Genomic DNA, 57,381 nt, shown 5'->3' with positions numbered 1-57,381 from the left:
CGCTGCCCGGGTTGCCCGGCGCGCTGGCGATTGCGGGCGCAGAGGCTGGCGGCTGCGGGGCACTGATCGGCGGCGCGGGAACGGATGCGGCGACGGCCTCGACAGGCGGTGGCACGGGCGTTGCCGGGGGCGCGGGAAGGGCCGCAGTGACCCGCTCCGGTGCGCGATGTGGCGCTGGTGCCGGAACTGTCGGCATGGGCGCAGGCCGCGGTGCCGGTGCCGGCGGGGGCGTGGGTCGAAGCAGCTGGGTGTAGATCGGTTCGGGCAGGTGGCCTGCCGCCAGGGGTTCAAACGCGTGGCCAAGCCAGACCAGCCCGGCCAGATGCAAGGCCAGCACGAGCAAGGCGAGCAGCAGCACGGCCAGCCAGCCCGGGCGGGCGCGCAGACCCTGGTGCGGGGTCATCCGCATCCCGTCGGGCCGCAGCCGCGCGCCAAGGCGCGCTGCGCGGAGAGGGGGTCTGTGCCTGGCAACATGCGCGCTATTTTGCCGGGGACGTGATGTCGTTGCCGGGAGGGTGTGGCCGAGGCTTTTCGCGCAGGGCCTCCACGCGTATGCTGCACATCCAGCGCACCCGGCGCACGGAGACCACCATGGCACAGACCCCGGAGTTCAAGGATTTCATTCCCGGCATGGAGTTTTTCCAGACCCTGCTCAAAGGCACGGGCATGCCCTCGCAGTTCGCCAATTGGGTGGCGCCGACCATGGACGTGCAGGAGATCGAGCAGAAGATCACCGATCTCAAGGCCGTGCTGAGCTGGCTGGAAACCAATGCGCGCATGACGCAGAACATGATTCAGGCGCTGGAGGTGCAACGCATGACCCTGCACGCGCTCAAGTCCATGAATGTGGATTTGCAGGCCTTTGCCAAGGGCATGGTGGCCGAACCGCCGCCCAGGACGGCCACGGCTGCAGCGCAGGAGGCGCAAGCGACCTCGACCTCGACCGCCACCGCCGAAACACCGCCGCAGGAATCTGCCACGGCGCCCCTGTTCGACCCGATGCAGTGGTGGACCACCATGACCCAGCAGTTCACCGACCTGGCCAGCAAGGCGATGCAGGAGGGCGGTGCGATGCAGGCGGGTTTTGCAGCGCCGACGGGGGCGGACGCGACCAGCGCGCCGGTCAGCCCACCTGCAAAGCCAGCGAACCCGGCGGCGAAACCCGTTGCCAAGACGGCCGCGAAAAAAGCGGCGCGTCCCTCAACCGCCGCGGTCAAGCGTGCCCGGCCGTCCGCCCGATCCGCGCGCTGAATGGGGGCTGCCGCCGCCAGCATGTTTTCTGGACGGCTCTGCCGCCCTTACGCCCCCACCCAGCGCACCAGCTCCTGAGCGGGCATGACGCCGGACTGGCGCTTGACTTCCTGACCGCCGCGGTACAGCGCCAGCGTGGGGATGCTGCGGATGCGGCTGCGCACCGAGATCTGCGGGTTGGCGTCGGTGTCGACCTTGGCCAGCACCGCACGGCCCTGGAGCAGCTTGGCAGCCTGGGCGAATTGCGGCGCCATCATCTTGCACGGCCCGCACCACTCGGCCCAGAAATCCACCACCACAGGCAACTCGCTCTTGGCGATGAAGCGCTCGAAGCTGGCATCGGTGAGGCTGACGGGCGCAGGGGGCAGAACCTCCTGGCCGCACTGCCCGCAGACGGGGGCATCGTGCAGGCGGTCATCGGGGACGCGGTTGAGGGTGGCGCAGTGGGGGCAGACGACGAGCATGACGACCTCTCGGAAGAAGAACTGCGGACAACATGCGGCAAGGCGGAAGGCTTTTCAAGTGGCGCCACACAGCACGGGCGGCGCGGTGTTTCCCTGCGCGCGGGTTTGAGGCTACATTGCAGCCCATCATCCCTTTCTTGCGCTCTGTCAATCATGCCGCGTATCGCCTATCTGCCGCAACACCATGCCGAGCCCGAAGACCTGGTGGCTGCCATCCGCCAGCGCCGGGGCGGCGCGTTGCTCAATCTCGATCGCATGCTGCTGCACAGTCCGGCATTTGCGCGTGGCTGGAATGGCCTGCTCGGCGCCGTGCGCGGCGAGCTGGCGCTCGATCCCGCCCTGCGCGAGCTGGCCATCTGCGTGGTGGCGCGGCTGAACGGGGCGGATTACGAGTTCATGCATCACGCCCAGCCGTTCATCGCGGCCGGGGGCAGTGCGGAGCAGCTCGCGCTGCTGCATGACATTCCCGCAGCGGTGGAAAACCGGCTGGCATTCTCCGCGCAGGAACGCGCGGTGATGGCCGTCACCTACGACATGACGCGGCGGGTGCGGGTGAGCGAGGCGCATTTCGCCGCCATCCGCGCGCTGCTGCCGCAGCAGCAGGTGGTCGAGCTGGTGGGGGTGATCGCGGCGTACAACATGGTGTCGCGCTTTCTGGTCGCACTCGATGTGGGGATTGAAGACCGCTCGGAGTCGGACCCGGCGCATTGAGGCGCGCGACACGCGAAGGAGTTGGCATGACGCAGGTGTTGCACTGGGCGCTGGAGTACCGGGCGCTGACCCTGGTGTTGATCGGTCTGGTGCTGGCCGCGCTGACGCTGTTCACCAGCGACCGCGCGCCGCATGCACTGCGGCTGGCGCAGGTGGTGCTGCGCTGGTTTTTGCTGTGCTCCATCGGCGCGGGTTTTCTGTGGGTGAGCGCGCAGCAGGTGTTGCCGCAGGCGGCGGGCGATCCGCTGCGTGTGCAGATCGGGCTGGCAGCGCTGGGGTTTGCCGTGGTGGGCGTGGCCAGCGCGTGGGGCGGGCTGGGCATGCGGCTGGCGGCGCTCATCGGGCCGTCGGTATGGATTGTCGGCAGCCTGCTGGGCAAGGCCGCGGGTCTGGACGGCTCGGGCTGGAGCAGCCAGTTTGGTCTGTCTGACGCACTGGTGCCGCTGGTGGGCTTTGCGCTGCTGGGCTGGCAGTTCCGCGCGCAGCGGCACCGCAGCGTGTTTGCGCGCTCGCGGCTGTAGGTTCAGGCCGCCCGGGCGCTGGCGGCGAGTTGCCGCAGGCCGCTGATGGCGCGCACGCCGTACCAGCTGGCCCATTCTCCCGGGATGCAGCGCACCTGCGGGCGCAGGCCACGCGCGGCCAGCAGCTGGCGCACTTCGTCGGCGTGCCGCGCGCCAAAACGGTAGGGCTCGCTCGACAGCAGCACGCAGTCCACCGCGTCCAGCCAGGGCGCGGACCAGTCGAAGGTCGGGTAACGGCTGCTTCCGGGCTGGTGCAGGCCGTCGCCGCCATGCACGGCGGGCAGGGTGTGCCAGCCGACTGCGGCCAGGCTCTGGCTGATGTAGGTGTCGCGCGCGACCGTCATCCACGGCGCGCGCCAGATCAGGTAGAGCACGCGGCGCGGGGCAAAGCGGCGGGCGCGCAGTTGCGCGAGCACGGCGTCGAGTTGCTGGCGCAATTGCGCGGCGCGCTGCGCCGTGCCCGGCACCTTGGCGAATGCGCCGCCCAGCAGGTCGAATAGCAGGAGATTGTCCTCGGGGGTCTGCGGGTGGGTGACCAGGATGTGCGGCACGAAGGCGCGCAGCGCGTCCACGGTGTCGCGGGTGTTTTCGTCGATGTTGACCAGCACATGCGTGGGCGCGAGCGCGCGCAGCGCGGCAAGCCGCACGTCCTTGGTGCCGCCGACCTTGGGAATGTCGCGCACCGCGGCGCGCGGATGCACGCAAAACCCGGTGCGCGCGACGAGTTGCGCGCGCAGCCCGAGGGCGCACAGCGTCTCGGTCAGGCTGGGCACCAGACTGGCGATGCGCGCTTCGGTTCCCGCTGGCGGGAAGGTCTGGCCGAGCGCGTCGGTGACTTCGGCTTGCGGCATGTCGGCGCGCGGCGGGTTCAGGCGGTTTCGCGCAGCGGGGCGTGCGCATCGCTGCGCGCGAGCTGCCCCAGGCTTTCGAAAATCAGCCGCCGCGGCGCGATGCGCCAGCCGAGCTGCTGCTCGATCGCGATCACCGCGCGCATCGCCAGCAGCGAATGCCCGCCGAGATCGAAAAAATTGTCGGTCAGCAGCACGCGCTCCACGCCGAGCAGCTCGCGCCAGATCGCGGCGATGCGGTGCTCGGCGTCGGTGGCGGGCAGCCTGGCGTGCGGAGCCTCGGCGGGCGCGCTGCCCGGTTGCGGCGGCGGCAGCGCGGCGCGGTCGAGCTTGCCGTTGGGCAGCAGCGGCAGCGCGTCGAGCAGCACGATGTGCTGCGGCACCATGTAGTCGGGCAGGTGGCCGCGCAGCGCCTGGCGCAGCGCGGCGGGGTCGGGCTGCGGCGCGCCGGGCGCGGGCACGACATGGGCGACCAGCCGCAGGTCTGCTTCCCCCGCGGCGTGGGTGCCGACCACGCAGCTGGCCACGCCGGGCTGGGCGCGAAGCTGCGCCTCGATTTCGCCGAGTTCGATGCGAAAGCCCCGGATCTTGACCTGGTGGTCCAGTCGGCCCAGGTGCTCGAGCAGGCCGTCGTGCCGCCAGCGGCCGAGGTCGCCGGTTTTGTACAGCCGTGCGCCCGGTCGGGCGGAGAACGGGTCGGGGACGAAGCGCTCGGCGCTGAGTTCGGGGCGCTGGAAATAGCCCAGCGCCACACCGTCGCCGCCGATGTGGATTTCTCCCGGTGCGCCGATCGCGCAGGGCTGGCCGGCGGGGTCGAGCACCCAGACCTGGGTGTTGGCGATCGGCCTGCCGATGGACATGGGCTGCTGCGGCTGCACCCGCCAGCAGGTGGACCAGACCGTGGTTTCGGTCGGGCCGTACAGGTTCCACACCTCGGCGCAGGCGGGCAGCAGCTGCGCCGCCAGATCGGCGGGCAGCGGCTCGCCGCCGATAAAGGCGCGCAGTCGCGGGCTGCCGCGCCAGCCGGATGCGAGCAGCATGCGCCAGGTCGTCGGCGTGGCTTGCAGCACGGTCGCGCCGCTGGTGTGCAGCAGCGCGCGCAGCGCGTCGGGGTCGCGTGCCTGCGCGTGGTCGGCAAGCACCACGCGCGCGCCGACGGCCAGCGGCAGCAGCAGTTCGAGCACGGCGATGTCGAACGACAGAGTGGTGACCGCCAGCAGCGCATCGTCCGCGCGCAGCCCCGGGGTGCGCGCCATGCTGCGCAACAAGTTGACCACCGCGCGGTGCGGCACCAGCACGCCTTTGGGCCGCCCGGTCGAGCCGGAGGTGTAGATCAGGTAGGCGGGGTCGTCGGGCTGGGCCGCGTGCTCGGGCGGCAGTGCAGCGTTTTGCTCGGGCAATGCAGAGGCGCTGTCCAGCGCGATTTGCCGTACGCCGCTATGGGCCAGCAGCGGCAGCAACGCGTCCTGGGTGAGGATGCAGCGCAGCTGCGCGTCTTCTGCCATGAAGTGCAGGCGTTCCAGCGGAAAGCCGGGGTCGAGCGGCACGTAGGCCGCGCCGCTGTAGAGCACGCCGAGCAGCGCGGCGAGCAGGTCGGCGTGGCGTTCCATGCACAACCCGACCCGGTCGCCGCGGCCCACGCCCTGCTGCCGCAGCAGGTGCGCGATCGCCAGCGCCCGGGCGTGCAGATCGCCATAGCGCAGCGTGCGGCCGTGCGCATCGCTGATCGCAATGCGCGCGTTCCGGTCTGCTGCGGCGAGCTGCAGGAATTGCGGCAGGTTGCAATCCGCCGGGTCGGCGGTTGCGGTCGCGTTCCACTGCGCCAGCAGCGCGTGCTGCGCCGGGGTGAGCAGCGGGTGCGCGGACACGGCTTGCTCGGACCGCGCGAGCAACTGCGCGGTGAGATGCAGGTAGCTCTCCAGCAGACGCTGTGCGGTGGCGTCGCTGAACAGCTCGGTGGCGTATTCGAGCTGGATGTGGCGGCTGAATTCGGTGTCGATGTGCAGCGACAGGTCGAACTGCGCCGCGACCCGGGGGAAGTCGAACGCCTCGTAGCTGAACGGCACGCTCGCGCGCTGGCCCGTGGGCGCGTTGAGCACGTTGAACAGCACCCGCACCAGGCCCTGCGGATGGTCGGGGCGCTGCGCGGCGAGACGCTCGACCAGCTCGTCGAACGGCGCGTCCTGGTGGGCGTAGGCTTCCAGCGCGGTGTCGCGCACCTGCTGCACCAGCTGGTCGAAGCTGGCGTTTGGATCGACCGTGTTGCGCAGCACCAGGGTGTTGACCAGGGTGCCGACCAGCTGCTCGGTGGCGGCGTGGTGGCGGTTGGCGATCGGCGTGCCCACGGCGATGTCGTCGCTGCGGCACAGGCGCGCGAGCAGCACGTTGAAACTCGCCAGCAACTGCATGAACGGCGTGACGCCCTGCCGCGCGCCGTGCGCGCGCAGCGCCTGCAGCAGCGCGGGCGGCAGCGGGGCGGACAGCGTCTTGCCGGCAAAGCTGGGCTGGGCTGGGCGTGGGAAGTCGGTGGGCAGGGGCAGATCGGTCATGCCCTGCAGACGTTGCATCCAATATGCCAGATGCGGCTCGCGCGTGGCGGTGGCGGCCGCACTGCGCTGCCATGCGGCGTAGTCGGCGTATTGGATGGACAGCGGCGGCAGGTCTGCAGCGCGGCCCTGCAGCAGGGCGGCGTAAATCTGCAGCGCATCGCGCGACAGCACGGCCAGCGCCCAGTTGTCGGCCAGGGTGTGGTGCAGCACCCACAGCAGCACATGGTCTTGGTCGCCCAGGCGCATCAGCGCCACGCGGAACAGCGGCGCGGCCGACAGGTCGAAAGGCCGTGCGGTGAACGCGGTGGCCGCCTGCCGTGCGGCGGATTCGCGGGCGTTGCTGGGTTCGATCTGGCGCAGGTCGATGACCTCCAGCGCGACGTGCAGCTGCGGCAGGATGGTCTGCACCGGCTCCTGACGATCGAGCGCGAACTGGGTGCGCAGCGCTTCGTGACGCGCGACCAGCAGATCGAGCGCGCGCTGCAGCAGCGCGATGTCGAGCGGGCCGCGCAGCCGCAGCGGGGCGGTGACGTTGTACGCCACCGTCTCGGGGTGGAAGTGCTGGATCACCCACATGCGGCGCTGCGACAGCGAGGTGGGCAGCGGCCCGCCGCGCGGCACGGGTGCAATCGCGGGTTCGACGTGCGCGCGCGCCTGCTGCCGGTCGAGATGCGCGGCGAGATCGGCAATGGTCAGATGGGTGAACAGGTCGGCCAGCGGCAGCGCGACGCCCAGCCGCGTCTGGATGCGCGATCGCACCTGGGTCAGGGTGAGCGAGTGGCCGCCGAGGTCGAAAAAATGGTCGTCGATGCCAAAGGGCTCGCGCTGCAGCACCTCGTGCCAGATCTGCCACAGCGCCTGTTCGGTGGCGCTGCGCGGCATGCGGCGCTCGGCGCTGGCGCTCGCCGCTTGAAATTGCGGCGCCGGCAGCGCGCGCCGGTCGACCTTGCCGCTGGCGGTCAGCGGCAGCCCGGGCAGGACCTGCCACGCGGCGGGAATCATGTAGTGCGGCAGGCTCGCCTTGAGCAGGCGCTGCAGCGCGCTGATCGGGGTGTGTTCGTGTCCGGCGCGCAGCACCACATAGGCGGCGAGTTGCGGATCGTCCGTGCGGGAAGACCATGCGATCACCGCAGCCTGCGCGACCGCCGTGTGACTGGCCAGTTGCCGCTCGATTTCGCCGAGTTCGACGCGAAACCCACGGATCTTGATCTGATCGTCGTTGCGCCCGGTGAGATGCAGCTGCCCGTCGCTTCCCCAGTAGCCGAGGTCGCCGCTGCGAAACATGGGTTCTTGCGGCTGGAACGGGTCGGGGACGAAGCGCGCGGCGCTCAGCTCCGGCTGGCCGAGGTAGCCGCGCGCCACGCCGGCACCGGCAATGCAGATCTCGCCGGCCACGTCGAATGGCAGCGGGCGCAACTGCGCGTCGAGCACATGGATGCGGGTGTTGTCGATCGGCCGACCCACCGGCAGCGTGCCGTCGGTCCGGGTGATTGGGCCGTCCACGACGTAGAGGCTGCTGTCTTCGGTGGTTTCGCTCGGGCCGTAGAAATTGAGCAGCCGCGCCTGCGGCAGCAGCGCCTGGAAGCGCGCGGCAAGCTCCGCGGGCAGCGGCTCGCCGCCGAACTGCACGCAGCGCAGGCTGGTGCAGGCGGGAAGCAGCGGGTCGTCGACCAGCGCCCTGGCGGTCGAGGGGGCGAGCGTCAGGTGGGTGATGCGCTGGTCGATCACGGTCTGCAGCAGCGCGGGCAGGTCGCGCTGCAGCCCGGGAGCGGCCAGGTGCACCGCGGCGCCGCACAGCAGCGGGACGAAAAACTCGGAAATCGACGCGTCGAAACTCAGCGCGGACTTTTGCAACAGCCGGTCGTCGGAGCCGAAATCGACCGCACGCACATTCCACAGCGCATGGTTGCACAGCGCGCGGTGCGGGATCATCACCCCCTTGGGCTGGCCGGTGGAGCCGGAGGTGAAGATCACGACGGCGAGATCGTCGCCGCGACAGTCGGTTGCGGGCGGCGCGACCGGATCGCCCGGGCGCAGATCGGCGTCGAGCAGGTGCAAGGGCTGCGCGGCCGCATCGCGCAGCGCGGCGTGCAGCGCGGGCTGGGTGAGCACGACACGCGCCTGCGTCTGCTGCAGGATGCGGCGCAGGCGCTCGGCGGGCAAGTCGGGGTCGAGCGGCACATACGCGCCGCCGGCCTTGAGCACGGCCAGCAGCGCGGCCACCAGCTCAGGGCGGCGTTCCATGATCACGGGCACGCAGACATCGCGGCCGACGCCGAGATCGCGCAGCGTGTGCGCCAGCCGGTTGGCTGCCTGGTCGAGCGCGGCATAAGTCAATGCCTGACCGCCGAAACGCACCGCACAAGCCTGGGGCGTGCAGCGCACCTGCGCGGCGACCCGCTCGTGCAGGCATTGCGATCCGGCGAGCGGTGTGGGTGCGGGCTGCAACGCCTGCAGCGCAGCGCGCTCTGGCGGGGACAGCAGGTCGATGTCGCGCAGGCGGCGCCGAGGCGCAGCGAGCAGCGCGCTCAGATGCTGGTCGAGCCGTTCCGAGAGAAAGCGGGTGTGACGCAGTGCGGGTGGCGCCCTGGGGTCGAGAACGAGGTCGATGGGGAGCTGGTCGGTGTCACCGTATTGCCGGATGTAGGCGGCGACCGGGGCGAACCCCGGATGGCCGCTGAACGGGGCGAAGCGCAGCCGCGCCGTGCCCAGGGTGGCATGCGGATCGAAGTTCTCGACCGACACGGTCAGGTCGAAATGCATGCCCGCGATGCCCTGTCTGGGCGGCAGCCGGGTGAGGACGCGGTCGAGCGGATAGTGTTGATGCCGCAGGACCTGCCGGGTGTCGTCGGCCAGTGCGCGCATCATGTCCGGCAGGGCGGCATCCGCGTCGGCGCTCAGCCGCAGCGGCAGGGTGTTGACGAACAGGCCGACGGTCTGCTTGTCGACCGCGTCGCGGCGGTTGTGCAGCGGCATGCCGATGAGGATGTCGGTTTGCCCCGAGACCCGCGCCAGATAGCTGGCCAGAAAGAACATCACCGCCTGCGCAGGCGACAGGCCCTGTTCTGCGGCGCGGTCGAGATAGCGTTGCCAGCGCGCCAGGCTGACTTCCCACCGGTGCTGCGTGGGGTGGGGCAGCGCCTGCAGATCGGGCGTGGCCGCCACGGCTGTGGTGCGATCCATTCCGGACAGACGTTCCTCCCAGAACGCCCTGTTGCGCGCATGGCGGGATGAGTGCGCGTCGTCCTGCTCGCGCGCGACAAAGCGGGCGTAGCTCGGGCCGGGCTCCAGGGCGGCAGCGTCGTTGCCGAGCAGGGCGTTGTAGCGGCGGAAGATGCGTTGACCGATCAGCATCACGCCATAGCCGTCCAGCAGGGCGTGGTTGAAGCACATCAGCCATTCATGCCGCGTCGGCCCGGTGCGGTAGAGCGCGAAACGCCACAGGGTGGGCCCGGACGGATCGATGCCCTCCGACTTGAGCGCGGCGATGTCGGCTGCGGCTTGCTCTGCGGCGCGCTGCGGCGAACCGGTTTGGGCGAGCCAGTCGGTGTAGGGCAGCGTCCAGGCCAGTGCGTTGGCGACTTGCCACTGCGGGCCGTCGGGCGCGGCAAGCACACGCGCGCGCAGCATGGGTTCGGCGGCGATCACGTCCCGCATGGCCCGCTGCAGCAAGGGCACGTTCAGCTCGCCGTCGATGGAGATGGTCAGGCCGATGGTGTAGATGGCGCTGCCCAGCAGTTCCTGCCGCAACAGAATGTCCTGTTGTGCATGACTCAAGGCAAACGGCGCGGCGTCCGGCTGCGGCGTGGCGTTGTCGAATGTCGTGCGGATCAGGCTGGCGGTCATGGTGCTGCGGAAAAGGGGTGAGTCAGACGACAGCGCATTTTCACTGCGGAACGATGAAATGGCTTGGGTTTTGCTCGGACAGCCCATGACTCTTGCGCAAACTGTGAACTATTCCGCTTTTGCAGACCGCCTGGCTGGTGAACCGGGTGCCCTTCGGCATACGATGGCAGCCGATTCTGCGCGGGAGCATTCTCGGATGCGGACCGCGCTGCACCGACCGACATTCCATGGCAAGCAACCCCCTTCCCGTTGACCCGGATGCGCAATGGCGCATCGGTGCGGATGGTCTGTTCGTCAATCCCGCGCATGAGGAGGCGTTCGTTCGCGCGGAGTGGGCGAGTCTGGGGCCGCGCGTGCGCCAGATCGGGCTCTATGGCGCGCTGGCCTTCCTCTCGGCCACGTTCACCGATCTGGCCGTACTGGGTGCCACCTGGGTGTACTGGAGCTTGCTGGCTGCACGGTTTGTCATTCTGGGCTGGGGATTTGGCCTGGCCCACCTGGGCAAGGCCGGGCATGTGGATCATGTGCGTCGGGTCGCAAACCTGCTGCTCGGGTTCGAGCTGAGCATCATGGCGCTGTTCCTGCTGGTCGTGCTGGCCTATGGCGGCAACGCAGACTACCACTCGATCACTGCGCTGGCGCTGATTTTCGCGGGGTATGCCTATGTGCCCATCCTGCGGCGCGAGGCGCTGTGGGTGGGCGGCGTGTTCACTGCCCTGTTCGCCATCGTGGTCTGGACGTCGCTGCACTTCGACGCGAAGTTTGTCAGCATTGCGGTGGTGCTGTTTGGTTTCGCCAATGTCGCCGGATGGCAGATTGCGGTGTCGCTCAGCCGGGGCCTGCGCGTGGCCTGGCTCGACCGGCGGCGGCTGCAGTCCGAGGCCCAGGCGGCGCAGGAGGCCCGGCTTCACGCCGAGGAGAGCGAGAACAACCTGGAGCGCCTGTTCGACGCCACGCCCATGCCCTTGGTGCTGACGCGGGTGGCGGATTCCCGTGTGCTGCGCTTCAACGCCGCGGCCAAGACGCTGATCGACCCCGAAAACCGGCTGTCGGACACCATTTTCACCACGGATTTTTACGTCGATCCGGGGCAGCGCGCGCTGTTGCTGGCACGGCTGCGGGAGGAGGGCGCAGTGCAGCAGGCGGAAATCCGGCTGAAGACGGTTGGCGGCCCGCCGGTCGATGTGCTCGTGTCCATGCGGCTGGTGCGCTTTGCCGGGGAGGATTGCCTGATCACCGGCATGGTGGAGATTTCCGCGCAAAAGAAGCTGGAGCATCAGTTGCGCGCGCTGGCCTACACCGATCCGCTGACCGGGGTGCAGAACCGGCGGGGCTTTTTCGCTGCGGTCGATCGGGCCATTCAGGAGGCGCCCGATGAGGGTCCGGGCCCGTGCGTCATGCTGCTCGACCTCGACCACTTCAAGCAGATCAACGATCGGTATGGTCATCCGGTGGGAGATGAAGTGCTGGTGGAGTTTGCGCAGGTGGTGCTCTCGCTGCTGCGCGAGGGTGATGTGTTTGCACGCATGGGCGGCGAGGAGTTCTGCATCCTGCTGTCGCACGCCCGGGCGGATCAGGCGCTCGACATCGCCGAGCGCCTGCGCGAATTCGTTGCCGCGCACCCCTTTCAGACCTCCGCCGGGGTGGTGCGGCTCAGCCTGAGCCTGGGGATTGCCGGTTGCGATGCGAAGGTCCAGAGCATCGACGCCGTGTTGTCCATGGCCGATCAGGCGATGTACCGCGCCAAGCAGGGCGGGCGCAACCGCAGCGAGATGTATTGCGCCTGAGCGCGATTTGCCGCATCTGGCGCTGGGCACCAGCCTCCGTGGGACGGGATGGCTCGGCCCGTCACCGGGCTGACCCCCGCGCACAAGACCGCATATTTCGCCCGACATTTGCAAACAAGAACGATTCGCAATAAGATGGCTTCCATCGCGATGCGCGCAAGCCCCTGCGGGGCTGCCCCGCACAGGCAAGCGCATCATCAGGTGTCCCCAGCCGTCGCCAGGGCGTTTGTGTTCGATGGAGGAATCGAGATGGGATATGCAGAACTGGGGCTCAGTCTGTTGGCGGTGCTCGCGCTGACCTGGGCCGTGATGGAGTGGTCGCGATGAACGTCATGCCGAGCAAGGAACAACCGGGGATGGCGCCGCGCCGCGCGTTGGTGGAAAACCCACTGAACACCGGATTGACTCTGCATTCGCGCGAACTGTTCCGGCAGGGCGCGGTGGTGCAGATCCGCCATCAGGGGCAGACCTATCAACTGCGCCTGACCCGGCAGGACAAGTTGATTCTGACCAAGTAAGCCACGGCAAGTCCGTGAAGTTTTCTCGCAGCTTTGCTCGCCAGCCCGTGCGGACCAGTCCTCCGGCACAGACGCCAGCCATGCAATCTTTCCATGACGGATGTGCAGACAGACCGGGGTGAGTCCCCGGAGCCCTTGCTCGCGGGCACTCTGGCGTTGATGACGTTTTACGCGGACAAGCCCAGCGTCGCGGCGATGCAGAAAATTGGCCGCAACCTGCAGACCTTGCAACAGCACCCGCAACTCAGTGCCGAAATGTGCGTCGTCTGCCGACGGCTGGCGGCCTACTGGCTCACCCTGGGCTGCGCGGTGCAGCAAGCAGACGCCCATGCGGCCTGTCGGTTCGCGGCGGCGTCGGCGGCGTTGCAGTAGGGTTCAGGTTTCCGCAGTGTTGCCGCGCAGCAGCGCGAGCAGGCCGTCGAGTTCGTCCAGCGAGGAAAAGTGGATGGCGATCTCGCCGCTTTGATGACCCTTGCGCACCGCCTTGCTGCGAATTTCGACGGGCGCGGTAAAGCGCTCGGACAGCTCTTCTTCGAGGCGCTTCCAGTCGCGGTCCTTGGGCGGCTTCACCTGTTTTGGCGCCGTGGCGCCGCCTTGTTCCTGCTGGGTGCGGCTGACCAGTCGCTCGGCCTCGCGCACACTCAGACGCTTGGCCAGGATCTGCTGCGCCGCCTGCACCTGCTGGGCCTTGTCCAGCGCCAGCAGCGCGCGTGCATGGCCCATGTCGAGGTCTCCGGCCAGCAGCATGGTCTGCACCGCATCCGCCAGGTTGAGCAGGCGCAGCAGATTGCTGGTCGCGGTGCGCGAGCGGCCCACGGCCTGTCCCGCCTGCTCATGGGTGTGGCCGAACTCCTCGATCAGCCGGGCAATGCCGCGGGCTTCTTCCAGCGGGTTGAGGTCTTCGCGCTGCAGGTTTTCGATCAGCGCCATGGCCAGGGTGGCGCGGTCGTCGGCGTCCTTCACCAGTGCTGGCACGGTGTCCAGACCGGCCAGCCGCGCGGCGCGGGTCCGGCGCTCCCCCGCAATGATCTCGTACCGACCATCTGGCAGGGCGCGCACCAGCACCGGCTGCATCACGCCCTGCGCCTTGATGCTCTGCGCCAGTTCGTAGAGCGCGCCCTCGTCCATCTGGGTGCGGGGCTGGAAGCGGCCGGGCACAAGATCGTCCAACCGCAATTCGCGCAGCGCGGCGGCATCCAGCTCAGTGAGTTCGACGGAGGGGCCGAGCAGGGAGTCGAGCCCGCGCCCGAGTCCTTTGGGTTTTTTTGTTGCCATCTGCGTGTGGGAGTTGTTCGGTCAAACCGGAGGAGGGACGACATTGTGCCTGCTGCGCTGCAAGGCGGCCTGCAGCAAGGCCCGGCCCTGGGGCCAGTTTCCCAGGCCGGAGTCGGCGTTGATGTGGCCGAGCGCACCGAGTTCGATGCAGTCGGCCCCCCAGCCGCTGGCCAGACGTTGCGCGGCATCCAGGCTGCAATACGGATCATCCGCACTGGCCACGACGGTTGCGGCAAACGGCAATGCCTGTCCGGGCAGGGGCCGTCCCCAGGGCAGCAGGGCCGGGGGCAGATCGCGGCGCGCCAGATCAGGCGGGGCGACCAGCAGGGCACAGGCGACACGCTGGGCCTGTCTGCTGCTGTGTGCCCAGGCCGCCGCGAGGTGGCAGCCCAGACTGTGGCCAACCAGTGCAACCGGGCCGGGCTGGGCGAGGATGACATCTTCCAGCCGGGCGATCCAGTCCCCCCGGCGCGGGGTGACCCAATCGGCCTGCTCCACCAGTTCGTCGCCATGCAGGCTGTGCCAGCGCTGCTGCCAATGCCCGGGGCCGGAGCCCAGCCAGCCTGGCAGCAGCAGGATGCGTGCGGAAGCAGACGAGGGTTCTTGCGTCATGCGGGTACAGCCAGCCGATCCACCATTTCCTGCGCGAACTCGGTGAAGGCCTTGGCGCCACGGCTCGCGGGGTCGAACACCACGCCGGGCAGGCCGTAGCTGGGTGCCTCTGCCAGGCGGACATTGCGCGGAATGACGGTGTTGAACACCTTGTCGCCGAAATGGCCCTTGATCTGCTCGCTGACCTGCTGTTGCAGGGTGATGCGCGGATCGAACATCACCCGCAGCAGACCGATGATGCGCAGGTCGCGGTTGAGGTTGGCATGCACCTGCTTGATGGTGTTCACCAGATCGGACAGGCCTTCGAGCGCGAAGTATTCGCACTGCATCGGCACGATGACCCCGTGCGCTGCGCACAGGCCGTTGAGGGTGAGCAGGCCCAGGGCCGGCGGGCTGTCGATCAGAACGAAGTCGTAGTTGGAGGCGACGGTGGCGAGGGCCGACTTGAGACGCCGTTCGCGTTGCGGCTGGTCCACCAGTTCCACCTCGGCGCCGGCAAGCTCGCGGTTGGCGCCGACCACGTCGTAGCCCGCGGCGTCGCTGCGCTGGCGCGCCTGTTGCAGGGTGACCTGTTCGATCAACACCTCGTAGACCGAGGCGTTGAGGGTGTGTTTGTTGATGCCCGACCCCATGGTGGCGTTGCCTTGGGGGTCCATATCGACCAGCAGCACGCGCTGGCCGAGGCGCGACAGCGCTGCGGCCAGATTGACGCTGGTGGTGGTTTTTCCAACCCCACCCTTCTGATTTGCGATGCAAAAGATCTGCGCCAAGCGCGTTCTCCAGAAAGACGGATGTTTCACGTGAAACAGTGGCGGGCCGTGCCCAGCCAGGCCGTATTGTGCCGGAGGCCCGCGCAGCGCCGTCGTGGTTCAGTCAGAAGATTGCGTCTGCAGCCAGACCAGACAGCGCTGCGCACTCAGCCCCGGAACCTTCAGGATGTCGACTTGCGCCGAGATGCCGGGCGGAAGGGCGGCTATTTCATCCTGCGGAACCTGGCCCTTCATCGCGCACCAATGCCCCCCCGAGGCGAGCAGGTGGGCGGTGCTGCGAACCAGCAAGGCAAGATCGCTGAAGGCGCGGCTGGTGATGCAGTCAAATCCGGTGGCGTCCTGCAGAGTCTCGACCCGGGCATGATGTACCTGGGCGTTCTGCAGGCCCAGAGTGCCGCAGGTTTGTTGCAGGAAGGCGCATTTTTTCTGCACCGTGTCGACCAGATGGACCGTGGTCTCGGGAAGGCCGATGGCCAGGATGATGCCGGGCAGCCCACCGCCCGAGCCGACATCGAGAATGCGCTTCGGCGCGCGGCGCTGCAGCGCAGGCAGGGCCGCAAGGCAATCCGCCAGATGCAAACGGGCGATGCCTTCCACATCGCGCACGGCGGTGAGGTTGAACACGCGATTCCAGCGCTGCAGCAGGGCGGTGTAATCGAGCAGTTGCTGCTGTTGCCGTGCGTTGAACGCAAGGCCGAGGGTCTGCAGCGTGTGTTGCAGAAAATCCTCGACTGAAAACGCGGTTGCCGCGCGTGCTGCGGGCGCACTCACGCGGCGGCATCCTTTTCCAGACGCAGTGCCTGCTTGAGCACCCCTTTGCGCAGGTGAATCAACAGCAGGGAGACGGCGGCTGGCGTCATGCCCGACAGGCGCGAGGCCAGACCCAATGTTTCCGGGCGCGCTTGATTGAGCTTTTGCTGCACCTCGATCGACAGTCCGGTGACTTCGCGGTAATTGAGGTCAGCCGGCAGGCGCAGCGATTCATACTGCGCAGCGCGCGCCACTTCTTCCTGCTGCCGGTCGATGTAACCGGCGTACTTGATCTGAATCTCGACCTGCTCGCGCTCCGCGTCGGCCAATGGCGCGTCCGGCGCGAAGCCGGGGTGGGGGAACTGCGTCAGCGTGTCATAGCGCAATTCAGGGCGTCGCAGCAGATCGGCCAGGTTGTATTCCCGTTCGATGGGCTTGCCCAGCAGCGCCTGCGCCTGCTCGGGCGGCAGCGTTTGCGGCGTCACCCAGGTGGCGCGCAGGCGCTGGACTTCGCGCTCGATGGCGTCGCGCTTGCGGCAGAACGCATCCCAGCGCGCGTCGCTCACCACGCCGAGGCTGCGGCCGATTTCGGTCAGCCGCAGATCGGCGTTGTCTTCGCGCAGGCTGAGACGGTATTCGGCCCGGCTGGTGAACATGCGATACGGCTCGCTCACGCCCTTGGTCACCAGATCGTCGACCAGCACACCCAGGTAGGCTTGATCGCGTCGCGGACACCACGGCTCGCGGCCCTGGACCTGCAGCGCGGCGTTGATGCCAGCATGCAGGCCCTGTGCGGCGGCCTCTTCGTAACCTGTGGTGCCGTTGATCTGCCCGGCAAAGAACAATCCATCGATCGCCTTGGTTTCCAGCGAGGTCTTGAGGGCGGTCGGGTCGAAATAGTCGTATTCGATGGCATAGCCCGGGCGCAGCAGATGCGCGTTTTCCAGCCCGGGAATGGAGCGCACCATGTCGATCTGGACATCGAAGGGCAGGCTGGTGGAAATGCCGTTGGGGTAAAACTCATTGGTCTGCAGCCCCTCCGGCTCCAGAAAGACCTGATGCGACGCCTTGTCCGCGAAGCGGTGAATCTTGTCTTCGATGCTCGGACAATAGCGCGGCCCCACGCCCTCGATCACACCGGTGAACATCGGGCTGCGATCCAGTCCGGCGCGGATGATCTCGTGCGTGCGCTCGGTGGTGTGCGTGATCCAGCACGCCACCTGCGTGGGATGCTGATCGGGTGTGCCGAGAAAGCTGAACACCGGCATGGGGTTGAGGTCGCCCGGCTGCTCGATGAGCTTGGAAAAATCGATGGAACGGCCGTCAATGCGCGCCGGCGTGCCGGTTTTGAGGCGACCCTGCGGCAGCTGCAATGCCTTGAGTCGTGCGGACAGGCGCAGCGCGGGCGGATCGCCCGCGCGTCCTGCGGCGTAGTGGTCGAGGCCGATATGCACCTTGCCATCGAGAAAGGTGCCCGCAGTCAGCACTACGGTCCGGGTGCGAAAGCGAATGCCGGTCTGCGTGACGACCGCCGTGACCCGCTCGCCGGTGCCGGTGGGCTCGACCAGCAGGTCATCCGCAGCTTGCTGGAACAACCAGAGATTGGGTTGATTTTCCAGTCGCCCGCGGATGGCGCGCTTGTAGAGCTGCCGGTCGGCCTGCGCGCGTGTGGCGCGCACCGCTGGTCCCTTGCTGCCGTTGAGAATGCGAAACTGGATGCCGGCTTCGTCGGTGGCCTCGGCCATGGCGCCGCCGAGCGCGTCGATCTCCTTGACCAGATGCCCCTTGCCAATGCCGCCAATGGACGGATTGCAAGACATCTGGCCCAGAGTCTCGATATTGTGCGTGAGCAACAGGGTCGCGCATCCCATGCGCGCGGCGGCCAATGCCGCTTCCGTCCCGGCATGCCCGCCGCCGATGACAACGACATCAAAGTTACGGGGATAATCCACGTGTCTCTCCTCAATCGAGTCATTTTATGCGGGTTAACCCTGCGAAACCGGCTTGAGGGGCTTTGTTTCACGTGAAACATCGCCCGTCGCGTCCGCACCCACTCGCCGCCATCCATTGTCCATGCAAACACTGACTGACATCCAAACTCTTTACCCTGCACTCTCTGCGGTTCCGGCGGTCGAGCTGGATGCCGAGTGGTCGGCGGGCGGTGCAGTCATGCAAGTGCCGCGCGGTGCGCAGTTGTTTGCGCCCGGAGCAAGCTGTGGTGGCTTCCCGCTGGTGCTGGCAGGTGAGGCGCGGGTATTCCGCATGGCACCCTCGGGGCGGCAGCTGGAGATGTACCGCCTCACCCCGGGGGAGATTTGTCTGGTGTCGTCCGCCAGTCTGTTTTCAGGCGAGGCGCTGTCCGCGCACGCGGAAATGCAGACGGACGGCGCGCTGTGGATGATTCGTCCCGATCTCTTTGAAAGCTGGCTGCAGCGCGTTCCCGCGTTTCGGCAGTTCGTGCTCGGTCAGTTTGCCACGCGCATGGCCGACCTCACCGCGCTGATCGACGCGTTGGCCTTTCACCGTCTGGATCAGCGCCTGGCGCAGGCGCTGCTGGGGCAGGGGCCGCGTGTGTTGAGCACGCATCAACAGTTGGCAGACCGTCTGGGCACGGCGCGCGAAATGGTCACGCGCCTGCTCAAGCGCTTTGAGTCTGCGGGCTGGGTTGGGCTGTCCCGTGAAAAGATCGATATCCTGCAACCGGCCGTCCTGCGCCAGGTGGCGGCCGGAGAGATTGCAGGGTGATGCGGGGAGCCGTCAGGCTCCGCGTGTGACTGCGGTCACTGTGCAGTCACGGAAAAAGGTGTCCAATCGCAGCATTGTTTCTTTCCAGGAGTAGGCCATGAAATTCAATGTCGGTGGGATTGATCGCATTCTGCGCATCGTTGTGGGTATTGTTCTGATCGCCTTGACCCTGATGGGCACCATCGGCGTCTGGGGCTGGATCGGCGTTGTGCCCCTGTTCACGGGTCTGTTCAAGTTCTGCCCGCTGTATTCCATCATTGGCATGAACACCTGCCCGATGAAAAAGTAACTCCAGCCGTCGCTCGCTGGATGGCCTGGGCGCCGCTTGGCAACAAGCGGCGCCTTTTTCATGGGCGTTCAGAAAAACGCATCGTGGGCGGTTTTCAGAATCAAGGCCGCGACGACCAGCAAAAACATGCCACGCACGAAATGCGTGCCGCGGCGCAGGGCCAGCCGGGTTCCCAGCAGGCTGCCTGCGATATTGCACAGCGCGATCAGCGCCGCATACTGCCACATCACATGGCCCTTGCTGGCAAACACCAGCAGCGCGGCCAGATTGCAGGCGACGTTGACGACCTTGGCGCTGGCCGACGCATGCAAAAAATCAAAGCCAAATCCGCGCACGAACAGGAAGATCAGAAAGTTCCCCGTTCCCGGGCCGAAAAAGCCGTCGTAGAACCCGATCAACAAGCCGCCACCGAGGGCCAGGGCGCGCTCGGCAAGGCCGCTGAGGTGGGGCTTGTGGTGATGCCCCAGATCCTTGCGCTTGAGGGTATAGAGCAGGACGGCCAGCAAAATGAAGGGCAGGGCCTGGCGGAAGTCGCTCGATTTCACCTGGGTGATCAGCCAGGCGCCGCAAAGTGCGCCGATAAACGCCGCGAGGGTGGCCGGCAGAATGGTGGTCCATGGCGGCTGCACCCGGCGCACATACGACCACATCGACGCCGAGGTGCCCCAGATGGCACCGGCCTTGTTGGTGCCAAACAGGGTGGCGGGCGTGGTGTCGGGGAAGGCGGCGAACAGCGCAGGGACGAGAACCAGACCACCGCCGCCCACGATGGCATCCACAAAACCGGCGAACAGCGCGGCCAGGCCGAGCAGAATCAATTCCATGGAAAACCTGCGGGGTGGTGGAGAGCAGAACCAGAAAAGCAAATAAAAAGGCGCCGGAACGGATGTTCGCGACGCCTCGGGGTGCTGCCCGGTGAGCCAGCTTGGGCAGCGAGTCTGTAGTGTAAAGACCGGACATGCCGGTTTTTCGTCTCCTCAGTCCCTCTGATCGGGGTGCACGGGAGGGTATCCCGAGCAACTGGAAACATTGTTCAAATTTTGTGCGCGACACGCACTAGGGGGAACCCTGAGCGCACTGAAATGGAGCAGACCTAGCGCCCCAGGCCCGGAAACAGCTTGAGCAGGCCGTCACTCATCATCTCGACGGACAACGCGGAGAGAATCAGACCCATCAGTCGCGTCATCACGTTGATGCCGGTTTTGCCCAGAAAACGTGCAATCGGTTCTGCCGCCAGAAAACTCAGCGCCGCCGCACCGGCAATGACCACGCCGTAGCCAATCAGCACCGCGTGTTGCCACCAGTGATGGGTGTTGCTGGCGTAGATGATGACCGTACTGATGGTGGCCGGGCCGGTGAGCAGCGGGATGGTCAGCGGCACCACGGCCACGCTGGCGCGATCGGCGGCCTCTTCCACTTCATCGCTGGTGGATTTGGTTGCGCCGGTCTTGGCGTTGAGCATGCTGATCGCGGAAATCAGCAGCAACATGCCGCCACCGACCTGGAATGACGGTATGGAGATGCCGAAAAAGTGCAGCAGATCGGCGCCGACCAGGGTGCTGATGGCAATGACCAGAAATGCCGAGATCGAACTGACCAGGATGGTCTTTTTTTTCTGTTCCTTGGAGAAACTCTCGGTGAACAAAATGAAAAACGGGATGATGCCCAGAGGGTTGACGATCGCGAGCAACGCGATCAGAGGCTTGACCAGATTCATCGGGGCGTGAAGGAAGGGGGCGTGGCCTCCATTATCGGCGGGCCGTGCCCCCGGGCCGATCAGATCACCCTGGAGTAGCGCGGCTGCAGCAGTTGCTCGCGGGGCTGGTGCAGATAGCCGTCGAACTGCATGGCCACCACCCGCACCAGCAGACGGCCTTGCGGCGTGACATGCACATGCAGTCCCTCTGCGCCCTCGCGGGTCACCAGACCGGCTTCTTCCAGTGGATTGAGACGCTGCAGATCGGCGGCGAAGGTTGCCTTCGCATCCACGCCGTACTCCGCCGACAGGGCGTTCAGGTCCAGGTGGAAATCGCACATCAGCCGCTGGATGGCCGCGCGCCGCAGATGGTCTTCCGGGGTGAGATGCACGCCGCGCGCAGTGGGCAGCTTGTCGAACGCCAGCATCTCGGTGTATTCGTCAATGGTCTTGGCGTTTTGCGCGTAGCAATTGCCCACGTTCGAAATGCTGGACACGCCAAAGGCCAGCAGATCGAGCTCGGCCTGGGTGGAGTAGCCCTGGAAGTTGCGGTGCAGCTTGCCCGCGCGTTGGGCGCGGGCGAGTTCGTCGTCCGGCTTGGCGAAATGATCCATGCCGATGTAGACGTAACCCGCCTCCTCCAGCCGCCGGATGGCCAGTCCCAGCAGGCCGAGCTTGACCTCGGGGCTGGGCAGGTCTTCGGGGTTGATGCGGCGCTGCGGCTTGAAGATGTGCGGCAGGTGGGCATAGCTGTAGAGCGACAGGCGATCCGGAGACAGCGCCAGAACCTGATCGAGGGTGCGGCCAAACGATTCGAGGTTCTGGAACGGCAGGCCGTAGATCAGGTCCAGGCTGATGGACGAGAAGCCATTGGCACGCGCGGCGTCGATCACCAGCCGGGTTTCTTCCACGCTCTGGATGCGGTTGACCGCCTGCTGCACCTCGGGGGCGAAGTCCTGCACGCCCACGCTCATGCGGTTGAAGCCAAGCCGTCCGAGATGCGCAACCCGCCTCTCGTCGACCTTGCGCGGATCGATCTCGATGGAAAATTCGCCACCCGGCTGCAGATCGAAGTGCGCGCGCGTCATGTCCATCAGCCGCGCGGCTTCGTCGTCATTCAGGAAGGTGGGGGTGCCGCCGCCCCAGTGCAGTTGGGTGGCCGGCAGGCGGGTCTGCAGAATGCTGGCGATCAGGCCCAGCTCTTTCTCGACGCTGTCGAGGTACGGGGCCGACCGCGCGTGATTCTTGGTGGGAATCTTGTTGCAGCCGCAGTAGTAGCACAGGGTCTCGCAGAACGGAATGTGGAAATACAGCGACACCGGCTCGCCAGGGCGCTGTGCGCGGCGGCGCAGTTCTTCGGCGTAGTCCCTGGAGCCAAACCCGGAGTGCATGCGGTCGGCAGTGGGGTAGGAGGTGTAGCGCGGGCCGGAGATGTCGAAACGCTGGAGCAGCTCGGGCTGGAAGTCGAGAGATTGATTCATCATAATGAATGAATGTTTGCGCAAAGCAGGACACAGGGTTTTGATCTGCGGCAAGGGATGGCGCCGGTGCAGTGCAATTGCTGCAGCGCAAAACCAACAGCCCGAACGGCCCGGCCGCGCTGCGCGGATGGAATGGACTATTCTGCGACGCGCATTCCTCAGCGCGCGGGCGCGGCTCCGCACACTCCTCATGCAGACTGACTCTTCCTCCTCGTCTGAACACAAGGCCGCCATGGCCGCGCTCAGCCTCGGCGCGCTGGGCGTGGTGTATGGCGACATCGGCACCAGTCCGCTCTATGCGTTTCAGACGGCGTTCAGCCCCGATCACGGCGTGCCCTACAGCCCGGACAACATTCTGGGCGTGCTGTCGCTGATCTTCTGGGCGCTGACCCTGATCGTGCTGATCAAGTATGTGCTGCTGGTGCTGCGTGCCGACAACGACGGAGAAGGCGGCATTCTGGCGCTGATGGCGCTGGTGATGCGACGCTACGCCAAGGGCACGCGCGGCCGTACTGCGGCCATCACCCTCGGGCTGATCGGGGCGTCGATGTTCTACGGCGACAGCGTCATCACCCCGGCCATTTCGGTGCTGTCGGCCATCGAAGGCATCAGCGTGGCCACGCCGATTTTCAATGACTGGATCGTGCCCATCACGGCCGGCATTCTGGTGGGGCTGTTCGTGGTGCAAAAGCACGGCACGGCGCTGGTCGGGCGGTTTTTCGGCCCCATCATGCTGCTGTGGTTCACCGCCATCGGCCTGCTTGGACTGGCGCAGGTGGTGCAGAATCCCACCGTGCTGCTGGCGATCAACCCGTATTACGGCGCCGAACTGTTCGCGCGCGAACCCGGCGTGGCGCTCATTCTGCTGGGCGCGGTGTTCCTGGTGCTGACCGGCGGCGAGGCGCTGTATGCCGACATGGGGCACTTCGGCCGCAAGCCCATCCAGTTGGCGTGGATTTTCCTGGTCATGCCCGGGCTGGTGCTCAACTACTTTGGTCAAGGCGCGCTGGTGCTCGCCCATCCCGAGGCGACCAAAAACCCGTTCTTCTATCTGGCGCCGCAATGGGCGCTGTGGCCGCTGCTGTTGCTGGCGACTGCCGCCACCATCATCGCATCGCAGGCGGTCATCACCGGCGCCTACTCGATCACCACCCAGGCGATCAAGCTCGGCTACCTGCCGCGCATGCGGGTGCTGTTCACCAACGAGGAAAACCAGGGCCAGATCTATGTGCCGTTCATCAACTGGCTGCTGCTGATCTTCGTCATCCTGCTGGTGCTGAGTTTCAAGACCGCCGAGAACCTCGCTGCGGCCTATGGCATCGCGGTGAACATCACCATGATCGTCACCACCGCGTTCATCTGGATGATTGCGCAGCACCGCTGGGGCTGGAGTGCGACCAAGGCCAATGTCGTGTTCGGCCTGTTCGCGCTGATCGATCTGGCGTTTCTGTCGTCCAACGCGCTCAAGATCGACCACGGCGGCTGGTTTCCGCTGCTGTTCGGCGCGGTGATCTACACCTTGCTGGCCACCTGGAAGCGCGGCCGCACCCTGCTGCGCCGCCAGCTCGAGGAACATGCGCTGAATCTGCAGGACTTCGTCTCCAGCCTGTCCACCTACCCACCCACGCGGGTGGAGGGCACGGCCATCTACCTCACCCCCAGTGCCACCACGGTGCCGCATGCGCTGCTGCACAACCTCAAGCACAACAAGGTGCTGCACGAACGGGTGTTCTTCCTCTCGGCGCAGACCATGGACGTGCCGCATGTGCCGCCCGAGCAGGGGCTCAAGCTCACGCCGATGGAAGAAGGCATCTACCTGCTGCATGTCGAACTGGGCTTTCAGGACGAGCCCGACATCCAGCGCCTGCTCAAGGAGTGTGAGCGGCTGTATGGCCTGGAATTCCAGTTGATGGAAACCTCGTTTTTCCTCGCGCGGCAGACCATCATCCCGTCCAAGCTGCCCGGCATGGCGCTGTGGCGCGAGGTGCTGTTCTCGTGGATGAGCCGCAACGCGCAGGACGCGTCCGACTACTTCCGCATCCCGCCCAACCGCGTGGTGGAGCTGGGCACGCAGGTCGAAATCTGAGTGATTGCGCAGTTTTTCACGCTCCGACCCTTTGGGTGATGGGGCGCATGGTTTGCTCTCTTGAACCGCAGCCGGTTTGTGCCGATGATGCAGGCATGGTTGATGCTTGTTTCGATCAACCTGCTTTGAGGAGAACCCCATGCTTGCCGTTGCCGCCTACAAAACCGTGTTCGACGTCAGCGCCGTGGAGCGCAAGCTCCAGGCGATGGGCCCCGATGCCAACGAGACGCTGCGCGGCACCTACCAGCGCATGCTCGCCACAGGTGGCGAGCGGCTGGCGATCAAGCCGCAGGACGCGCCGCAGGTGGAACAGCTCTGTGCCGAACTGCCCAATTTCGGCGCGCCGCTGCGCGACATCCAGCGCAGCGTGGCGCTGTGCGCCGACAGCCGCGATCCGGTGGAAATCATGCCCATGCTGCTGCTGGGCGACCCGGGCATCGGCAAGACACACTTTGCCCGGCGGGTGTCGGCGCTGCTGGGCACTACCTGCGCGGTGGCGCCGATGAATGCGCTCACCGCCGGGTGGATTCTGTCGGGCGCGTCGTCGCAGTGGAAAAACGCACGTCCGGGCAAGGTGTTCGACACGCTGGTGGGCGGCGAATATGCCAACCCCGTGCTGGTGATCGACGAGATCGACAAGGCCGCGGGACATGCGCAGTACGACCCGCTGGGCGCGCTCTACAGCCTGCTCGAGGCGGACACCGCACGCGCCTTCACCGACGAGTTCGCCGAGGTGCCGATCGACTGCAGCAGCGTGATCTGGATCGCGACCGCCAACGACGCCAGCCAGATTCCCGAGCCGATTCTCAACCGGCTCAATGTGTACGACATCCCCCCGCCGGATGCCGAGGGCACGCGGAAGATCGCCAGCACCCTGTACCGCGAGATCCGCAGCAGCCATGACTGGGGCGCGGCGTTTCCCGAGGAGCCGGGCGACGCCGTGCTCGACGGGCTGCAGCATTGCAAGCCGCGTGAGCTGCGCCGCCTGCTGCTCAATGCCTTCGGCGCGGCCAAGCTCGATGGTCGCACCGAGCTGGCCGCCAAGGACTTCGATTTCGAGCGTCTGCGGCGTCAGTCCCGCATCGGCTTCATGCACTGAGGCGCAAGCTCAGGCGAGCAGCGGCCCGATCACGCGCTGCAGCCGCTCTTGCGTCCACGCCGGATGCGGGTCGTTCCAGCCGTTGTCGGCCAGGCGACCGGCGCGGTCGATCACGAAGCTCACCGGAATGCGCCAGATGCGGCCATAGGCACCGAACCACGGGCTGGGCAGCAGACCAACGGGAAAGGACAGGGTCTCGGCCACGGCGCGCACCTGCGCCATTCGGTCGGCCCCATCCAGACAGAAGCCCAGCACCCGCAGGCCCTGCGCCGCATGCGCGGCGGCGTAGCGCGAGAGCAGGGGAAGCTCCTCCCGGCAGGGGTCGCACCAGGTTGCCCAGAAGGTGAGGATGACGACCTGTCCGCGCATGTCGGCCGTGGACAGGGTCCGCCCGTCCAGGGTGTGCAGCACTGCGGTCGGTGCGGGCTGGCCGATGGTCAAGCCATCCGCCCACGCAGCCTGCATTCGCCAGCCGAGGGCGCTCAGGCCGAGCAGGCCACTCCGCTGCAGCAGCGCGCGTCGGGACAAACCGGTCATGGCCTTGCAGCTCAGTGCTTCATGCCGTGCATGTGGTCCATGTCCATGCCCTTCATGTCGCCGGGGCCGGTGGCGGTGGGCTTGCGCACCTCGAACTCGGTGGTCACCGACTGGCCGTCCGAGAATTTCAGCGTGACGGGCACCTTCTGTCCCGGCTCGATGCCCGGCTTGGGCTGCATGAGCATGATGTGATAGTCGCCCGGGGTGAAGGCCATGCTCTTGTGCGGCGCGATGGCGATGGCGTCGACATGCACCATGTTCGACATGCCGTTCTTGTTCATCGTCTGGTGCAGCATGACCATGCCGTATTTCGGGCTGGACGCGCCGATCAGCTTGACCTCCTTGTCGGTGTCGTTGGTGACCTTGGCATAGCCACCGGCCGGCAGGTTGGACGGCAGCCAGCGGATCCAGGCATCCGTCACCTGAATGCCTGCAGCAAGGGCAGAGCCGAGCAGCCCCAGGCTGAGCACGCCTGCGGCGAGGCCGCGCAGTGCGGTGCGAGAAAGAGAAGAACTTGAACGCATGGTGAACTCCAGTGGAGACGAAGCGGATGAGGAAACAAATGAGAGCTTAAAACGCCGTACTGATTCCCAGGCTGGCTGTCCAGCGCGGGAAGAGTTGATCGCCGTCGAGCTGGCTGTAGACCGGCAACTGCACGAATCCATACGCCTGCCAGCCCTTGGCCACCGTGACCGACAGGCCGGGGCTGAGGTAGGCCACGGTGCCTGCGGTATCGGCGGTGTCGGCCAGCGCGCCCTGGTCGTGGCTTTTGTGCGTGAGGTTGACCTGCAGCTGCGGCACCCAGTCGGGGTGCGCTTCATAGCGCAAGCCAAAGCTCAGGCTGGCGAGGTTGCCCGGGCGGTAGTCTGCGCCGGGCGCGTTCAGCCGGTGCGCGACGGCGGCCTGGAATTGGCCGTTGACGAAGGCATCGAAGTTCTGGCTGATCGGCTGATAGGCATAGGCGCCCACGATCAGGTCGGTGCTGCCTGTTCCCGGCTGCAGGCTGGTGTCGAGCAGATTGCCCGGTGAGGGCTGCTGTGCGTTGGGCCCGCGGCTGAACGCCACAGGGTTGCGCCCGACCACCCCGGTGCCGTCGGCGTTCGGGCCGCCGTAGCGCCCGGTGGGCAGCTTCACGCCGAGCTGAAACCCGAGGTTGTGCGTCGGCAGCAGCCCCTGCCAGGCGGCGATGAACTTGACATCGCCCAGGCTGGAGACCGTCGCGCCGCTGAGGTTGTCCGGGGTGAGCTGATCCGGCGTGGCCGCGCCGTATGTGGTGTGGCTGCGGTCGATGTACGGGATTTGGAGGTTGAAATTCCAGTCCGGGCTGGGGCTGTAACCGATGCCCAGCGTGAGGTAGCGGTTGATGGTGTCGTGCTCGACCTCCTGGCCGGCATCCGGGTTGAGCGCGGCGACGCCGGCCGCCGAGACCGCGTGCGTGCCGCTGCGCAGCTGGTTCTGGTTGATGAAGTCATATTGCAGGTTCACCCGCCAGCCCGGGGCGGCGGAATAACCCATTGCCGCGTCGGTGCTCAGGCTGCAGCCGCAGGTGGCGCAGGCCTGCGCGGTAAGAGGAAGGGCGAGGGCGCTGGCGCCGCAGGCAAGGGCCAGCAGCGTGCGCGTGGTGGGGCGCAAAAAAGGGCGCATGAAGAGTGCTCCAGTCGGTTCACATCGCCCGCGGACGCGGGCAGGGGACAGCGCCGCGTTGAACGCAGCGGCTGCGGTTGGAACGGATCAGGAGATCTGCGGCGGCGCGCGGGGTTGTTGCGGGCGTTGCCGCAGCGAGGCAGCGCGGGGTGCTGCGGGCTCGGGTAAGTCTGGCTGCGCGGTATGCACGGCGAGCGCCACCGTCGCAGTGGGTGCCGCAGGCAGGGCCCACTGCGACCCGGTGGCATTCAGCGCGGCAGCGGGGTTGAGCAACACCTGCAGATGGTGCGCATGGTCGCGCGCGGCATCGGTGGGCCTTGCCGCAGCATGTGCGGCGGGCGCCGCGCTGGTGGTGCAATACGGCAACGTCACCCATTGCGCCGCTGGCTGCTGCGCCCAGGCCAGGGGCTGCAGCGCCAATGCCAAGACCACCAGCCAGATCAGGCGGGCGGAGGACGGCAACGAGGCAAACTGGCGAAAGGTGGCACGCATCACGGCGCGATCTTAACGGCGCGCAAGCACATTGCGTTGCAACAAAACGTGACCCTGCGGGTTGTGGTAGCAGAAGGTGCGGTCGCTCGGCAACGCAGGCGCGCAGCGCGACAGCCACGGGCGGTTTGCCTCTACCATGCCGGGATGGTCACCATTCATCCTCCCGAACAACGGCCCTACACCCGCGCCGCGCAGCTGCCCGCACTGCTGAAGCAGCGCATCGTGATCCTCGACGGTGCCATGGGCACCATGATCCAGCGCTTCAAGCTCAGCGAGGCGCAGTACCGCGGCGAGCGCTTCAAGGACTGGCCGCGCGACGTCAAGGGCAACAACGAACTGCTCAGCCTGACCCAGCCGCAGATCATCCGCGACATTCACGAGGGCTATCTGGCCGCGGGCGCCGACCTCATCGAGACCAACACCTTCGGCGCGACCACCGTGGCGCAGGACGATTACGGCATGGCCGAGCTGGTCGACGAGATGAACGAGACCTCGGCCCGGCTGGCGCGCGCCGCCTGCGACAAGTTCAGCACCCCGGACAAGCCGCGCTTTGTCGCCGGCGCGCTGGGCCCCACGCCCAAGACCGCGAGCATCAGCCCGGACGTGAACGACCCCGGCGCGCGCAATGTCGATTTCGAGACCTTGCGCGTCGCCTATGGGCAGCAGACGCGGGCACTGATTCGTGGCGGTGCCGATGTGATTCTGGTGGAAACCATTTTCGACACCCTCAACGCCAAGGCCGCGCTGTTCGCCGTGGACGAGGTGTTCGAGGAGACCGGCGAGCGCCTGCCCATCATCATCAGCGGCACGGTCACCGACGCCTCCGGGCGCATTCTGTCTGGCCAGACGGTCACCGCGTTCTGGTCCAGCGTGCGGCATGCGCAGCCGCTGGCCGTGGGCCTGAACTGCGCGCTGGGCGCAGCGCTGATGCGGCCGTACCTGCAGGAACTGGCCAAGGCCGCGCCCGACACCTTCATCAGTTGCTACCCCAACGCCGGGCTGCCCAACCCGATGAGCGACACCGGCTTCGACGAAACGCCAGACGTGACCTCGCGGCTGCTGCACGAGTTTGCCGCCGAGGGCCTGGTCAACATCGTCGGCGGTTGCTGCGGCACCACGCCGGAGCACATCGCCGCGATCAACGCCGCAGTGCAAGGCGAGGCGCCGCGCGGCACCCGGCGTGCCGGGTTCTACGCGGACACGGACTGATCCCCTTCAGGTGCGCGGATTTTTCGGCGCCCACAGCGGCAGGCTGAGCGCGCGGGCAGAATCTTGCCACCATTCAACCCGTCCAGGAGACCACGATGAATCTGCCCGACATCCGCCTCGGCGACCGCTGGGTGTATGTGACCCGCACGCAGGAAGAAATCGACCGCGGTGACCCGGGCCTGATCATGGCCAACGAGGTGACGCACATCGGGCCGAACGGCGAAGTGCATGTGCAGGTGCAGCGCACCAACAAGGCCGGTTCGCCCGCGCTGAAGAACATCTACTCAAACCAGTTCGACCTGCTGTCGCGCGAGATCGTGCCGGGCGAGGCCATCCAGTACAGCCCGGCATTTCCGCAGTTCGTGTTTCCGCTGAGCGTGGGCAAGAACTGGAAGGACGTGGTCACGCAAAGCCAGCCCGAATGGGAGCTGCACACCAAGCTGGGCGTGAGCGTGAGCGTGGAGGCCGAGCAGACCGTCACCGTGCCCGCCGGGACGTTTCACGCCTACCGCCTGCAGGGCCACTACACCGCAGCGCAGGCAACCGTGATGACCCATTACTGGTATGCGCCCGCCGCAGGCCGTGCGGTCAAGGGCATTGAAGACACCCTGTCGATCAACGGCGTGCGCACCCGGCTGATCTATGAACTGCAGTCGCTCAATCGGCTGCGAACCTGAACAGCCCTGATGCAGCGGCGGCGGTCAGTCTGCGCGCACTGCGCTGACATGCACGCCGACCTTGAGGGTGTGTTCGCCGCCACCGCGGATGACGCCGCGCAGCGGCGACACATCGGCGAAATCGCGGCCCATCGCGATGCGCACATAGTCGGCCGCGGGCTGGCGGTTGTTGGTCGGGTCGAATTCCACCCAGCCGTTGACCGGACACCAGACCGCCACCCAGGCGTGCGAGGCGTCGGCGCCGACGAGTTGTTCCTCTCCGGCCCGGGGGTGTGAGCGCAGATAGCCGCTGATGTAGCGCGCGGCCAGTCCCAGGCTGCGCAGCGCGGAAATCATCACATGGGCGTAGTCCTGGCAGACCCCGGCGCGCAGCTCCAGCGCCTGCGGGGCGCGGGTCTGCACCTCGGTGCTGTCGGGGTTGTAGGTGAAGTCGGCGTGGATGCGGTGCATCAGGTCGAGTGCGCCATCCAGCAGCGGCCGTCCGGCGGGAAAGCTGGGTTGGGCGTAGGTGGCTGCAGCGGCGAACAGTGGAGAGAAATGCGTGCCGAAGGTGTACTGGGCCTCGGCCACATAGGGCTTGCCCGCACGGTAGAGCAGTTGTTCGCGCACAGTGTCCCACGCGGGGCTGGCCGACCAGTCGGCGGCGCGCGGCGTGCGAACCCGCACCAGGCTGACCGCGCGCACGCTCAGGGTGTCGTGCGGGCTGTAGTAGGCGAAGAATTCGCGCTGGTTGCCGAACACGTCGACATCGCTGTGGCGATGCTCCGGCTCGGGATGCATCTCGCACACGTAGTCGAGCCGTTCCTGCGCCGCATGGTCGAGCGGGCACAGGTGCGCAAGGTGGTGCGCCAGCTCCACCGGGGTGGCGTAGGCGTAGGCGGTTTCGTGCACCACGCGGTAGAGCACATCGTCGGACGCAGGTGGCGCAGGGGCGTCGGTTGAGGGGATGTTCATGGGGTGCAGAGGCGGGGCGCTCAATAGCCGCCCAGGGTGCGGTCGGGGGCGTTGGCATGGGCGAAGTAGCGGCGGCTGATCTCGTCGGACAGCCGCCAGGCGCCGTCGATGGCCTGGGTGAGGGTGAGATCCAGCCAGTTGTAGTGGGATTCGTTGGTATGGGTGCACAGCTCGGGCAGGTGCCAGTCGTCCGGATCGGGGGCGAGCGCGAGCAGCGCGGCCTTGTCCTCGGCGCTGGCTGGCAGCTTGGCCATGCGCGCCCGCAGGGTCTGCGCCACCCAGCCCAGGGCGCGGGGGTTTTCGCGGTCGAGCATCAGCAGGTCGAGCAGGGGCGGAATTTCCAGCCGCTTCTGGTAGAGCGCGCGGTAGGTGATGGTGCTGTCGAACAGCGCCAGCAGCAGGTTGAAGCCGCTGTCGCTGTGCACCGCGCCACTGCGGAAGGCCACGATGAGCGCGTCGCCAAGCAGCAGCAGACGCTCGATGTGACGGCCGATGCTCAGCAGCCGCCAGCCGTCGTCGCGGGTCATGCGGTCGGTCTGCGCGCCGGTGATGGCGCTGAGCACCTCGGTGAGTTGCTCCAGCCCGCGCAGCGCCTGGGTGGATTGCAGTTCCTCGCGCCGCGCACTCGCAGGCAGGAGTTCGAGCGCGGTGGCCGAGGCGATCCACTGCCGGTGATCGCCGCCCAGCCGCTCGCGCACCTGCGCGGCGGCGTTGCCCAGCGCCTGCAGGTTCTGCACGATGCCGCCCTGATGCGGCCCGGGCGTCAGGCCGCGCACGATGCAGCGCTCGAAGCCCTGCGCGTTGTCGCTGAGTTCGGGCGCGTCCTGCGCGATCAGGCCGGTGCTGCGGCACCATTGGTCGAGCATGTCGCGCACGGCCGGGCCCATGTCGTCGTCGCCCGACAGCGCCCGCAGGGTGATGCGCGCCAGCCGCGCGCTGAATTCGGCGCGCTCGCAGTAGCGGCCCAGCCAGTACAGATTTTCTGCCGCGCGGCTGGTGACCACGCGGTGGTGGTTGACCAGGTCTTGCGGGCGCATGGGCGCGGGCAGCAGGGTGGAGTCGTCCACCGCGTCGCCGGTGATGATCCAGGCGTCCTGGCTGCTGCCGCCGCGCTGCATCGACACCGTGTTGCCGCCGCGCGGCGCGGTGCGCACCAGCCCGCCGGGCAGCACCCGCCAGCCGCCCTGGCCGTCGGAAATGGCATAGACCCGCAGCATGGCCGCACGGGCGGCGAGGCGGTCATTGCTCCACACCGGCACATGCGGCAGGGGTTGATACTGCTGCAGCGTGACCAGTGCCGGGTTGGACTGCACCCGCTCGCGCCACGGCGGCAGCTGGCCGAAGTCCAGGCTGGACATCACCGTGGGCTCGAAGCCGCAATCGGCATGCACCGGCTTGACCACCCAGTTGCGCAGATCGTCCAGCGGCTTGTCGCAGACCCCCGGCTCGCCGCACCACCAGGTGGGCAGCGAAGGCAGCTTGAGCGGTTCGCCCAGCAGGGTTTGGCACAGCTTGGGCAAGAAGCCCTGCACCGCGGTCGATTCGAGAAAGCCCGCGCCCAGCGCGTTGGCCATGAGCACGTTGCCCGCGCGTACCGCCTGCAGCAGCCCGGCCACGCCCAGCATCGAGTCGGGGCGCAGCTCCAGCGGGTCGCAGAAGCTGTCGTCCAGCCGCCGCAGGATCACGTGCACCGGCTCCAGACCGCGCAGGGTCTTGAGGAACAGCCGGTCTGCGCGCACCGTGAGGTCGCTGCCCTCGGCCAGGGTGATGCCCAGATACCGCGCCAGATACACCTGCTCGAAATACGTCTCGCTGTACGGGCCGGGGGTGAGCAGCACCACGCGGCTTCCCACGCCGCCGGGCGACAGCCGCAGCAAGGTGTCCATCAGCAGCCGGTAGCTGGCGGCCAGACGCTGCACCTTGAGCTGGCTGAACGCCTCCGGGAACAGGCGGGAGATGAGGATGCGGTTTTCCAGCAGATAGCCCAGGCCGGACGGCGCCTGCACCCGCTGGTTGACCACGCGCCAGACGCCGTCTGGCCCCCGCGCCAGATCGAAGGCGGCAATGTGCAGCCAGATCTTGCCCGGCGGCGCGTGGCCGTGCACCGCGCGCAGGTAGCCCGGGTGACCCTGCACCAGCGCGGGCGGCAGCAAGCCTTCCTTGAGGGTGCGCTGCGGCCCCGTGTAAATGTCGGCCAGGATGGTGTTGAGCAGCGCGGCACGCTGCGCAACTCCGGTTGAAATCTGCTTCCAGGAGGCGGAATCGACCAGCAGCGGGAACAGATCGACCGACCAGGCCCGCACCGCCTGCGCGGCGTCGGCATGGACGTTGTAGGTCACGCCGTCGTCGTGAATCTGCTGCAGCAACTGCTGCTGGCGGGTGCTCAGGCTGTCGAAGCCGCCTGGGCCGAGCAGGCGAAAGAACTGATCCCACAACGGGGCCAGCGGCGCACCTGCCAGGCCGTCGGACACACTGCCACGCAATTCATCCCAATGTCCGGGGATGACCGGGGCCGCCAGGTCACGGGCGAGCGCGGCGCAGTCGTCGCCCGCATTGGACTGGCCCTGCGATTGTGATGGAGATTGGAACAGGCTGACCATATGGCATTGTGGCATGCGGGGGAGGCCAGCGCAGCACGGCGCATCCCCCGATTCCGGTCAAACTCCACGTCCCGTTCGCAAATCCAGGGTGAAGGGGAATTCCAGGCTGGGATGCGCCGGCGCCACCCGCATGCGGCCCGGCGTGTGGCCCATGCGGAAAAAGCGCGCCAGGCGGCGGCTTTCGGCCTCGTACGCGTTGATCGGGAAGGTGGTGGGATTGCTGCCGCCCGGATGCTCGACGTGGTACTGGCAGCCGCCGAGCGAGCGCTCCATCCAGGTATCGACCAGATCGAAGGTCAGCGGCGCGTGCACGCCAATGCCGGGGTGCAGCGCCGAGGGCGGACGCCACGCGCGGTAGCGCACGCCGCAGACATACTCGCCGCTGCGCCCGGTGGGCTGCAGCGGCACCGCCTGACCGTTGACGGTGAGGACATGGCGGCTGTCGGTCAGGCCGCTGATTCTCACTTCCAGACGCTCCAGGGACGAATCGACATAGCGCACCGTGCCGCCTGCCGCACCTTCCTCGCCCATCACATGCCAGGGTTCGAGCGCCATGCGCAGCTCCAGCTTCATGCCGCGCACAGCAAAGTCGCCCAGCAGCGGGAAGCGGAAGGTGTGGTGCGGCGCAAACCACTGCGGATCGAAGTCGAACCCGGCCTCGCGCAGTTCGGTGAGCACGTCGTCGAAATCCATCGCGATGAAGGTGGGCAGCAGGAAGCGGTCGTGCAGCGCCGTGCCCCAGCGCTGCAGCGCGGCGGTGTAGGGCGTGTGCCAGAAACGGGCGATCAGCGCACGCAGCAACAGTTGCTGCACCACGCTCATGCGGGCATGCGGCGGCATCTCGAAGGCGCGCAACTCCAGCAGGCCGAGCCGCCCGGTGGCGCCGTCCGGGCTGTAGAGCTTGTCGATGCAGAACTCGCTGCGGTGGGTGTTGCCGGTGACGTCGATCAGGATGTTGCGCAGGGTGCGGTCGACGAACCACGGGGGCGCCTCCTGCCCGTAGCGCGCGCGGTTGGCGCGCAGCTCGGCCAGGGCGATCTCGAGCTCATAGACCTGATCGTCGCGCGCTTCGTCCACCCGCGGCGCCTGGCTGGTGGGGCCGATGAACAGGCCGGAGAACAGATAGCTCAAGCTGGGATGGTTGTGCCAGTAGGCCAGCAGGCTGGCGAGCAGATCCGGGCGGCGCAGGAAGGGGCTGTCGGCAGGGGTGGCGCCGCCGAGCACCACGTGGTTGCCGCCGCCGGTGCCGGTGTGGCGGCCGTCGAGCATGAATTTTTCCGCGCCCAGCCGGGTCTCGAACGCGGCCTGATAGAGAAACTCGGTCTGGTCGACCAGTTCGGCCCAGTTGTGCGCCGGGTGGATGTTGACCTCGATGACCCCGGGATCGGGCGTGACCTGCAGCAGATTCAGGCGCGGGTCACGTGGGGGTGGATAGCCTTCGAGGACCAACTTGACCTGCAGCCGCTGCGCCGTGGTCTCGATCGCGGCGAGCAGGTCGAGATAGTCTTCCGCCGAGGTGAGCGGTGGCATGAACACATACAGAATGCCGCCGCGCGCCTCCACGCACAGCGCGGTGCGCACAATCCAGCCGCCGGACTCGAAGCGTTCGGGCTGCCTTCCGTCGCCCGGGCGCATCCGCTGGCCGTCGCCGCTGGACAGCGGCGCGGTTCCGGCGCCCGCGCCCCGGCGTGGTGCATCCGGGCCCTGGTGTTGCACCCCGACGGTGCCGCCCTCCGCGTAGCCGCCTCCAATGCGGTGCATCGGGCCGTACTGGGTGCGCAGCGCGACGGCTGTGGGCAGAGACCGGCGCGGCGCGAACGGGTCTTGTGGCCAGTCGGACGCCCGCTCGCCTTCGGTGGCCCAGGGCAGGGAGTCGAGCGGCAGCCGCCAGCCCATGGCCGAGTCGCCGGGGAACAGGTACATGCGTTCGTCGCGGAAGAACCAAGGCCCGGAGATCCAGCTCGGGCCGCTGGGCTCCGGGTAACCCGGCTCGCGCCGCAGCGGCAGGGCGTAGCCGGTGGGGGTTTTCAGCCCCTGGTCGAACACCTTGCGCAGTCGCGCCCGTTCCATTTCGTCTTCCACCCGCGAGTCGAAGGGATCGACGTTGAGCGGCAGTCGGCGCTCGCGCCACAGGTAATACCAGGTGTCCTCAAAGCCGGTCTGCACATGCGCCGGGTTGACGCCCAGGGTATCGACCAGGGCGAGGATGAAGGTGTGCGCGTCGAGGTGGGTGGCGGTGCCGCCCAGGCGCTCGTCTGCAAACAGCTCGGGGTTGTGCCAGCAGGGCTGGCCGTCGCGCCGCCACACGGCCGACAGCGCCCAGCGCGGCAACTGCTCGCCCGGATACCACTTGCCCTGGCCAAAGTGCAGAAAGCCGCCGGGACCGTAGCGCTTGATCAGCTTGCCGATGAGTTCTGCGGCGTACCCGCGCTTGGTCGGGCCCTGTGCGTCGGTGTTCCACTCGGGCGCGTCGCGGTCGGTGGTGGCGACAAAGGTCGGTTCGCCCCCCTGCGTGAGGCGCACGTCGCCATTCTTCAACTCCTGATCGACCAGTTCGCCCAGGGTGAGCACGGCCTGCCACTGGTCGTCGGTGTAGGGCTTGGTGACCCGCGGTGACTCGAAGATGCGGGTGACTTCCATGTGGTGGCTGAACTCCACCTCGCATTCATCGATCATGCCGTCGACCGGCGCGGCGCCCGAGGGTTGGGGGGTGCAGGCCAGCGGAATGTGGCCCTCGCCCGCGAGCAGGCCGGAGGTGGGGTCGAGGCCGATCCAGCCTGCGCCGGGCAGATAGACCTCGCACCAGGCGTGCAGATCGGTGAAGTCGGCCTCGGCACCGCTGGGGCCGTCGAGCGCCTTCACGTCGGGCGTGAGCTGGATGAGGTAGCCGGAGACGAAGCGCGCGGCAAGCCCCAGATGGCGCAGCACCTGCACCAGCAGCCAGCCGGTGTCGCGGCAGGAGCCGCAGGCGCGTTCAAGGGTCTGCTCGGGCGTCTGCACCCCGGGCTCCATGCGAATGGTGTAGGCAATGTCGCGCTGCAACCGCTGGTTGATGTCCACCAGAAAGTCGATGGTGCGGCGCGGGGTGCGGTCGATGCTGCCCAGCAGGGCCTCCAGCCGCGGAGTCAGCGGGTCGGCGGCCAGATAGGGGCCGAGTTCCTGCTTGAGTTCGGGGGCGTAGCTGAAAGGGAATTGCTCGGCCTCGGGTTCGAGAAAGAAATCGAACGGGTTGTACACCGCCATTTCGGCCACCAGATCGACCGTGATCTGCAGCAGGGTCGCCTTTTCGGGAAAGGTCAGGCGGGCCAGATAGTTGGCGAACGGGTCCTGCTGCCAGTTGATGAAATGCCTGGTCGGCTCGACGCGCTGGCTGTAAGACAGAATGGGCGTGCGGCAATGCGGCGCAGGGCGCAGCCGCACCACATGCGCAGACATGCCGACCGGACGATCGAAGCGGTAGGTCGTGGTGTGGGTGAGCTTGACGTGGATGGACATCGGGCACCTTGGGTGAAGGAGAGAACGCGACATGCTGGATCAGGCGGCCAGAAAGTCTTGACTGATGCCCACGCCCAGGTTGTTGATGCGTTCCAGAAAATGGGTGAGATAGGCATGCAGCCCGGTGGCCATGATGTCGTCGAGCCGACCGAACTGCAGCTGGGCATTGAGCAGTCCGGCACGGCGCAGGGTTTCGCGCGACTGCGGGTTGGCCACGGCACGCAGGTGGTTGTTCACCGCCATCATGCAGGCCGCCAGTGACCGCGGCATGTCAGGCCGCAGGATGAGCAGCCCGGCCACGCGCTCGGGGGTGATGACGTCGCGGTACACCTTGCGGTAGACCTCGAACCCCGAAACCGAGCGCAGCACGCCCGACCAGTGATAGAAGTCGTGCTCCTGCAGGCGTCCATTGCCATTGACCGAGCCGTGGAAGTCGGACTGCAGCGCGTGGAACTTCACATCGAGCAGCCGTGCGGTGTTGTCGGCGCGCTCCAGAAAGGTGCCGATGCGCAGGAAGTGATACGCCTCGTCCTGCAGCATGGTGCCCGAGGTGACGCCGCGCGAGAGGTGCGAGCGGTACTTCACCCACTCGAAATACTGCGCCGGGTCCAGTCGGCACAGGCCATTGGCCAGCATGCGCTGCGATTCGAGCCAGGTCTGGTTGACCGTCTCCCATACCTCGGTGGTGATGGCGCCGCGCACCGCGCGGGCATTCTCGCGCGCGGCGCGCAGGCAACTCTGGATGGACGAGGGGTTGCTGGTGTCGCACACCATGAAGTCGAGCACCTTGTCGGCGTCGATCTCGCCATGCCGCTCGGTGTAGGCGGCGGTCAGCTCGGAGATGCCCAGCAGCCCGCGCCAGCCCAGTTGCATGGCCTCGGCACCCTGCGGCAGCAGGGCGGACTGCACATGCACGTCGAGCATGCGCGCGGTGTTTTCGGCGCGTTCGGTGTAACGGGCCATCCAGAACAGGTGATCGGCGGTGCGGCTGAGCATGGGGCGTTTCCTTGAGCCGGAAGATGACGGAGCGCGGGCGGGTCTACTTCTCCAGCACCCAGGTGTCCTTGGTGCCACCACCCTGCGAGGAATTGACGACCAGCGATCCTTCCGCCAGCGCCACGCGGGTGAGCCCGCCGGGGACGATGGACACGGTCTTGCCCGACAGCACGAAGGGCCGCAGGTCGAGGTGGCGCGGGGCGATGCCCGACTCGACATAAGTCGGGCAGGTGGACAGCGCCAGCGTGGGCTGGGCGATGTAGTGGTCGGGATGCGCCTTGATCTTCTCGGCAAAGGCGGCGATCTCGGCCTGGGTGGACGCCGGGCCGACCAGCATGCCGTAGCCCCCGGCGCCGTGCACTTCCTTGACCACCAGGTCGGGCAGATGCTCCAGCACATACGCCAGGCTCTCGGGCTCGCGGCACATGCGGGTGGGCACGTTGTTCAGCAAGGGCTTTTCGCCCAGATAGAACGCGATCATGCGCGGCACATAGGGATAGATGGACTTGTCGTCCGCCACCCCGGTGCCGATGGCGTTGGCCAGGTTCACATTGCCTGCGCGGTAGGCGCGCATCAGCCCGGCGCAGCCGATGGCCGAATCGGCGCGGAACACCTTGGGATCGAGAAAATCGTCGTCGATGCGGCGGTAGATCACATCGACCCGCTGGGGGCCCTGTGTGGTGCGCATGTAGACGAAGTCGTCCCGGACGAACAGATCCTGCCCTTCCACCAGTTCCACGCCCATCTGCTGCGCGAGAAACGCGTGCTCGAAGTAGGCCGAGTTGTACATGCCCGGGGTGAGCACGACCACCGTCGGATCGCTCACTCCCGGCGGCGCCACGGCACGCAGCTTCTCCAGCAGCATGTCGGGGTAATGCGCCACCGGGGCGACGCCGTAACGCGAAAACAGCTCGGGAAACAGCCGCATCATCATGCGGCGGTTTTCCAGCATGTAGCTCACTCCGGAGGGCACGCGCAGGTTGTCTTCGAGCACGTAATACTCACCGTCGCCCGCGGCGTTTTCCGCGCGCACGATGTCGATGCCGGCGATCTGCGCATACACCTGGTGCGGCAGGTCGATGCCCATCATCTCGGGGCGGAACTGCGCGTTGCCGACCACCTGCTCGGCCGGCACGATGCCCGCCTTGAGGATCTCCTGGTCGTGATACACGTCGTGGAGGAAGCGGTTGAGCGCGGTCACGCGCTGCTTCAGCCCGGCTTCGAGCTGTTTCCACTCGGCCGCGGGAATGATGCGCGGAATCAGGTCGAAGGGAATGAGCCGCTCGGTGCCCGCCTCGTCGCCATACACCGCGAAAGTGATCCCCACGCGGCGGAAGATCAGTTCGGCCTCCTCGCGCTTGGCGCGCATGGTGTCGGGCGGCTGCTGCGCCAGCCAGTGCGCATACGGCGCGTAGTGGGGGCGGACTCCGCCTTCGGCGGGAGTCATTTCATCGTAGAAGCGCATCGTCGTCTCTCGGAGGGCTGTCTGTGCAGGCCTGTTGCCATGCAGGCGAGTTAGCAAGATACAGGCCAGACGCGTCATCACGCCGAAGTCTGACGGGGAGAGCCGAGCCGTTTCAGGGAGAATCCACCGGCCATCGTGGCTTGGGCGCCCAGTAATGCGGTGTCGCTGCGCGCCAGCCCTGAACCGCATCGGGCGCGGCGTCGCGCCAGCGCAAGGCACCCTGCAGGTCGGTGCGCCACAGTGCAATGCCGCGCGCGGCGTAGCGCTCGACCACCAGCGGGTGGGGATGGCCATGCGCATTGCGGTAGCCCGCCTGCACCACGGCGGCCCGCGGCATCACGGTATCGAGCAGGGCGTCGCTCGACGAGGTCTTGCTGCCGTGATGCGGCACCAGCAGCACATCGGCATAGGGCAGCGCACCTGCCGCATGCAGGGCGCGTTCCTGCGCCTGGTCGATGTCGCCGGTGAGCAGCGCCGAGCCGCCGCGCGCGGCCACATGCAGCACGCAGGAGCGGGCGTTGTCGTTGCGCGGCGGCGCGTCCGGCAGCGGGCTGATGACGCGGAAGTCCACGCCGTCCCAGCTCCAGTGCTGTCCGGCGATGCAGGGCTGGCGGTTGGAGAAGCCAAGATGGGCGGCAGCATGCGCCGGAACCGAGGTCAGCAGCGCAGCCTCCGGGTGCGCGCGGGCGATGGCTGGCGCGCCGCCGGAGTGGTCGCTGTCGTCGTGGCTGACCACCACCCGGTCGAGATGGCGCATGCCCAGGCTGTGCAACAGGGGCAGCAGCACCTGGCTGCCGGCGTCCACTCCGGGGGCCTGCTGCGGGCCGGTGTCATACAGCAGGGTGTGCCGCGCGGTGCGCACGACCACGGCCATGCCCTGGCCCACATCGGCAAACCACAGCTCCATATTGCCCGGCGCAGGCGCGGTGCCGGGGTTGCTGGTCAGCGGCAGCATCAGCAGAAGGCCGGGCGCGCGCAGCCGCCAGGTCCAGGGCAAGGCCAGTGCCAACGCACCCAGCGCAGCCAGTGCGAGGGTGACCGCGTCGGGCGCTGCGGCATGCCACTGTGCCAGCGGCCAGGCCGCCATCTGCCGCAAGAGGTGATCGAGCATCTGCTGCAGCCAGGCGGCAAGCTGCCAGACCCAGCCGTCCAGCGGTGCGGGCAGCAGCAGACCAGCGATGGACAGCGGGGCCACCGCCAGGGTGACCACCGGAATCGCCACGGCATTGGCCACGGGCGACAGCACTGCGATCTGCTGAAAGAACAGCAGGGTCAGCGGCAACAGGCCGATGGTGGCCACCCATTGCGCCTGGCTGACGTTGCACAGGGTGTGCCAGCCACGCTGCCACACTCCAGGCGTCGATGCGGCTTGCGCGCCCGAGAACGCAGGCGCCGCAGTCTCGGGGTGCCTGCGGTTGCCCGCAGCGAACAACAGACCGACTGCGACGAAGGACAGCCAGAAGCCGGGCTGCCGCACCGCCCACGGATCCCACAGCAGCACGGCGATCAGCGCCAGCGCCATCACATCGCGCCAGTCGGCCCGCAGTCCGCGCTGGCGCAGCAACAGCACCACGGCGAGCATCAGCAGGGTGCGCTGCGCCGGCACGCCCCAACCCGCGATCAGCGCATAGGCCGTGGCCGCCAGCAACGCGGCCCAGGCGGCCAGGGTGGGCGCGGGCACGATGAGCGTCCACGGTCGGGGCAGGCGTGCGGTCTGCCGCCACAGCCAGCCCACGAGCTGCAGGGTCATCCAGGCCAGCAGCGTGATGTGCAGGCCGGAAATGCTCATCAGGTGCGCAACTCCGGTGGTGCGGTAGACGGCCCAGTCCTGCGGGGAAATCGCCGCCTGATCGCCCAGCGCCAGCGCGATGATGGTGTCGGCGGAGAAAGGAAGGGGAGATGCCCCCACGCTCGCGCCCGCTCGCTGCCCCCCGAGGGGGCGCGTTCCGCCTTGGGGCGGCCCTGCGGCGGAACGTGATGCCCCCACGCTCGCGGTCGCTCGCTGCCCCCCGATCGGGACGCTTTCCACCTGCAGCGCGGTCATCATGCGCTGGCGCAGGTGATCGCGCAGTTGCGCAACCCAGTCGGACGGGGCGCTGCGCACGCCGAGCAGTTGCGGCGGCGGGCCCATGCGGCTGACGGTGCCGGTCGCGCCGATGCCATCGCGGAACAGGGTCAGCTCGGTGTCGTTGCTGCCGGGGTTGGCAAAACCATGCGGCTGCTTGAGGCGCACAGAAAACTGCCATTCCTGCCCGGGATGCACACGGGGCGGTGCGGGCGGCTGGTCGGCATGACGATCCCGCTTCGCGTACCAGCTCAGGGACAGGCGACTTGGCACGCCGTGTGGCGCGGGCTGTGTGACTTCAAAGACAAAGCGGGTCGCATCGGGGTACAGCACCGGCAGATCGGCCACGACGCCGCGGACGGTGAGGACCTGCGTTTCCACATCCGGCGCAAGCCGGTCGGCCAGAATGGGGTGGGCGCGCCATCCCGCCAGCCCAAACGCCAATGCAAAGCCGCTGAGCGCGAGCAGGGCGTGCGTGCCCATGCGTTGCAGCGTGCTGTTGCGCGGCAGACTGTTGCCGCGGCCATGCCACAGCAGCACAAGCAGACTTCCCAGCAGCCCGGCCGCCCAGATGGCAAGGTAGGCTGGGCGGGGCCAGAGGGAGGCCTGCGTGGTCTGCAGCGCACAGCCCAGCAGCACGGCGAGGGCATAGATCGGCAAGGCGGTTTCCTCGGCTTTGTTCTGCGCGCGGCAGGGCGGTGTCTGAAAAAACCCGCAACATCATAAGAGCCGAGCGCACCGGTCAGGCTTTACAAGTCTCTACAGTTGCGCGGCGTCATGCGGGGGTGCGTGTTGCGTTTGTATGGTTCAATTTCTGCAACAGAATTCGGGAGTTCGTGCATGAATCCGCAACAACAACGCTCTCTATCCCTGCGTCTGGGCGCAAGCTGTGCGGCGCTGGGCGTTCTGGCATTGGCGGGTTGCGCCACGCCGGTGAATCTCAATCAGCCGGTCCCGGTGCAGCAGCTCAATCCGCCCGCCCCGCGTGTGACCGTGCCGCCTTCAACCTACGCGCCCGTCACGCCGCAGGCCCCGACCAGCGAGGCGCAGCCTCTTGCGCCGAGCGCGCCGATCACGGTGCAGCCGCTCGGCCCGGCGGGCATCGCGCCAGCGACCAATGCGCCATCGCAGCTCGCTCCTGCCGCTCCCGCGCCCGAGGTGTCGGCGCCGCAGCAAGGCGCGCCCGCCCTGCCCCCGGGCGCGGTGCGTTTCAATTGTCAGGACGGCAGCTCCTTCATCGCCACCTTCGGCGATGTGTCGGTCACGCTGCAGACCGCGCTGGGCAACCTCACCCTCGACCAAACCGTCTCCGCCGACGGCGCGCGCTACCGCAACAGCGCGTTCCAGGTGTGGTTCAAGGGCCGCCAGGCCACGGTGACCAATTTCCTGCAGAACACCAATACCGTGTGTCAGCAGCAGTGATTCCAGACTGAGGGTGGCGGGAAAAACTCACGACTTTTACTTTCAGATACAGACAGGCAACTGCACCCCCCTTAAAGTGGGGATAAGTCATTTTTTTCAAACGGCGGTGTGACTTTTTTCGCCCGCCATGGGTTGCCAAATGACGGCCTGTGACTTCGCCAGAATCTGCGTGGTTCATGCGGCATGAGACGCCCCGTCGGACACGGGGGGCCGAAATGCGCAACCACGTATCCGGAGTCGCACCATGCAGCAAACCCGCCGTCAATTCATCCAGAAATCCCTGTTGAGCCTGCCAGCGATAGGATCGTTGGCGTCTTGCGGCGGCGGGGCCGCCTCATCGCCCGCTGTGAACTCGACAGTGAGTTCGACCGGCGCTCAGGCGAGCGCACTACCCGTTGCAACGGGCGGCAGCTCATTGCCTCCCGTCGTGCAAAACCCGTCAGTCACCCCGGCACCCACGACCTCGGTGAGTTCGGCGCCAGCTGTGCCGTCGACCCCCACGACGAGCGGGCAGACTCCCACGCCCGTGCAGTCGACACAGCCGGTCACGACACAACCGACATCGACGCAGACCACGTCATCCCCGCAACCGACACAAACCACTGCGCCCACGCAGTCGTCGCAAACGACAACAACAACATCGACGACACAACAAACCACGCAACCTGCGCAGCCCACCACGACGACTCAGCAGACATCGCAACCTTCACAGGCTGTTGCGTCTGGCCAGAATCTTTCCGCGGGTCTGAAGCAATTCGGGCAGTCGCCCGTGCCCTACAGCGCTTTGGCCAAGCCCGCCAAGGGACAAACCGTCACCGATCCCGACTTTGGCGTCAAGATCATTCGCATCACGGATTGCGTCAAGGATTTCAACAACCTGTGCGTCGCCCCGGCCTACCCCACCGCGATGGCGTGGAACTGCGACGAAACCCGTTTCATCCTGTATGTGCCGGGCTCCACAGCGCAGGCCGGTGGACAGCAGGGCTGGGCGCTGTACGACGGCACGACCTATGCCTTCATCAAGTTCCTCGACATCAATCCGGGCGATGTGGAGCAGTTTTACTGGGATCATCAAGACCCGGCAACGCTGCGCTACATCGACAACCACCAGATGGGCAGCCAGAACCTGGCCGACCTCACCGCCATCAACGTGGAAACCGGCGTCAAGACCATCATTCACAGCTTCCTGCCCAACGGACTGCCGCCTGGTTGCCCGTCTGGCGTGACGGGCGTTCGCTGCGGTTATCCGTTCGCGCTGGGTGTCAATGCGCAAGGGCAACGCATCTGGGGTCTCGGCGCTTTTGGCGGCCCGATCGGCAACGTCGCGGGCGAACTGGGCATGTGGGTGTTCGGCTTCAACGAGTCTACCGGCGCATTCACGATTTACGACTCGACCATTCCGCAGCCGCAAGCCAGAGGCTCGACGCCGTTCCCGTCGGTGTCGGGCAAGTTCTTCATCTGGAACGGTGCTGCGGCCACGAATCTCAACTCCACACCGACCACGCAATCGGGCATTTTTGATGCCACCACCGGCAAGCTGCTGCGCATGGTGAATTTCGACACCAACGAGCACTGCGACACCGCGATGGATGCCAACGGCAACGATCTGCTGGTCGGCTCGCAGTTCTCGCGCAACACCGGCGGCAATGGCAATGTGATCGTCTGCAACATCAACACGGGCGCGGTGAGCAACTATGTGGGCGAGAGCAGCGGCTGGGGCTACCCGACCACGGGCAGCCTGAGCGGTTCAACCGCGTGGAAGAACCCCTCCTGGGTGGTCACCGGCATGACCGGCAATATCTACGGGACTGGCAGCAAGGGAGTGGCAACCCCGGGCTCGAATGGCAACAGCGGCCCGACGGCAAACCCGTGCACCATCCTCGACCAGGAGCTGATGATCACCAATCTGACCAGCGGCACCACCTGGCGCATCGCCCATCACCGCAGCACCGGCAACTACAGCAACGCGCCGCAGAGCAACTACTGGGCGCAGCCGAATGTGACCTTCAGCACCAGTGGCACGCGCATCCTGTTCAACAGCGACTGGGGCGACGGCAATCCGAGCAATCCGGTGGTCAACCCCAACGCGCCGATCGACACCTACGTGCTCATCCTGCCGTCCTTCGGCTGATGGTGCGAGGCGCTTGCGGACGCATGTCCGCAGGCCCGAGGCGCCTATCGCTTCTCCTCTGTTCACTCCCCCGTAGTCGCACTAGCATCGCGTTGCCGGCATCAAGCCGGTCGCCGTCCACAAGACGGCGTGCGGGCCGTGCTGGCGCATGGCATCGCATTTGCCCGGCATGCCTGATCGGCTGCCGATCGGTGAACCTCGGCGCCATCCACGCAAGGTGCGCGCCCCACAAGGAGACAGGCGATGAACGCTCCCCTACCCGAGCCCATCCGTCGTGCGCTGGCGACCATTTCGCTGGACGACAAATACACCCTCACTTCCGGCCGCGCCTTCATGAGCGGCATCCAGGCGCTGGTGCGTCTGCCCATGCTGCAGCGCCAGCGCGACGTTGCCGCAGGGCTCAACACGGCGGGTTTCGTCTCGGGCTATCGTGGCTCGCCGCTGGGCGGCTATGACCAGGCGCTGTGGAAGGCGAAGAGGATTCTCGAAGCGAACAACGTGGTGTTCAAGCCCGGGGTCAACGAGGAACTGGCGGCCACCGCCGTCTGGGGCACGCAGCAACTCGACCTGTTTCCCGACAAGGCCAAGTTCGATGGGGTGTTCGGCATCTGGTACGGCAAGGGACCCGGCGTGGATCGCTGCTCGGACGTGTTCAAGCACGCCAACAGCGCGGGTACCGCGCGCCATGGCGGCGTGATCGCTGTGGCGGGCGATGACCATGTGGCCAAATCGTCCACGCTGGCACACCAGAGCGACCATATCTTCAAGGCGTGCGGACTGCCGGTGTTTTTTCCCGCCTCGGTGCAGGAGATTCTCGATCTGGGTGTGCACGCCTTTGCCCTGAGCCGCTATGCCGGAGTCTGGTCGGGCATGAAGACCATCCAGGAAATCGTGGAGTCGTCCGCTGCGGTGGATGTGGACGCCGACCGCGTGCGCATTCTGCTGCCGCAGGACTTTGTGCTGCCGCCCGATGGCGTGCACATCCGCCTGCCCGACACGCCGCTGGCGCAGGAAGCGCGGCTGATGGACGTGAAGTGGTATGCGGCGCTGGCCTACATTCGGGCCAACCGCCTGAACCACACCGTGATCGACAGCCCGCACGCGCGGCTGGGCATCATGGCGTCGGGCAAGGCCTACAACGATACCCGCCAGGCCCTGAACGACCTCGGACTGGATGCCGACACCTGCGCGCAACTGGGCATCCGGCTGCACAAGGTCGCCGTGGTCTGGCCGCTGGAGGCACAGCTCACGCGGGAGTTCGCCACCGGGCTGCAGGAGATTCTGGTGGTGGAGGAAAAGCGCCAGGTCATCGAATATCAGCTCAAGGAAGAGTTGTACAACTGGCGCGAGGATGTGCGGCCCAACGTCATTGGCAAGTTCGACGAGCTGCCGGGCGACACGACCGGCGGCGAATGGAGCCAGCCCAATCCCGGCGGCAACTGGCTGCTGCCGGCCAAGGCCGACTTGAGCCCGGCGATCATCGCCCGCGCCATTGCGGGCCGCCTGGAGCGGCTGGGCATCCTGCGTGATGCCGGGGTGGACGTGCAGCGTCGCATCAGCGAACGCCTGGCCGTGATCGACGCGCGCGAACGGACCCTGCAGGCCCCCGGCGCCAGCGCCCAGCGCCCGCCGTGGTTCTGCTCGGGCTGCCCGCACAACACTTCCACCCGCGTGCCCGAAGGCTCGCGCGGCATGGCCGGCATCGGCTGTCATTACATGGTGGTGTGGATGGACCGCGCCACGCAGACCTTCAGCCAGATGGGCGGCGAGGGCGTGGCCTGGGTGGGGCAGGCGCCGTTCACCACCGACAGGCATGTGTTCGTCAATCTGGGCGACGGCACCTACTACCACTCGGGGCTGCTCGCCATCCGCCAGGCCATCTCCGCCGGGGTGAATGCCACTTACAAGATTCTGTTCAACGACGCCGTGGCGATGACCGGCGGACAGCCGGTGGAAGGCGGTCTGACGGTGCCGCAGATCAGCCGCGAGCTGGAGGCCGAAGGCGTGCGCCGCATCGTGGTGGTGACCGATGCGCCGGAGAAATACAGCAACGCCGTCGGCCTGGCGTCAGGCGTGACCGTGCGTCACCGCGACGACCTCGACGCCATCCAGCGCGAGCTGCGCGAGGAGGCGGGCATCACCGTCATCATCTACGACCAGACCTGCGCCACGGAAAAGCGTCGCCGCCGCAAACGCGGGCAGATGGCCGATCCAGCGCGGCGCGTGGTCATCAACCCGCTGGTGTGCGAAGGTTGTGGCGACTGCTCCGAGCAGAGCAACTGCCTGTCGGTCGAGCCGCTGGAAACCGAGTTTGGGCGCAAGCGCACCATCAACCAGAGCAGTTGCAACAAGGACTTTTCCTGCCTCAAGGGCTTCTGCCCCAGCTTCGTCACCGTAGAGGGCGGCATGCTGCGCAAACCCAGGCCGCAGCCGGGCGCGGATCTGTCGGCCCTGCCCGAATTGCCCATGCCCACCGTGCCCGACCCCGTCCAGGCTGACGTCGCGGGCGGCGGCAGCTATGGCATCGTCGTCGCGGGCGTTGGCGGCACCGGAGTCATCACTATCGGTCAGCTGCTGGGCATGGCCGCGCACATCGAGGGCAAGGCCGTGGTCACGCAGGATGCAGCCGGGCTGGCGCAGAAGGGCGGCGCGACCTGGAGCCATGTGCTCATCGCGAACGACCCCGAGCAGATCGTCACCACCCGCGTGGGCACGGCCGAGGCCGAGCTCATCCTCGGCTGCGACCCCATCGTCACCGCCGACCGCGAAACCCTGGCCCGCGTGCGCGAGGGCCGCACCCACATCGCGCTCGACACCCACAGCACGCCGACAGCCGCCTTCGTCCACAACCCCAACTGGCAGTTCCCCGACGCCGCCTGCCACAAGGCCATCGAACAGGCCGCGGGCGCCGAGATGGTGGCCGGGTTCGACTGTGTGCGCGCCGCCGAGAAGCTGCTGGGCGACGCCCTCTACGCCAATCCCATGCTGCTGGGCTTCGCCTGGCAGAAGGGCTGGGTGCCCCTCGGTCACGCCGCGCTGATGCGCGCCATCGAGCTCAACGCCGTGCAGGTGGAGAACAACAAGGCCGCGTTCGAATGGGGTCGCCACGCGGCGCACGATCCGCAGGGGATCGCCGCACTGAGTGCTGCCGAGCAAGTCATCCAACTGGTCAAGCGGCCGAGTCTGGACGAGGTGATTCAGCGCCGCGTGGCGTTTCTCACCGACTATCAGAACGCCGCCTACGCGCAGCAGTATGCGGACGTTGTCGCGCAGGTGCGTGCCGCAGAGGCGCCGCGCCACTCCACCGCGCTCACCGAGGCCGTGGCGCGCAATCTGTTCAAGCTCATGGCCTACAAGGACGAGTACGAAGTGGCGCGGCTGCAGTCCGACCCGGCCTTTGCCAGGCAGCTTGAGCAGCAGTTCGAGGGCAGCTTCAAGCGCCACTACCACCTCGCCCCGCCGCTGTGGAGCAGGCGCAATGCCAAGGGCGAGCTGATCAAGCGCGAATTCGGGCCGTGGATGGGCGTGGCGTTCAGGCTGCTCGCGCCGCTGAAGGTGCTGCGCGGCACGGCGCTTGATCCGTTCGGCCACACGGCAGAGCGCAAGCGCGAGCGCGCGCTGATCCAGCGCTACCGCGACACCCTCAGCGAACTGCTGCGCGGGCTGGACGATGCCTCGCCTGAGCGGCTGAACCTCGCGGCGCAGATCGCCCGTCTGCCCGAGGGCATCCGCGGGTTTGGTCATGTCAAGCAGCGCCATCTCGACCAGGTGCTTCCGCAATGGGATCGCCTGATGCAGCAATGGCGCACGCCGGGCAAGGCGGGCAGCAGCCAGCCCGGCGAGGCGGGGCAGGCGTTGCCGGACAAGACGAGGCAGACGGCATAATCCCCGACAACGACCGGGGAGTGGCCATGCTTTGGAAAAACGGACGACGCAGCGACAACGTCGAAGACCAGCGCACCGCGAGCACCGGGCGGCGGGGTGGCTTGGTGGGCGGCGGCATCGGCACCATCGTGCTGGCGCTGGTGGCGCTGTATTTCGGCGTCGATCCGAGCGTGGTGCTCAATCAGGTGGCGCAGCAGCAGGTGCAGCAGACCCCGCAGCAGGCCCCGGCCGCGCTGAGCGCCAAGGATCAGCAGGACAAGGCGTTTCTCTCGGTGGTGCTGGCCGATACCGAAGACACCTGGCGGGCGATCTTCCGGCAGGCCGGGCGACAGTATGTCGATCCCAGGCTGGTGCTGTTTTCCGGTGCGGTGCAATCGGCCTGCGGCTACGCGCCGGCGGCCACCGGGCCGTTCTATTGCCCGGCCGACCAGAAGCTGTATCTCGACACCCAGTTCTTCCAGGACCTGCAGCAGCGCCTGGGCGCGCAGGGCGACTTTGCGCAGGCGTATGTGATCGCGCACGAAGTCGGCCATCATGTGCAGAACCTGCTGGGCGTGGAGGGCAAGGTGCGCGAGGCCATGCAGCGCAGCAGCCGCACCCGCGCCAACGCGCTGCTGGTGCGGCTGGAGCTGCAGGCCGACTGCTACGCCGGAGTCTGGGCCCACCACGCGCAGCATGAGCGGCAGGTGCTGGAAGCCGGAGACATCGAAGAGGCCATCAATGCCGCACAGGCGGTGGGCGACGACCGCCTGCAGCAGCAGGCACAGGGTCATGTGGTGCCCGACTCCTTCACCCACGGCACGTCGGCGCAGCGCGCCCGCTGGTTCCAGACCGGCTTGGCCAGCGGCCAGCCGCAGGTGTGCGACACCTTCAACGCCGCGCAGCTCTGAACCGCCATGCCCGCCACCTGGATGACCGCCATCGGCGCGGCCCTGCCCTACATCGAATCGGTGGCGAAGATCGCGCTGCCGGTGTTCAAGCAGCGCAGGTCGGACAAGGAAGCCGCCGAATCGCAACAGCGCCAGATCGAGGAACTGCAGACCGCGGTGACGCACAACGCCGAACATGTGCGCGCGCTGGCGCAGCAGTTGCAGACCACCATCAGCGCGCTGGAGCAGGCCGGTGTGCAGCTTGCCGCAGCCCAGCGACGGCAACAGCGCTGGGCGCTTGCGGCGCTGGGTCTGGGCGCGACTGCGCTGGTGCTGGCGCTGGTGGCGTTGCTGCGGTAAACCCCCGCTCGCTGCGACACGGCGTCGCATCCGTTTGGCCTGGGTCAAGTCGGGCGCGTGGCGCAGCCCGTAACCTGCCGTGTCATGTTGCGCTGCAAAATCCTCGACCGCAGCGCCGAGAAGGGGCGGCAATGAACAAGACCATGTGGATGCGCGCGGTGCTGGCCGCAGTGCTGGCGGTGCAGGCGGGCTGCGCGCTCGCTGCGGCGCGGTTTGCGGATCAGGACGTGCAGCGCGGCGCGTATCTGGCGCGTGCCGGTGACTGCGTGGCCTGCCACACCGCGCCCGGCGGCAAGCCGTTCGCCGGGGGGCTGAAAATGGTCATGCCCATCGGTGCGATCTATTCGACCAACATCACCCCGGACAAGACCCACGGCATCGGCAACTACAGCTTTGCCGATTTCGACCGCGCGGTGCGGCATGGCGTGGCTCCGGGCGGCAAGCATCTCTATCCGGCGATGCCGTATCCGTCGTACGCGCGCATCACCCCGCAGGACATGCACGCGCTCTACGCCTATTTCATGCAGGGCGTGCCGCCCGACCCCACCCCCAACCGCAAGCCCGACATGGTCTGGCCGATGACCATCCGCTGGCCGCTGGCGATCTGGGACTGGCTGTTCGTGCGGGACACCACCTTCACCCCGGATCCGAAGCAAGGCGCGCAGTACAACCGCGGCGCGTATCTGGTCGAGGGGCTGGGGCATTGCGGCGCCTGCCACACCCCGCGCGGGCTGTTCTTCCAGGAAAAGGCGCTCAGCGCGGGTGGGCCGAACGGCAAGCTGTTCCTCACTGGCGGCACGGTCGAGCACTGGTACGCGAGCAATCTGCGCAGTTCCTGCCTGCAAAAAACCTTGAGCGCACAGGATTTCGCGCTGTTGCTCAAGACCGGCAGTGCGAACAACTTCACGGTCGCGGGCGGCATGACCGAGGTCATCCACCACAGCACCCAGCATCTCACCCCGGATGACCTGTTGGCCATCGGCATCTACCTGAAGGCGCTGCCGCCCGAGGTGAGCGCGCAGGTGGCCAGCACCCAGCCAGACCCCGCGGCGGTGCAGCGCGGCAAGGCGCTGTACGACCAGCACTGCGTGGCCTGCCATCAGCCCACCGGGCAGGGCGTGCCCGCGGCCTTTCCCAGCCTGGTCGGCAATCCGTCGGTGCGCTGCCTGAACCCGACCAACGCGATCCACGCGATCCTGGCCGGTGCGACCACCGCGGTCACCGTCTCGGCGCCCGCGCCGATGGTCATGCCGCCCTTTGGCGCGCAGCTGTCCGACCAGCAGGTGGCCGATCTGGTCACGTACATCCGCACCAGCTGGGGCAACGCGGCCGAGCCGGTGTCGGCCGAGCAGGTCAAGGAACTGCGCCGCGCCATCGCCGGGCGCTGACGGCGCCTGGAGGGCAGCGCGGCGACAATGCGCCGCATGACCGATTCCGGCGCGCTGCGGCGCATTCTCACCCTGGGGGCGCTCACGGCCTTCGCCCCCATGTCGATCGACATGTATCTGCCGGGCTTTACCGCCCTGCAGCACGACCTGCGCGCAACGCCCGAGGCGGTGCAGCGCACGCTGGTCGTGTTCTTCCTCGGCCTGGCGCTCGGTCAGGCGTTCTGGGGGCCGGTGTCGGACCGCTATGGCCGCAAGCGCCCGCTGTTGCTGGGCATTGCGCTGTACGGTGCGGCCTCGGTCGGCTGCGCGCTGGCAGGGTCGATCGACAGGCTGTTGCTGTGGCGGCTGCTGCAGGCGCTGGGGGGATGCGCGGGCATCGTGATCGCGCGCAGCATGGTGCGCGATCTGTACCCGCCGGTGGATGCGGCACGGGTGTTCTCTCGGCTGACCCTGGTGCTCGGCGCCGCGCCCATCCTCGCGCCGCTGGCCGGGGCGGCGTTGGTGCAGGCGCTGGGCTGGCGGGCGATTTTCGTGGCGCTCGCCGGCTTTGGTCTGCTGTGCTTCGCTGCGGCGGCGGCGCTGCCGGAGAGCCTGCCTGCCAGCGCACGCAGCCGCGCCAGCCAGCATCCGGTGCGCCAGGCGCTGCGCACCTACGGCGCCTTGCTGCGCGACCGCAGCTACATCGGTTTTGCCTTGAGCGGAGCGCTCGGGCAGTCGGCGATGTTTGCCTACATCGCCGGGGCGCCGTTCGTGTTTATGCAGGTATTCGGGCTGCGCCCGGCGCAGTTCGGCTGGCTGTTCGGCAGCAACGCGCTGGGGTTGATCGCCGCGTCGCAGCTCAACCATGCCTTGCTCGCGCGCGTGACCAGCCATGCGCTGCTCGGCTGGGCGTTGCGCAGCCTGGTGGTCTGGGCCGTGCTGATGCTGGCGCTGTCGCTGCTGGGCATCGGCGGCTTCTGGGCGGTGGCGCTGCCGCTGTTTGCCGCGTTGTGCAGCCTGGGGTTTTCGTTTCCCAACGCCACGGCGCTGGCGTTGGCGCATCAGGCCGGGCGGGTCGGCAGCGCAGCGGCGCTCTTGGGCAGCCTGCAGTTCACCCTGGCGGCGCTCAGCGGATCTGCGGTCGGGCTGTTTGCCGCGCAGAGCGCCGCGCCGATGGCGGCGGTGTTCTGCGGCTTTGCCGTGCTGGCGCTGGCCGCGCACCGCGGGCTGGCCCCACGTTGATCACAGCGCGGCAATCGCCTGCTCGAGCTCGGCAAAGCTCTGCATCTGCCCGCTGGCGCTGAGTTCCACGCCCAGCTGACGGCCGATGCGCACGGCGGAAAAGATGCCGCGCACGCAAGGCGGGCCATCGGACTCCAGCACCAGCGCATGCTGCCGCCCGGAATGCCGCAGGGTGAGCACGATCTCGGCCACGGTGGAGCGCAGCACCTCGGCATAGTCGAGCACCTCGATGTGTTGCTGCGGCACCATGCACTGCGCCACGGTGACCGCGTCGCGCGGGATCTGGTTTTCGGTGGCGGCGCGCACCGGCTTTTCGCCCATCAGGTCGCGCGCGGTGATCAGGCCGACCACATGCCCTGCGGGGTTGGTGACCAGCAGCAGCCGCACACCGGCGTGCATCATTTTCTGCAGCGCGGTATTGGCGCTGGCGTCGGGCTCGATGGTGAACGCCGGGGTGTGGCGCAGGTCGGTCATCACATCGCTGGCGGGTGACTCGGGGGTGACGCTGCCGGGGCGGCCGTGGTCGAACGCGATGACCGGTGTGCCGGCCGGAAGCGGATGGTGATGCAGTAGGCGTTGCGTGGACATGATGGCATTTCTCCCGAAGAGGATGGCGTTTGCTGCATTGCAAAAAGCCGCCGACGCACTGAATTTAGTTCGCACAGCAGCGCCGTGCTGTATCGAAATGTCGAAACCGCGTCGGCGTGTGGCAGATCGCGCGCGCTTCAGTCTTCAGTAATCGAGCGGGTCCACATCGACCGCCCACCGCACCCGGGAGCGCAGGGCGGTGAGTTCAGCACGCCACTGCGCCAGCATGTTCTGCAGCGCGCCCCGGTGGGTGCCTTCGAGCAGCATCTGCATGCGGTGCACATCGGCCCTGCGGGCAAGCGTGGCTGGAATGGGGGGATAGACGGTGACGCCCAGTTTCTGCGCAATGGGGGCGGCGAGCTGTTGCGCGCGGTCGAGAAATTCCGCCACCGCCTCGATCTGCCTGTGCTCCGCGCGCAGCAGCGCCTGAAAGGAGAACGGCGGCATGCCGGCGCGCTCGCGCTCGATCAGCTCGGCCTGGGCGAAGCCGGGATAGTCGTGTGCCACCAATGCGCGGTACAGCGGGTGCTCGGGGTGCGCGGTCTGCACCAGCATTTCGGGGGCGGAGGGGGGCAGCCGCGGGGGCTGCGCGCCCTCTGCGTCCTTGAGCGCGGGCGGCGTGGCCCGGCCCGCCCGTCCCGCTGCCTGCATGAGCTGCGCGAACAGGCGCTCGGGGCCGCGCGGATCGTGGCTGAACAGCCCCGCGTCCGGGTTGAGCGCCGCCACCAGGGTGACGCGCTGAAAGTCGTGCCCCTTGGTCACCATCTGCGTGCCCACCAGAATGTCCACCTCACCGGCATGCACGCTGTCGAAGCTGCTGGCCGCCGCCCCCTTGCGCCGCGTGCTGTCGGCGTCGATGCGGGCAATGCGGGCGTAGGGATACTTGTCGGCCAGCGCTTCCTCCACCCGCTGCGTGCCTTTGCCCACGGGCTGCAGATCGAGACTGCCGCAGCTCGGACAGGCGCGTGGCACCGGGGCCTGATGCCCGCAGTGATGGCAGCGCAGGGTGCGGTCGGTGCGGTGAAACACCAGATGCGCGTCGCAATGCGGGCAGTCCGACAGCCAGCCGCAGTCCGGGCAGCTCAGCACCGGGGCATAGCCGCGGCGGTTCAGGAACAGCAGGCTCTGCTCCCCGCGCTCCAGGCGCTGGCGGATGGCGGCATCGAGCGTCTGGCCGATCAGTGCGTCACTGGCGCGCAGGGTGGGGTCGCGCCGGGTGTCGGCCAGACGCACGCGGGGCAGCACACCGGCGGCCCGCTGCGTCAGGGTGAGCAGGCGGTAGCGCCCGGTCTGCGCTGCCCGCCAACTCTCCAGCGAAGGCGTGGCCGAGCCCAGCACCACGGCAATGCCGAGCTGCTGCCCCCGCCACAGCGCGAGATCTCGCGCGGAATACCGCGCGCCCTCTTGCTGCTTGTAAGAGGCGTCGTGTTCCTCGTCGATCACGATCAGCCGCAACTGCGGCAGGGAGGCCAGCGCGGCCAGGCGCGTGCCCAGCACGATGCGTGCGCGTCCCGTGTGCGCCGCCAGCCAGTGCCGCAGCCGCTGGCCTTCCGACAGGCCGCTGTGCAGCACGGCCAGATGATCCGCGCCGAAACGCTGCTCGAAACGGCGAATGAGCTGCGGCGTGAGGTTGATTTCCGGCGTGAGCACCAGAATCTGCGCAGCGGGATCGCGCGCAAGCGCCTGCGCCGCCGCATGCAGATACACCTCGGTCTTGCCGCTGCCGGTCACGCCGAACAGCAGGAAGGGCGCAAACCCCATGCTGGCGGCGATGGCCTGCAGCGCCTGCGCCTGTTCCGGGTGCAGTGCAGGGGGTGCATCTGCCGCCAGGCCCTGCGGCGCGTCGGTGCTGGTCTCCACCCAGCCCGCCTGCTGCCACTCCGCCAGCACCCTGGTGGCCTGGGGATGAAGACGGCGCGCCTCTGGCAGTGACAACGAGCCGATCGCCGCAGTGGTGCCGGGCACTTGCTGCGGTGCGTCGGGCCGGGCTGCGCCCAGCGCCTGCGCCAGACGCCACAAAGCAACATTGCGCGGGGCGATTTTTTCGGGGAGCGCGCGCAGGCCGAGGTCGGTACAGCGATAGGCTGCGGTGGCGCTCCGGGTCGGCGCCGCCGCTGCGATGCTCTGCGGGTTGCGATTGCGAAGCAGCGCGGGCAAGGCGGCGCCGATCACCTCGCCCACGGCCCGCTGGTAATACCGGGCGACGAACTGCAGCAGGTCCAGCCAGTTCGCGTCGAACGCGGGCAGGGATTCGAACACCCCGGCAACCTCGCGCAGCGCGAGGCCCTCGCCGCCAGCCGGTGGCGGGGTCGGCCCCAGCACCACGCCGGTGACGGTCTGCCGGCCCAGCGGCACGCGCACCAGCGTCCCCGGCGCAAGCGGTGCATCGGCGCGGTAATCAAGGAGTTGCAGGCCCGGCGCGTCAACGGCAATCTGAAGAATGACGGACATGGAGCTGGCGCGCGGGATGGAGGTGGGGGTTTGAAACAGGGCGCTAAGTGGGCGTCAGAACACGGTTTCTGCCCGATCGAAAGCGGTGTGGATAACTCTGTGCATCAATCGGGTGCGTGTCGTCGATCGACCTGTGGATAAGCCTGTGCAAAATGATTTGCCAAACTGTGAAATTTCAAAAAATACAAATGATTTCAATAAGTTGGTCTATAAAATTTCAAGTCAAGTCTGTGATCAACTTGTTGCACCGCACAGAAGCCAGGAATGTGCATAAGCTGATTTGTCAAGCTTGACAAGACTGATTTTTCGCAGTTTCGAGCGGGCAGGCTCACCGCGCCCAGGCGCAAGCGCTTCGATCAGGCCCAGACGGGGGAAGTCTGGCGCCTTTCGACGTGCAACCTCAGCTGCCGTTGCGGTGCAGGGTGCGGCTGTGCGTGTGAACCGCCTCCACCAGGGCCGTCACATGCTCTGGCGGGGTGAATTGCGAAATGCCATGCCCCAGATTGAACACATGCCCCAGGCCGGGGCCCACCGGGCCGAAACTGTGCAGCAGGCGCTGCACCTCCTTTTCGATGGCCGCGGGTGGCGCGAACAGCACATTGGGGTCGAGATTGCCCTGCAGCGCCACGCGCTGGCCCACGCGCGCGCGCGCCTGGCCGAGATTGGTTGTCCAGTCCAGCCCGAGCGCGTCGGCGCCGGTGTCGGCCATGGCTTCGAGCCATTGGCCACCACCCTTGGTGAACAGGATCACCGGCACGTCGGCCGCGCCCGCGCGCTGCTTGAGCGCGGCGATCACGCGCTGGCTGTACGCCAGCGAGAAGTCCTGGAATGCACCATCGGCCAGCACGCCGCCCCAGCTGTCGAACACCATCACCGCCTGCGCCCCGGCATCGATCTGCGCGCCCAGATACTGCGCCACCGCCTCGGCGTTGACCGCCAGAATGCGGTGCATCAGATCGGGGCGGGAGTACAGCAGGGTCTTGACCGTGCGGTAGTCGTCGCTGCCGCCGCCTTCGACCATGTAGCAGGCCAGCGTCCACGGGCTGCCGGAAAAGCCGATCAGCGGCACGCGCTGCCGACCGTTCTGCACCAGCGCGCGGCGGATTTCACGCACCGCATCGAACACATAGCGCAGCTTGTCCATGTCCGGCACCTGCAGTGCGGCGACGTCGGCTTCGGTGCGCAGCGGGCGGTCGAACTTCGGCCCCTCGCCGGCCTCGAAGCGCAGCCCCAGCCCCATCGCATCGGGCACGGTGAGGATGTCCGAGAACAGGATGGCGGCGTCGAGGGCGTAGCGGTCGAGCGGCTGCAGCGTCACTTCGGTGGCGAAATGCGGGTTTTGCGCCAGCCCGAGAAAGCTGCCCGCGCGGGCGCGGGTGGCGTTGTATTCCGGCAGGTAACGACCCGCCTGGCGCATCAGCCACAGTGGGGTGTAATCGGTCGGCTGGCGGCGCAGGGCGCGCAGGAAGGTGTCGTTGGCAAGTGGGGTCATGGGCCGTATTGTCGCAAACCGCGCCAGGCAGATCGCATCGGCCTGCCGCATGCGGTAGGCTGACGCGCTGTCCTGTGATGTGGAGGGAGAAATGCAGCAAGAACCGAAACATGGGCCGCGCTTCTGGCTCGGCAATGGCGTG

The 57,381-nt window shown here is 67.3% G+C and carries 46 protein-coding genes (2 of these 46 cut by a window edge); 21 read left to right on the top strand and 25 right to left on the bottom strand.

The features are described 5' to 3' along the window. Positions 1-403 carry the start of a DUF3108 domain-containing protein gene (locus AC1ZQA_RS15955; protein ID WP_482677809.1) on the bottom strand. Its footprint begins 767 nt before the window's first position, so the window shows 403 of its 1,170 coding nt (coding positions 1-403); it begins with the start codon at positions 401-403; the stop codon falls past the left edge of the window. A 188-nt stretch (positions 404-591) separates the two neighbouring features. Here AC1ZQA_RS15955 and AC1ZQA_RS15950 point away from each other — a divergent pair, with 188 nt between their 5' ends. Then, positions 592-1,251, top strand: coding sequence for a PhaM family polyhydroxyalkanoate granule multifunctional regulatory protein (locus AC1ZQA_RS15950; RefSeq protein ID WP_482677808.1), 660 nt, complete (start codon positions 592-594; stop codon positions 1,249-1,251). Between the two features lie 47 nt (positions 1,252-1,298). Here the strand turns inward: AC1ZQA_RS15950 and trxC are convergent, their stop codons facing one another. Continuing rightward, a complete protein-coding gene (gene trxC / locus AC1ZQA_RS15945) occupies positions 1,299-1,715 on the bottom strand; it encodes a thioredoxin TrxC (protein ID WP_482677807.1) in 417 nt (138 codons plus the stop codon). Between the two features lie 153 nt (positions 1,716-1,868). On the opposite strand from trxC, the gene AC1ZQA_RS15940 reads away from it, so the two are divergent. Both AC1ZQA_RS15940 and AC1ZQA_RS15935 read left to right on the top strand, forming a co-directional pair. After that, positions 1,869-2,426 (top strand): carboxymuconolactone decarboxylase family protein, encoded by a 558-nt coding sequence (locus AC1ZQA_RS15940; RefSeq protein WP_482677806.1) that lies wholly within the window; start codon positions 1,869-1,871, stop codon positions 2,424-2,426. A 26-nt stretch (positions 2,427-2,452) separates the two neighbouring features. Next, positions 2,453-2,947, top strand: coding sequence for a DUF6790 family protein (locus tag AC1ZQA_RS15935; RefSeq protein ID WP_482677805.1), 495 nt, complete (start codon positions 2,453-2,455; stop codon positions 2,945-2,947). Between the two features lie 2 nt (positions 2,948-2,949). Here AC1ZQA_RS15935 and AC1ZQA_RS15930 read toward each other — a convergent pair whose 3' ends face one another. Both AC1ZQA_RS15930 and AC1ZQA_RS15925 read right to left on the bottom strand, forming a co-directional pair. Next, positions 2,950-3,798: a helical backbone metal receptor gene (locus tag AC1ZQA_RS15930; RefSeq protein ID WP_482677804.1), complete on the bottom strand. Its 849-nt coding sequence runs from the start codon at positions 3,796-3,798 to the stop codon at positions 2,950-2,952. A gap of 17 nt (positions 3,799-3,815) precedes the next feature. Beyond that, the gene (locus tag AC1ZQA_RS15925; protein ID WP_482677803.1) at positions 3,816-10,190 is read right to left on the bottom strand and encodes an amino acid adenylation domain-containing protein; all 6,375 of its coding nucleotides are present in this window, start codon (positions 10,188-10,190) and stop codon (positions 3,816-3,818) included. Between the two features lie 227 nt (positions 10,191-10,417). On the opposite strand from AC1ZQA_RS15925, the gene AC1ZQA_RS15920 reads away from it, so the two are divergent. The 4 genes from AC1ZQA_RS15920 (at position 10,418) to AC1ZQA_RS15905 (ending at position 12,867) form a co-directional block, all read left to right on the top strand. Next, a complete protein-coding gene (locus tag AC1ZQA_RS15920; protein WP_482677802.1) occupies positions 10,418-11,977 on the top strand; it encodes a sensor domain-containing diguanylate cyclase in 1,560 nt (519 codons plus the stop codon). Positions 11,978-12,178: 201 nt separating this feature from the next. Then, positions 12,179-12,304 (top strand): hypothetical protein, encoded by a 126-nt coding sequence (locus AC1ZQA_RS15915; RefSeq protein ID WP_482677801.1) that lies wholly within the window; start codon positions 12,179-12,181, stop codon positions 12,302-12,304. After that, positions 12,301-12,495 carry a hemin uptake protein HemP gene (gene hemP, locus AC1ZQA_RS15910; protein WP_482677800.1) on the top strand — a complete coding sequence of 65 codons (195 nt, stop codon included), beginning with the start codon at positions 12,301-12,303 and terminating at the stop codon, positions 12,493-12,495. The genes AC1ZQA_RS15915 and hemP overlap by 4 nt, the downstream gene beginning before the upstream one ends. A gap of 93 nt (positions 12,496-12,588) precedes the next feature. Continuing rightward, the gene (locus AC1ZQA_RS15905) at positions 12,589-12,867 is read left to right on the top strand and encodes a hypothetical protein (RefSeq protein ID WP_482677799.1); all 279 of its coding nucleotides are present in this window, start codon (positions 12,589-12,591) and stop codon (positions 12,865-12,867) included. A gap of 3 nt (positions 12,868-12,870) precedes the next feature. On the opposite strand, the gene AC1ZQA_RS15900 is transcribed toward AC1ZQA_RS15905, so the two are convergent. From AC1ZQA_RS15900 to mnmG, 5 genes are all read right to left on the bottom strand, one after another. Next, entirely contained in the window at positions 12,871-13,770 is a 900-nt protein-coding gene (locus tag AC1ZQA_RS15900; RefSeq protein ID WP_482677798.1) for a ParB/RepB/Spo0J family partition protein, read from the bottom strand. Positions 13,771-13,791: 21 nt separating this feature from the next. Next, positions 13,792-14,382, bottom strand: a complete 591-nt coding sequence (locus AC1ZQA_RS15895) for an RBBP9/YdeN family alpha/beta hydrolase (RefSeq protein WP_482677797.1) — start codon at positions 14,380-14,382, stop codon at positions 13,792-13,794. Continuing rightward, a complete protein-coding gene (locus AC1ZQA_RS15890; RefSeq protein ID WP_482677796.1) occupies positions 14,379-15,152 on the bottom strand; it encodes a ParA family protein in 774 nt (257 codons plus the stop codon). The genes AC1ZQA_RS15895 and AC1ZQA_RS15890 overlap by 4 nt, the downstream gene beginning before the upstream one ends. Positions 15,153-15,251: 99 nt before the next feature. Continuing rightward, positions 15,252-15,923 carry a 16S rRNA (guanine(527)-N(7))-methyltransferase RsmG gene (rsmG, locus tag AC1ZQA_RS15885; protein WP_482677795.1) on the bottom strand — a complete coding sequence of 224 codons (672 nt, stop codon included), beginning with the start codon at positions 15,921-15,923 and terminating at the stop codon, positions 15,252-15,254. Continuing rightward, positions 15,920-17,854 carry a tRNA uridine-5-carboxymethylaminomethyl(34) synthesis enzyme MnmG gene (gene mnmG, locus AC1ZQA_RS15880; RefSeq protein WP_482677794.1) on the bottom strand — a complete coding sequence of 645 codons (1,935 nt, stop codon included), beginning with the start codon at positions 17,852-17,854 and terminating at the stop codon, positions 15,920-15,922. Before mnmG ends, rsmG begins: the two co-directional genes overlap by 4 nt. 121 nt (positions 17,855-17,975) lie before the next feature. Between mnmG and AC1ZQA_RS15875 the strand changes: the two genes are divergently transcribed. Together AC1ZQA_RS15875 and AC1ZQA_RS15870 are read left to right on the top strand one after the other, a co-directional pair. Then, a complete protein-coding gene (locus AC1ZQA_RS15875) occupies positions 17,976-18,647 on the top strand; it encodes a Crp/Fnr family transcriptional regulator (RefSeq protein ID WP_482677793.1) in 672 nt (223 codons plus the stop codon). A gap of 97 nt (positions 18,648-18,744) precedes the next feature. After that, positions 18,745-18,936, top strand: a complete 192-nt coding sequence (locus AC1ZQA_RS15870) for a YgaP family membrane protein (RefSeq protein ID WP_482677792.1) — start codon at positions 18,745-18,747, stop codon at positions 18,934-18,936. Between the two features lie 68 nt (positions 18,937-19,004). Here AC1ZQA_RS15870 and AC1ZQA_RS15865 read toward each other — a convergent pair whose 3' ends face one another. From AC1ZQA_RS15865 to hemN, 3 genes are all read right to left on the bottom strand, one after another. Continuing rightward, a complete protein-coding gene (locus AC1ZQA_RS15865; protein ID WP_482677791.1) occupies positions 19,005-19,760 on the bottom strand; it encodes a sulfite exporter TauE/SafE family protein in 756 nt (251 codons plus the stop codon). A 269-nt stretch (positions 19,761-20,029) separates the two neighbouring features. After that, entirely contained in the window at positions 20,030-20,653 is a 624-nt protein-coding gene (locus AC1ZQA_RS15860) for a MarC family protein (RefSeq protein WP_482677790.1), read from the bottom strand. 59 nt (positions 20,654-20,712) lie between these two features. Next, entirely contained in the window at positions 20,713-22,116 is a 1,404-nt protein-coding gene (gene hemN / locus AC1ZQA_RS15855; protein ID WP_482677789.1) for an oxygen-independent coproporphyrinogen III oxidase, read from the bottom strand. Positions 22,117-22,303: 187 nt separating this feature from the next. Between hemN and AC1ZQA_RS15850 the strand changes: the two genes are divergently transcribed. Both AC1ZQA_RS15850 and AC1ZQA_RS15845 read left to right on the top strand, forming a co-directional pair. Continuing rightward, the gene (locus AC1ZQA_RS15850; RefSeq protein ID WP_482677788.1) at positions 22,304-24,199 is read left to right on the top strand and encodes a potassium transporter Kup; all 1,896 of its coding nucleotides are present in this window, start codon (positions 22,304-22,306) and stop codon (positions 24,197-24,199) included. 139 nt (positions 24,200-24,338) lie between these two features. Then, entirely contained in the window at positions 24,339-25,298 is a 960-nt protein-coding gene (locus AC1ZQA_RS15845) for an AAA family ATPase (protein ID WP_482677787.1), read from the top strand. Positions 25,299-25,307: 9 nt separating this feature from the next. On the opposite strand, the gene AC1ZQA_RS15840 is transcribed toward AC1ZQA_RS15845, so the two are convergent. From AC1ZQA_RS15840 to AC1ZQA_RS15825, 4 genes are all read right to left on the bottom strand, one after another. Further along, positions 25,308-25,835, bottom strand: coding sequence for a TlpA disulfide reductase family protein (locus AC1ZQA_RS15840; protein WP_482677786.1), 528 nt, complete (start codon positions 25,833-25,835; stop codon positions 25,308-25,310). 11 nt (positions 25,836-25,846) lie between these two features. Then, positions 25,847-26,359, bottom strand: coding sequence for a copper chaperone PCu(A)C (locus tag AC1ZQA_RS15835; RefSeq protein WP_482677785.1), 513 nt, complete (start codon positions 26,357-26,359; stop codon positions 25,847-25,849). Positions 26,360-26,405: 46 nt separating this feature from the next. Then, entirely contained in the window at positions 26,406-27,479 is a 1,074-nt protein-coding gene (locus AC1ZQA_RS15830; protein ID WP_482677784.1) for a transporter, read from the bottom strand. Between the two features lie 87 nt (positions 27,480-27,566). Further along, positions 27,567-27,971: a transcriptional regulator algP gene (locus tag AC1ZQA_RS15825; RefSeq protein ID WP_482679353.1), complete on the bottom strand. Its 405-nt coding sequence runs from the start codon at positions 27,969-27,971 to the stop codon at positions 27,567-27,569. Positions 27,972-28,115: 144 nt separating this feature from the next. On the opposite strand from AC1ZQA_RS15825, the gene AC1ZQA_RS15820 reads away from it, so the two are divergent. Together AC1ZQA_RS15820 and AC1ZQA_RS15815 are read left to right on the top strand one after the other, a co-directional pair. After that, positions 28,116-29,180 carry a homocysteine S-methyltransferase family protein gene (locus AC1ZQA_RS15820; protein WP_482677783.1) on the top strand — a complete coding sequence of 355 codons (1,065 nt, stop codon included), beginning with the start codon at positions 28,116-28,118 and terminating at the stop codon, positions 29,178-29,180. 95 nt (positions 29,181-29,275) lie between these two features. Continuing rightward, positions 29,276-29,857 (top strand): hypothetical protein, encoded by a 582-nt coding sequence (locus AC1ZQA_RS15815; protein WP_482677782.1) that lies wholly within the window; start codon positions 29,276-29,278, stop codon positions 29,855-29,857. A 24-nt stretch (positions 29,858-29,881) separates the two neighbouring features. On the opposite strand, the gene AC1ZQA_RS15810 is transcribed toward AC1ZQA_RS15815, so the two are convergent. From AC1ZQA_RS15810 to AC1ZQA_RS15785, 6 genes are all read right to left on the bottom strand, one after another. Then, a complete protein-coding gene (locus AC1ZQA_RS15810) occupies positions 29,882-30,811 on the bottom strand; it encodes a transglutaminase family protein (RefSeq protein WP_482677781.1) in 930 nt (309 codons plus the stop codon). 20 nt (positions 30,812-30,831) lie between these two features. Continuing rightward, positions 30,832-33,411 carry a circularly permuted type 2 ATP-grasp protein gene (locus AC1ZQA_RS15805; protein ID WP_482679352.1) on the bottom strand — a complete coding sequence of 860 codons (2,580 nt, stop codon included), beginning with the start codon at positions 33,409-33,411 and terminating at the stop codon, positions 30,832-30,834. A gap of 57 nt (positions 33,412-33,468) precedes the next feature. Next, on the bottom strand, positions 33,469-36,906 hold the full coding sequence (locus tag AC1ZQA_RS15800) for a transglutaminase family protein (RefSeq protein WP_482677780.1): 3,438 nt from the start codon (positions 36,904-36,906) through the stop codon (positions 33,469-33,471). A 39-nt stretch (positions 36,907-36,945) separates the two neighbouring features. Beyond that, entirely contained in the window at positions 36,946-37,902 is a 957-nt protein-coding gene (locus tag AC1ZQA_RS15795) for an alpha-E domain-containing protein (RefSeq protein WP_482677779.1), read from the bottom strand. A 43-nt stretch (positions 37,903-37,945) separates the two neighbouring features. After that, a complete protein-coding gene (locus tag AC1ZQA_RS15790) occupies positions 37,946-39,367 on the bottom strand; it encodes a circularly permuted type 2 ATP-grasp protein (RefSeq protein ID WP_482677778.1) in 1,422 nt (473 codons plus the stop codon). 112 nt (positions 39,368-39,479) lie between these two features. Beyond that, the gene (locus tag AC1ZQA_RS15785) at positions 39,480-42,092 is read right to left on the bottom strand and encodes a DNA internalization-related competence protein ComEC/Rec2 (protein WP_482677777.1); all 2,613 of its coding nucleotides are present in this window, start codon (positions 42,090-42,092) and stop codon (positions 39,480-39,482) included. Between the two features lie 180 nt (positions 42,093-42,272). Between AC1ZQA_RS15785 and AC1ZQA_RS15780 the strand changes: the two genes are divergently transcribed. The 7 genes from AC1ZQA_RS15780 (at position 42,273) to AC1ZQA_RS15750 (ending at position 52,708) form a co-directional block, all read left to right on the top strand. Then, entirely contained in the window at positions 42,273-42,854 is a 582-nt protein-coding gene (locus tag AC1ZQA_RS15780; protein ID WP_482677776.1) for an MliC family protein, read from the top strand. Positions 42,855-43,623: 769 nt separating this feature from the next. Then, positions 43,624-44,985, top strand: coding sequence for a hypothetical protein (locus AC1ZQA_RS15775; RefSeq protein WP_482677775.1), 1,362 nt, complete (start codon positions 43,624-43,626; stop codon positions 44,983-44,985). Positions 44,986-45,228: 243 nt separating this feature from the next. Continuing rightward, a complete protein-coding gene (locus AC1ZQA_RS15770) occupies positions 45,229-48,870 on the top strand; it encodes an indolepyruvate ferredoxin oxidoreductase family protein (RefSeq protein ID WP_482677774.1) in 3,642 nt (1,213 codons plus the stop codon). 26 nt (positions 48,871-48,896) lie between these two features. Next, complete coding sequence (gene ypfJ, locus AC1ZQA_RS15765) at positions 48,897-49,760, top strand: KPN_02809 family neutral zinc metallopeptidase (RefSeq protein WP_482677773.1); 864 nt, start codon at positions 48,897-48,899, stop codon at positions 49,758-49,760. 6 nt (positions 49,761-49,766) lie between these two features. Then, positions 49,767-50,099: a chemotaxis protein gene (locus AC1ZQA_RS15760; RefSeq protein WP_482677772.1), complete on the top strand. Its 333-nt coding sequence runs from the start codon at positions 49,767-49,769 to the stop codon at positions 50,097-50,099. Positions 50,100-50,230: 131 nt separating this feature from the next. Beyond that, the gene (locus AC1ZQA_RS15755) at positions 50,231-51,487 is read left to right on the top strand and encodes a c-type cytochrome (protein ID WP_482677771.1); all 1,257 of its coding nucleotides are present in this window, start codon (positions 50,231-50,233) and stop codon (positions 51,485-51,487) included. A gap of 36 nt (positions 51,488-51,523) precedes the next feature. After that, a complete protein-coding gene (locus AC1ZQA_RS15750) occupies positions 51,524-52,708 on the top strand; it encodes a multidrug effflux MFS transporter (RefSeq protein ID WP_482677770.1) in 1,185 nt (394 codons plus the stop codon). On the opposite strand, the gene AC1ZQA_RS15745 is transcribed toward AC1ZQA_RS15750, so the two are convergent. From AC1ZQA_RS15745 to hemE, 3 genes are all read right to left on the bottom strand, one after another. After that, positions 52,709-53,296, bottom strand: coding sequence for a CBS domain-containing protein (locus tag AC1ZQA_RS15745; protein WP_482677769.1), 588 nt, complete (start codon positions 53,294-53,296; stop codon positions 52,709-52,711). A gap of 144 nt (positions 53,297-53,440) precedes the next feature. Next, positions 53,441-55,747, bottom strand: coding sequence for a primosomal protein N' (locus AC1ZQA_RS15740; RefSeq protein ID WP_482677768.1), 2,307 nt, complete (start codon positions 55,745-55,747; stop codon positions 53,441-53,443). 400 nt (positions 55,748-56,147) lie between these two features. Further along, positions 56,148-57,239, bottom strand: coding sequence for a uroporphyrinogen decarboxylase (gene hemE, locus AC1ZQA_RS15735; protein ID WP_482677767.1), 1,092 nt, complete (start codon positions 57,237-57,239; stop codon positions 56,148-56,150). Between the two features lie 91 nt (positions 57,240-57,330). On the opposite strand from hemE, the gene AC1ZQA_RS15730 reads away from it, so the two are divergent. Then, on the top strand, positions 57,331-57,381 hold the beginning of the coding sequence (locus AC1ZQA_RS15730) for a hypothetical protein (protein ID WP_482677766.1). 132 nt of this gene lie beyond the right edge of the window; only the first 51 of its 183 coding nucleotides appear in the window; the start codon lies at positions 57,331-57,333; its stop codon lies beyond the right edge, outside the window.

This window comes from Thiomonas sp. DCM-2 (assembly GCF_056820905.1).
The sequence above is the reverse complement of the archived record's forward strand: the minus strand, read 5'-3'. Positions and strand labels throughout refer to the sequence as shown.

Excerpts from the sequence above, each read along its gene's own strand:
- AC1ZQA_RS15950 (WP_482677808.1), top strand. The coding sequence starts at position 592 with ATGGCACAGACCCCGGAGTTCAAGGATTTCATTCCCGGCATGGAGTTT.
- trxC (WP_482677807.1), bottom strand. The coding sequence starts at position 1,715 with ATGCTCGTCGTCTGCCCCCACTGCGCCACCCTCAACCGCGTCCCCGAT.
- AC1ZQA_RS15940 (WP_482677806.1), top strand. The coding sequence starts at position 1,869 with ATGCCGCGTATCGCCTATCTGCCGCAACACCATGCCGAGCCCGAAGAC.
- AC1ZQA_RS15935 (WP_482677805.1), top strand. The coding sequence starts at position 2,453 with ATGACGCAGGTGTTGCACTGGGCGCTGGAGTACCGGGCGCTGACCCTG.
- AC1ZQA_RS15930 (WP_482677804.1), bottom strand. The coding sequence starts at position 3,798 with ATGCCGCAAGCCGAAGTCACCGACGCGCTCGGCCAGACCTTCCCGCCA.
- AC1ZQA_RS15925 (WP_482677803.1), bottom strand. The coding sequence starts at position 10,190 with ATGACCGCCAGCCTGATCCGCACGACATTCGACAACGCCACGCCGCAG.
- AC1ZQA_RS15920 (WP_482677802.1), top strand. The coding sequence starts at position 10,418 with ATGGCAAGCAACCCCCTTCCCGTTGACCCGGATGCGCAATGGCGCATC.
- hemP (WP_482677800.1), top strand. The coding sequence starts at position 12,301 with ATGAACGTCATGCCGAGCAAGGAACAACCGGGGATGGCGCCGCGCCGC.
- AC1ZQA_RS15905 (WP_482677799.1), top strand. The coding sequence starts at position 12,589 with ATGACGGATGTGCAGACAGACCGGGGTGAGTCCCCGGAGCCCTTGCTC.
- AC1ZQA_RS15900 (WP_482677798.1), bottom strand. The coding sequence starts at position 13,770 with ATGGCAACAAAAAAACCCAAAGGACTCGGGCGCGGGCTCGACTCCCTG.
- AC1ZQA_RS15895 (WP_482677797.1), bottom strand. The coding sequence starts at position 14,382 with ATGACGCAAGAACCCTCGTCTGCTTCCGCACGCATCCTGCTGCTGCCA.
- AC1ZQA_RS15875 (WP_482677793.1), top strand. The coding sequence starts at position 17,976 with ATGCAAACACTGACTGACATCCAAACTCTTTACCCTGCACTCTCTGCG.
- AC1ZQA_RS15870 (WP_482677792.1), top strand. The coding sequence starts at position 18,745 with ATGAAATTCAATGTCGGTGGGATTGATCGCATTCTGCGCATCGTTGTG.
- AC1ZQA_RS15865 (WP_482677791.1), bottom strand. The coding sequence starts at position 19,760 with ATGGAATTGATTCTGCTCGGCCTGGCCGCGCTGTTCGCCGGTTTTGTG.
- AC1ZQA_RS15860 (WP_482677790.1), bottom strand. The coding sequence starts at position 20,653 with ATGAATCTGGTCAAGCCTCTGATCGCGTTGCTCGCGATCGTCAACCCT.
- hemN (WP_482677789.1), bottom strand. The coding sequence starts at position 22,116 with ATGATGAATCAATCTCTCGACTTCCAGCCCGAGCTGCTCCAGCGTTTC.
- AC1ZQA_RS15850 (WP_482677788.1), top strand. The coding sequence starts at position 22,304 with ATGCAGACTGACTCTTCCTCCTCGTCTGAACACAAGGCCGCCATGGCC.
- AC1ZQA_RS15845 (WP_482677787.1), top strand. The coding sequence starts at position 24,339 with ATGCTTGCCGTTGCCGCCTACAAAACCGTGTTCGACGTCAGCGCCGTG.
- AC1ZQA_RS15840 (WP_482677786.1), bottom strand. The coding sequence starts at position 25,835 with ATGACCGGTTTGTCCCGACGCGCGCTGCTGCAGCGGAGTGGCCTGCTC.
- AC1ZQA_RS15835 (WP_482677785.1), bottom strand. The coding sequence starts at position 26,359 with ATGCGTTCAAGTTCTTCTCTTTCTCGCACCGCACTGCGCGGCCTCGCC.
- AC1ZQA_RS15830 (WP_482677784.1), bottom strand. The coding sequence starts at position 27,479 with ATGCGCCCTTTTTTGCGCCCCACCACGCGCACGCTGCTGGCCCTTGCC.
- AC1ZQA_RS15825 (WP_482679353.1), bottom strand. The coding sequence starts at position 27,971 with ATGCGTGCCACCTTTCGCCAGTTTGCCTCGTTGCCGTCCTCCGCCCGC.
- AC1ZQA_RS15820 (WP_482677783.1), top strand. The coding sequence starts at position 28,116 with ATGGTCACCATTCATCCTCCCGAACAACGGCCCTACACCCGCGCCGCG.
- AC1ZQA_RS15815 (WP_482677782.1), top strand. The coding sequence starts at position 29,276 with ATGAATCTGCCCGACATCCGCCTCGGCGACCGCTGGGTGTATGTGACC.
- AC1ZQA_RS15810 (WP_482677781.1), bottom strand. The coding sequence starts at position 30,811 with ATGAACATCCCCTCAACCGACGCCCCTGCGCCACCTGCGTCCGACGAT.
- AC1ZQA_RS15805 (WP_482679352.1), bottom strand. The coding sequence starts at position 33,411 with ATGGTCAGCCTGTTCCAATCTCCATCACAATCGCAGGGCCAGTCCAAT.
- AC1ZQA_RS15800 (WP_482677780.1), bottom strand. The coding sequence starts at position 36,906 with ATGTCCATCCACGTCAAGCTCACCCACACCACGACCTACCGCTTCGAT.
- AC1ZQA_RS15795 (WP_482677779.1), bottom strand. The coding sequence starts at position 37,902 with ATGCTCAGCCGCACCGCCGATCACCTGTTCTGGATGGCCCGTTACACC.
- AC1ZQA_RS15790 (WP_482677778.1), bottom strand. The coding sequence starts at position 39,367 with ATGCGCTTCTACGATGAAATGACTCCCGCCGAAGGCGGAGTCCGCCCC.
- AC1ZQA_RS15780 (WP_482677776.1), top strand. The coding sequence starts at position 42,273 with ATGAATCCGCAACAACAACGCTCTCTATCCCTGCGTCTGGGCGCAAGC.
- AC1ZQA_RS15770 (WP_482677774.1), top strand. The coding sequence starts at position 45,229 with ATGAACGCTCCCCTACCCGAGCCCATCCGTCGTGCGCTGGCGACCATT.
- ypfJ (WP_482677773.1), top strand. The coding sequence starts at position 48,897 with ATGCTTTGGAAAAACGGACGACGCAGCGACAACGTCGAAGACCAGCGC.
- AC1ZQA_RS15760 (WP_482677772.1), top strand. The coding sequence starts at position 49,767 with ATGCCCGCCACCTGGATGACCGCCATCGGCGCGGCCCTGCCCTACATC.
- AC1ZQA_RS15755 (WP_482677771.1), top strand. The coding sequence starts at position 50,231 with ATGAACAAGACCATGTGGATGCGCGCGGTGCTGGCCGCAGTGCTGGCG.
- AC1ZQA_RS15750 (WP_482677770.1), top strand. The coding sequence starts at position 51,524 with ATGACCGATTCCGGCGCGCTGCGGCGCATTCTCACCCTGGGGGCGCTC.
- AC1ZQA_RS15745 (WP_482677769.1), bottom strand. The coding sequence starts at position 53,296 with ATGTCCACGCAACGCCTACTGCATCACCATCCGCTTCCGGCCGGCACA.
- AC1ZQA_RS15740 (WP_482677768.1), bottom strand. The coding sequence starts at position 55,747 with ATGTCCGTCATTCTTCAGATTGCCGTTGACGCGCCGGGCCTGCAACTC.
- hemE (WP_482677767.1), bottom strand. The coding sequence starts at position 57,239 with ATGACCCCACTTGCCAACGACACCTTCCTGCGCGCCCTGCGCCGCCAG.